The organism is uncultured Veillonella sp., from assembly GCF_900545795.1.
Taxonomy (GTDB): Bacteria; Bacillota; Negativicutes; order Veillonellales; family Veillonellaceae; genus Veillonella_A.
Window position 1 is genome coordinate 57,672 of sequence record NZ_URAR01000008.1, and the last position, 40,600, is coordinate 98,271.

At 40.7% G+C, this 40,600-nt stretch carries 25 protein-coding genes and 1 pseudogene (1 of these 26 running past the window's edge); 25 read left to right on the forward strand and 1 reads right to left on the reverse strand.

Going from position 1 to position 40,600, the window contains the following annotated elements:
* The 21 genes and pseudogenes from QZR90_RS05305 to QZR90_RS09400 all read left to right on the forward strand — a co-directional run.
* On the forward strand, positions 1–16 hold the 3' end of the coding sequence (locus QZR90_RS05305; RefSeq protein ID WP_295789584.1) for a hypothetical protein. It extends 857 nt beyond the left edge of the window; the window shows 16 of its 873 coding nt (coding positions 858–873); its start codon lies off the left edge, out of view; its stop codon occupies positions 14–16.
* A gap of 12 nt (positions 17–28) precedes the next feature.
* A complete protein-coding gene (locus QZR90_RS05310; protein ID WP_295789586.1) occupies positions 29–622 on the forward strand; it encodes a hypothetical protein in 594 nt (197 codons plus the stop codon).
* Complete coding sequence (locus QZR90_RS05315; protein ID WP_295789588.1) at positions 600–1,085, forward strand: hypothetical protein; 486 nt, start codon at positions 600–602, stop codon at positions 1,083–1,085. Before QZR90_RS05310 ends, QZR90_RS05315 begins: the two co-directional genes overlap by 23 nt.
* 269 nt (positions 1,086–1,354) lie before the next feature.
* Positions 1,355–1,936 (forward strand): shikimate kinase, encoded by a 582-nt coding sequence (locus tag QZR90_RS05320; protein WP_295789590.1) that lies wholly within the window; start codon positions 1,355–1,357, stop codon positions 1,934–1,936.
* 19 nt (positions 1,937–1,955) lie between these two features.
* Positions 1,956–2,870 (forward strand): ATP-dependent 6-phosphofructokinase, encoded by a 915-nt coding sequence (locus tag QZR90_RS05325; protein ID WP_295789628.1) that lies wholly within the window; start codon positions 1,956–1,958, stop codon positions 2,868–2,870.
* 222 nt (positions 2,871–3,092) lie between these two features.
* The gene (locus tag QZR90_RS05330; RefSeq protein ID WP_295789592.1) at positions 3,093–4,169 is read left to right on the forward strand and encodes an efflux RND transporter periplasmic adaptor subunit; all 1,077 of its coding nucleotides are present in this window, start codon (positions 3,093–3,095) and stop codon (positions 4,167–4,169) included.
* 9 nt (positions 4,170–4,178) lie between these two features.
* A pseudogene (locus QZR90_RS05335) lies at positions 4,179–4,877 on the forward strand (ABC transporter ATP-binding protein); the annotation flags it as partial.
* 253 nt (positions 4,878–5,130) lie between these two features.
* The gene (locus QZR90_RS05340) at positions 5,131–6,345 is read left to right on the forward strand and encodes an ABC transporter permease (protein WP_295789594.1); all 1,215 of its coding nucleotides are present in this window, start codon (positions 5,131–5,133) and stop codon (positions 6,343–6,345) included.
* A gap of 65 nt (positions 6,346–6,410) precedes the next feature.
* Complete coding sequence (locus QZR90_RS05345) at positions 6,411–6,854, forward strand: PaaI family thioesterase (protein WP_295789596.1); 444 nt, start codon at positions 6,411–6,413, stop codon at positions 6,852–6,854.
* Between the two features lie 457 nt (positions 6,855–7,311).
* Complete coding sequence (gene pheS / locus QZR90_RS05350; RefSeq protein ID WP_295789630.1) at positions 7,312–8,334, forward strand: phenylalanine--tRNA ligase subunit alpha; 1,023 nt, start codon at positions 7,312–7,314, stop codon at positions 8,332–8,334.
* 12 nt (positions 8,335–8,346) lie between these two features.
* A complete protein-coding gene (gene pheT / locus QZR90_RS05355) occupies positions 8,347–10,791 on the forward strand; it encodes a phenylalanine--tRNA ligase subunit beta (protein WP_295789598.1) in 2,445 nt (814 codons plus the stop codon).
* Between the two features lie 792 nt (positions 10,792–11,583).
* On the forward strand, positions 11,584–20,088 hold the full coding sequence (locus QZR90_RS05360; protein ID WP_295789600.1) for an ESPR-type extended signal peptide-containing protein: 8,505 nt from the start codon (positions 11,584–11,586) through the stop codon (positions 20,086–20,088).
* 327 nt (positions 20,089–20,415) lie between these two features.
* Positions 20,416–22,785: a DUF3656 domain-containing protein gene (locus QZR90_RS05365; protein ID WP_295789603.1), complete on the forward strand. Its 2,370-nt coding sequence runs from the start codon at positions 20,416–20,418 to the stop codon at positions 22,783–22,785.
* 63 nt (positions 22,786–22,848) lie between these two features.
* Positions 22,849–25,227 carry an endonuclease MutS2 gene (locus QZR90_RS05370; protein WP_295789604.1) on the forward strand — a complete coding sequence of 793 codons (2,379 nt, stop codon included), beginning with the start codon at positions 22,849–22,851 and terminating at the stop codon, positions 25,225–25,227.
* A gap of 280 nt (positions 25,228–25,507) precedes the next feature.
* On the forward strand, positions 25,508–27,631 hold the full coding sequence (locus tag QZR90_RS05375; protein ID WP_295789606.1) for a transglycosylase domain-containing protein: 2,124 nt from the start codon (positions 25,508–25,510) through the stop codon (positions 27,629–27,631).
* Positions 27,632–27,661: 30 nt separating this feature from the next.
* On the forward strand, positions 27,662–28,870 hold the full coding sequence (gene tyrS, locus QZR90_RS05380) for a tyrosine--tRNA ligase (protein ID WP_295789608.1): 1,209 nt from the start codon (positions 27,662–27,664) through the stop codon (positions 28,868–28,870).
* A 354-nt stretch (positions 28,871–29,224) separates the two neighbouring features.
* Positions 29,225–31,603, forward strand: coding sequence for a phosphoenolpyruvate synthase (gene ppsA, locus QZR90_RS05385; RefSeq protein ID WP_295789610.1), 2,379 nt, complete (start codon positions 29,225–29,227; stop codon positions 31,601–31,603).
* Between the two features lie 63 nt (positions 31,604–31,666).
* Entirely contained in the window at positions 31,667–32,296 is a 630-nt protein-coding gene (locus QZR90_RS05390) for a helix-turn-helix transcriptional regulator (RefSeq protein WP_295789612.1), read from the forward strand.
* 171 nt (positions 32,297–32,467) lie between these two features.
* Complete coding sequence (locus QZR90_RS05395; RefSeq protein ID WP_295789614.1) at positions 32,468–33,295, forward strand: pyruvate, water dikinase regulatory protein; 828 nt, start codon at positions 32,468–32,470, stop codon at positions 33,293–33,295.
* A gap of 198 nt (positions 33,296–33,493) precedes the next feature.
* Positions 33,494–34,486, forward strand: a complete 993-nt coding sequence (locus tag QZR90_RS05400) for a deoxyguanosinetriphosphate triphosphohydrolase (protein WP_295789616.1) — start codon at positions 33,494–33,496, stop codon at positions 34,484–34,486.
* A gap of 556 nt (positions 34,487–35,042) precedes the next feature.
* A complete protein-coding gene (locus tag QZR90_RS09400) occupies positions 35,043–35,120 on the forward strand; it encodes a putative holin-like toxin (RefSeq protein ID WP_366208660.1) in 78 nt (25 codons plus the stop codon).
* Between the two features lie 292 nt (positions 35,121–35,412).
* On the opposite strand, the gene rpmB is transcribed toward QZR90_RS09400, so the two are convergent.
* Positions 35,413–35,601, reverse strand: coding sequence for a 50S ribosomal protein L28 (rpmB, locus tag QZR90_RS05405; protein WP_006556543.1), 189 nt, complete (start codon positions 35,599–35,601; stop codon positions 35,413–35,415).
* A gap of 499 nt (positions 35,602–36,100) precedes the next feature.
* On the opposite strand from rpmB, the gene recG reads away from it, so the two are divergent.
* The 4 genes from recG to QZR90_RS05425 all read left to right on the forward strand — a co-directional run.
* Complete coding sequence (gene recG / locus QZR90_RS05410; protein ID WP_295789618.1) at positions 36,101–38,143, forward strand: ATP-dependent DNA helicase RecG; 2,043 nt, start codon at positions 36,101–36,103, stop codon at positions 38,141–38,143.
* A 309-nt stretch (positions 38,144–38,452) separates the two neighbouring features.
* Complete coding sequence (locus QZR90_RS05415; RefSeq protein ID WP_295789619.1) at positions 38,453–38,638, forward strand: 4-oxalocrotonate tautomerase; 186 nt, start codon at positions 38,453–38,455, stop codon at positions 38,636–38,638.
* Positions 38,639–38,709: 71 nt separating this feature from the next.
* The gene (gene guaB / locus QZR90_RS05420; protein ID WP_295789621.1) at positions 38,710–40,164 is read left to right on the forward strand and encodes an IMP dehydrogenase; all 1,455 of its coding nucleotides are present in this window, start codon (positions 38,710–38,712) and stop codon (positions 40,162–40,164) included.
* A 19-nt stretch (positions 40,165–40,183) separates the two neighbouring features.
* The coding region (locus QZR90_RS05425) for a WecB/TagA/CpsF family glycosyltransferase (protein ID WP_295789624.1) at positions 40,184–40,600 on the forward strand (417 nt) is incomplete at its 3' end.

A 40,600-nucleotide genomic window follows, 5' to 3' on the forward strand; every position in this document is an offset into this window, starting at 1 on the left:
TAAACCTTCGTATTAAAAGGAGTTAGTCATGAACTTTATGACTTTAGGTATGCGTTGGCGCAAATGGTATATTCTTAGAAAGTCTTACATATTGGTAACTATAGTTATTTTAATAGGGATTCCTTTGTATCTATTGAGTAGAAGTATTAGTTTTTATTTGGCTGCAGAGGACTTGCATGATGAGATCAACCAAATAAAGCTTCAGGGCAAGGCCAATCATGAATTAGTTAAAGACTATGAAGCGCAAAAAATTGCATTGTTGATGCATCCTTTAGAGGCTAAGTCAAAGTATGAAAACAGTGTAAATGATACGAACGAAGCTTCTGGTGGCAATAAAGAAAATAAACAGAAAAAAACTCGTGGAGAACTAGGTAGCTTACTGAATACGATGGTGTATTACATCTTAGTGGAGGCTGACGACCAGGTTCAGTTAGAAAGTATTCGCATCATGGAAAACGAGTTTACTATAAAAGGGCGCACTGTGTCAGCGGAGGCAGGCACAGCTTATGTGCAACGTTTAAAGTTAAAGCTAAAGGAGGCGGCTTTATCTGACAAGCAAGGAACTGACCCAGCTAATAAAATGGCTACATTTGAAATTCATGGCAGCCTTAAAGGAAGTTAAGCTACCAGCTAAATGGGTAGGGCTGGCTTTCACAGGATATGCCCTGATGTTAATAATTAGCATTATTGTATATTCTTGGTCTTATAATCACGTGCAGGCGTATGAAGGCGAGCGCCTTTTGGTGGAGTCCCAAAAAGTAAGTGATACATATATTGTAGAAAGTGAGTCATATAAACTTGTACAGCAGTTGAATCAGAATTATAGTCTAGGAGAGATTAAGAATATAGTTCTGTCAAAAGTAGCAGATCATCGCTTACAGCTTTTAGCTTTAGAAGAAGTAAAGCAGTCTAAGGGAAACGATGTGGAGGCGCTGCGACTTGAAGTAACTGGCGATTTGCAAGAATTTTTACTCCTTATGAATAAAATAAGCGAGACCTATCCTATGGTACAATGCAGGCCAGAATCTATGGTGCTGCAAAATGGACAACTTCATATGGTGTATATGATATATAGTGTATTGTAAATTTAGTACTGCAGTTTTAGTATCAGTATCATAGTTTTAGTATTGCACTTTGGGGAGTATTATTTTTGTATTGTAGTTTTGAATATATATATTAATTGAAATGTATCGTATTCTAAGGATATGTGAATAAGCCAAGACACATATATTTGCAAGATTTAGGTTTAATACATGAGCAAATATAACTGTCTTGGCTTTTATTTGTTCAAATTTTTCCTGCCATGTAGTACAATGAAAGGTAAGAAATTAACAGATAAAACAGGCGGGATATGATGAAACGAAATATAATTTTAATTGGAACCATGGGGAGTGGGAAGAGTCATCTGGGACGCAATTTAGCTGAGGCTAAAGGCTGGCAGTTTGTTGATACCGATAGATTGCTAGAGCGTCGATATAATTTGCCCATTGCCCAAATTTACGAAAAATTAGGCGAGAAAATGTTTCGCGCGGCAGAGCGTGAAATTTTAAAGAAAGTATGCTTGTATCATGAGTCTGTCATTTCAGTGGGAGGCAACTTTCCTATTGATGTTCGTACTTTGCGATATTTACAGCGTTATGCTTATATTGTAGGCATCCGTGCTGCTAATTATCGGATTGTAAAGCGCGTCAATCGCCGTATTGGGAAACGGCCAACCATGGATTATAATGATGTAGGTGGTTTTGTAGAGTCTATGCTACAAGTGTGGAAGCCACTGTATAAAAAATGTGATTTAGTGATTGATACTACCTATGGGCGCACCGAAGACTTAATAGACCGCATTCATGAGTCCATCGAAGCAGATGGCGTGGAGTTTAAGAAACGTCGACCATTAACGGGAGGGACATATAGTGAAAAATCTAGCAATTCTAACTAGCGGTGGTGATGCGCCAGGTATGAACGCGGCAGTTCGTGCCTTAGTTCGTAAGGGCGTATTTGAAGGCTATTCCATTTATGGCATTCGTCGCGGTTATGAAGGTTTATTGCATCGCGATATTATTCCTTTAGATCGACGTGATGTAGGGGCCATTGTCAATAAAGGTGGCACTATGCTCAAAACGGCGCGTTGCCCAGAATTTTCAGAGATTGAAAATCAGATAAAAGGAGCTCAAATTTTAAGAGACCATCATATTGACGCTTTACTTGTTATCGGTGGTGATGGGTCTATGGCGGGCGCTAAAGCGTTAAGTGATCAAGGCGTCCCTACGATTACCATTCCAGGTACTATAGATAATGATATGTGTGGTTCAAAATATACGATTGGTTTTGATACGGCATTAAATACAATTGTTGAAGCTGTTGGTAAAATTCGCGACACATCAACTGCCCATGACCGTGTAGCCATTGTAGAAGTAATGGGACGTCATGCAGGGCATTTAGCTGTTCAAGCAGGCCTAGCTTGTGGTGCTGAAATGGTTTTAATTCCAGAAAAGCCACTACCTTTAGACCAAGTCTGTGACCATTTGCGTGCATCCTATGAGGCGGGCAAAACCAATAGTATTATTATGGTTGCAGAAGGGGCATATCGCAGTTTTGAAGTGTGCTCGTATATTAAGGAACATATGGATATTTCTCCTAGTGTGACTGTACTCGGATATTTACAGCGTGGTGGTTCACCGTCTGCCAAAGATACAACTATGGCCGCCTTGATGGGAGAAAAGGCCATTGATACATTGAAGTCAGGGCAATATAATTGCTTGATTGGTGTCACTGATGCGGGCATAGAGGCTATTCCTTATGAAGTGGCTAAAGATATACGCTATCCGATTGATGAGGGGCAATACCAATTAATATCAGTACTGGCAAGATAAAATTAGTTGTTCTAAAGACCTGTATTAGCACGATAAAGCGTATTATTGAGATAAATTCATGAGTAACTCATTGGTTACGCATATAATTGCTTATATTTATACTGCATAAATTGTATATATTTTTGAGCGAACGTAGTTTTGGGCGCGAAAAAGCTTTAAATGAAAGTAGTGAAAATCATACACTATAGATTGCAACAGACTACAGAAAAGGAGTAAATGTGAATGTGGAGGAATCGTAAGTTTTGGGGGATTTTGGTCCTTGTATTGATTATAGCAGGCGCAGCATTCTATTATTTTAAATCAAATGATAGTGGCGCAGCACCGACGTATACTACCGGCAAGGTAGAGCGAGGAAATATTTCGACTATTATAACTGCTACGGGTACTATTAACCCAGTAAACTATGTAGATGTGTCTACTAATGTGGCGGGGAAATTAGAGACTGTATTAGTTAAGGAAAACCAACATGTTACAGAAGGTCAAGTGATTGCGACCATTGATGATCGCCAATTACAAGCTGCCGTAGATGATGCGAAAGCGACTATGGATACGAGCAAAATTAATTTAGATCGTTATGAGATTTTATTAGCTCAAGGGGCTATTTCACAGCAAAGCTATGACACGGCTAAAGAGACTTATGATAAAGCGGTGGCAGCTTATGACCGTGCAAAGGCTACGCTTGATGATTCTGTAATTACAGCACCAATGGATGGTACGGTTATTGGTACACCATTAAAAGTAGGTCAAACGATTAGTACTGGTATTTCCACACAGATGATTATTGCTACAGTGGCTGATTTAAGCAATTTAGAAATTTACTTAACAGTTGACGAAACAGATATTGGTAGCATTAAACAAGGTTCTCGCGTAGACTTTACAGTGGATGCGCACCCAGGTAAAACTTATACTGGTACAGTAAGTGATATTGCTCTTGGCACAAAGGGGAATATGGGTACAACAAGTTCTACAGTAGTGTATTACACAGTAAAAGTAGCTATTCCAGAGTCTGTAGCTGGTGATTTCTTCCCAACTATGACGGCTCGTGCCACTATTTATGGGGATGAACAAACCAATGTATTGGTAGTGCCTTTGGCAGCTGTTCGTACCGATAAAGTAGGGGAATATGTATATGTTATTAAAGATGGTAAACCAGTTCGAACTAGCGTAACAACCGGTATTACGGGCGATACTACAATCGAAATTACTAAAGGTCTCAATGAAGGTGATGAAATTGTAGTGAGCGGTGACGTAAGCTCGGCGGCAAAGACCACTAAATCTGGTGGCGGACCAATGTTTTAGGAGGCGCTTATGAATAAAGAAGCGGTAATAACATTGGAAGGCATTACCAAGACCTATATTAATGGTAAATTGGTAGTGCCCGTATTGCATGGCATAGACTTGTCCATTTATGAAGGGGAATTTACCTCCATTATGGGCCCTTCTGGTTCCGGGAAGTCTACGTTTATGAATATTTTAGGTTGCTTAGACCGACCTACCTCTGGCTCATATAAGCTAGATGGGGAAGAAGTGGCCACGCTCAGCGATGATGAATTAGCCTTTGTGCGCAATAAGCGCATTGGCTTCGTATTCCAAAGCTTCAATCTGTTACCAAAATTGACGGCACAAGATAATGTAGCATTACCTATGGTGTACGCTGGGGTTAAAAAGCAAGAGCGTAAAGAGCGAGCAGCTGAACTTTTAACTGCCTTAGGCTTAGGTGATCGACTTGACCATTTGCCAGCGGAACTCTCTGGTGGTCAAAGACAGCGTGTGGCCATTGCGCGTGCGTTGGCTAATAACCCGTCCATCATCATGGCCGATGAGCCTACAGGGAACTTAGACTCTAAGTCATCTGTAGATGTAATGGAAATTTTTACTAATTTATATAAGGAAGGCCGTACGATTATTCTCGTTACGCATGAGCCAGATATTGCGACCTATGCGAGTCGCAATATTGTCTTGCGTGACGGTTTAGTAGTGGAAGATAAGCAAAATCCTCATATGACAGGGTTAACAGCAGCGCATCAAGAAGCTTATGCAAAAGCACATCAAGCTGATGGTGTGGTTGCAACTTCTACTGAAACTAAAGCTAGTACTGAAACTAAAGCTTCCACTGAAACTGAAGCTGCTACTGAAACTGAAACTGCTACTGAAACTGAAACTGCTACTGAAGCTCAAGATTCTACTGAAATCAAAGCTTCATCTGAAACTAAAGCAAGTGATTCAGCTCATGACAGCACGGCCAAAGGAGGTGAGGCTCATGTATAAAGAAGGATTTCTCATGGCCTGGGCCTCTATTGTAGCGAATAAAATGCGCTCTCTCTTGACTATGCTGGGGATTATTATTGGCGTGGCTGCTGTAATTGCTCTCGTATCTATTGGCTATGGTGTGCGCAGTCAGATTCAAGACTCTATTTCTAGCTTAGGGAGTAATCTTCTCATGGTATATCCTGGTGCGCCACGGACGCCAGGGGTGCGACCAACAGCAGACTCGCAAAAAACGCTAAAAGTAGATGACTTTAAAGCAATTTCTCATCTTGATGGTGTTGAATTAGCCTCACCAGTATCGGCTGGTTCTAGCTATATCGTTATTTATACGAATAAAAACTGGACTACTAGTGTCAATGGTGTTAGTGCCAATTTCCAGGAAATTAACAATTGGACCGTTAAATCCGGCCGCTTTATTACGGATGCTCAAGTAGAGCGTCGCGAAAGGGTAGCTGTTATTGGTAACACCGTTGCGACGAATCTATTTGGCGATGAAGACCCTGTTGGTAAGGATATTCGTATTAAAAATAATCCTTACAAAATTGTAGGCGTTCTTGACGCCAAGGGATCTGGTAGCTTTGGTAATGACCAAGATGATATCGTATTTATCCCCTATACTACAGGGATGGAGCGACTTCAAGGGGTCGATTATCTTCGCATGATTTACATTCAAGCGAAAGAAGGCGACGATTTAACGCGCATTCAATCTGATGTGGAGAATATCTTGCGTGTAAGACACAAGGTAAAAAATCCAGAACTTGATGATTTCAATGTGCGTAACATGGCGACTGTTATGGAGACAGTGGAAGAAACAACCGCCACTATGACCATGTTCCTAGGTGCTGTAGCAGCGATTTCCCTTGTAGTTGGGGGCATTGGCATTATGAATATTATGCTCGTGTCCGTAACTGAGCGAACTCGGGAAATTGGGGTGCGCAAAGCCTTAGGGGCTACGTACCAGACTATTGTTATGCAGTTTTTAATTGAAGCTGTTGTAATTAGTTTAGTAGGCGGTGCCATTGGCATTGTCATTGGGATTGGTGCCTCGAAGGCCATCAGTGCCGTGTCGGGGATGACGACGGTAATTTCCATGGGGCCTATTTTATTATCCTTTGGATTCTCCATGGCCATCGGCTTAATATTTGGTTTATACCCAGCTCGTAAAGCGGCTAAGTTAAATCCAATTGATGCACTTCATTATGAATAAGTATATGCCAGCATTTGCTGATGAAGTAAGTGCTGGCCATTCTGATATATAGGGAGAGTGATTGTATGGCAAAAGAAATGAGGACCTTAGTTGATTTTTTCAACTCCATTCGCGAGGTAAACACTTTCGAGTGGTCAAAGGACTATGTCATTACTAGTGGCCGACCAGGGCATTTAGAAATGACCTTTACGACTGATGCAGAGCGACATATTAACTTCCAGGGAGCAGTACAAGGTGGCGTATATGCTACTTTTTCTGATATTTTGATGGGGGTTGCTTGCTTCACCTTAGGCCGCAAGGTGGTTACTATGGAGTTAAAGAGTAATTTCTTAAAAGGCTGTAAGGCTGGTGAAATCTTGCGCGGTGTAGGCAATGTAGAGCACAGTGGACGCAATACGATGGTAGCGACGAGTCGCATCTACAATGAAGTAGGCGATTTAGTTTATATTGGCAGTGGCACCTTTTACGTAACGGGAGGCTTAGATTTGCCAAGCTTGCCTTGGGCTTAAATAGGTATGTGTAAGATCTAAGGGTTGGTTTTATAAATTATGTTAAGACTTATACACTAAGACTTATGCATTAAGACTTATGTGTTAAGACTTATGTGTTGAGACTTATGTGTTAAGTCTTATGTGCTAAGAGTTATGGTGTGGACTATCCTTAGATAAGCCTTTGACAAGCCCTTAAATTCTTTGGTATACTAACTCATAGATTAATAAGTTATATAGGCTATGACAAAATTGGCCACTTAGTTTAGATTTCTCAGAGAGTAAAGCATTGGTGTGAGCTTTATAAATCGGCTAGGACAGGCCCTTCCTTTTGGAGCTATGGATTGAACTAAGAGTAGATTCATCGTGACGCCGCGTTAAGGCATTTGAGTACTAATTAGGGTGGTACCGCGAGTTTATACAACCTTCGCCCCTTGCCAGGGGTGGAGGTTTATTTTTTTAGGAGGCTATTATGGGCATGGAAGAAACATTACAGGCATTGAAACAGCAAGCCGCAGAGCTGATTAAAGGCGCTGATGCATTGCCAAAATTGCAAGAAGCAAGAGTTAAGTATTTAGGTAAAAAAGGTGAGCTCACAGCTTTGCTTAAAGGTCTTGGCAAATTAGCTGCTGAAGAACGCCCACGCATGGGTGCTTTAGTAAATACAGTGCGCCAAGAATTAGAAGCTATGATTGAAGATGTGCAAAGCAAATTAGAAGCTGAAGTATTAGCGGCTAAATTAAGTACTGAGAAAATCGATATTACATTGCCAGGCCGTGCTGCGCGCCAAGGCCATGTACATCCATTGACAGCTGTTAATGAGATGATTGAAGCATTCTTTATGAAAATGGGCTACACTGTAGCAGAAGGTCCTGAAATTGAAAGTGACCATTTTAACTTTGAATGCTTGAACTTGCCTGCTGACCATCCAGCTCGTGATATGCAAGATTCCTTCTACATTACAGAAAATATTTTACTTCGTACACATACATCGCCAGTGCAGGCTCGTACACTTCAAAGCCAAGAGCCAAATAGCCCAGTGCGCATGATTGCACCAGGTAAAGTATATCGTTGGGACTATGATGCTACGCATTCTCCTGTATTTCATCAAGTAGAAGGCCTCGTAGTAGATAAGGGCATCACGTTCTCTGATCTAAAAGGGACTCTCGAGCTTTTCTTGCGTCACATTTTCGGTGAAGAAACTAAAGTACGCTTCCGTACTAGCTTCTTCCCATTTACAGAACCAAGTGCTGAAGTAGATATTTCTTGCTGCATGTGTCATGGCGAAGGCTGCCGCGTATGCTCTCATACTGGTTGGCTTGAAATCTTAGGCTGTGGTATGGTGCATCCAGAAGTGCTTCGCATCAATGGTTATGACCCTAATGAAGTGCAAGGCTTTGCCTTCGGTATGGGGGTAGAGCGTATTGCTATGTTGCTTTACGGCATTGGCGACTTGCGCTTATTCTATGAAGATGATGTAAGATTCTTGAAGCAGTTTTAGGAGGGTATACGAATGAAAGCTAGTTTAACATGGATGAAGGACTATGTGCCTGTAGATACGACCAAACCTGTTCAGGAATTGGCCGATACATTGACAAAGAAAGGGATTCCTGTAGAAGAGGTTATCTCTGTAGATCCTGGTCTTAAGAAAATTTTTACAGGTAAAATTATTGAAATCACAAAACATCCTGATGCAGATAAATTACAAGTGTGTCAGGTAGCTTGTTTAGATGATAAAACAGGGGAAGAAATTACCAAGCAAATCGTAACTGCTGCTACTAATGTAGCTGTAGGGCAAGTGGTACCAGTGGCATATCATAAATCACGATTAGCTGATGGTACTGAAATTAAAAAAGGTAAACTTCGCGGTGAAGTATCTGATGGTATGTTCTGCTCCGTTGCAGAATTGGGCGTATCTAAAGATTTAGTATTGCATGGTGAAGCTGAAGGCATCTACATTTTGCCAGAAGGCACTCCAATTGGCATGGACATTCGTAATGCGCTAATGCTAAATGACACCGTGTACGAATTTGAATTGACTCCAAATCGCGCTGACTGTTTCTCTATGATTGGTTTGAGCCGTGAATTTGCTGTTATGACTGGTGAAGAGGCTAAAGAACCAACTATTACTGTTGAAGAAACAGGGGCAGCCGTAGCTAATGAATTACAAATCAAAATTGAAGATAGCGAACTTTGCCAACGCTTCATGGGCCGTGTTGTATCGAACATTACTGTAAAACCAAGCCCATTATGGCTTCAAAATCGCCTTCGCAACTCTGGTATTCGCCCTATTAACAATGTAGTTGACGTTACGAATTATGTAATGCTTGAATATGGTCAACCAATGCATGCCTATGATTATGACGAATTAGCGGGCCATAGCTTAACTGCTCGTGCTGCTAAAGCAGGCGAAACGATCAAGACTCTAGACGGCACTGATCGTGAACTTAGTGAGGGCATGATTGTTATTGCTGATGAAAAACGACCTGTTGGTGTTGCTGGCGTAATGGGTGGTTTTGATACAGAAGTGTCTGAAAAGACTACGACAGTAGCTTTAGAAGCGGCTGTATTTAAACCAGCGTCTATTCGCCGTACAGCTCGTGCACTTGGCATGCGCAGTGAAGCATCTGGTCGCTTTGAACGCGGCATCAATGATGTGTACACAGCTAAAGCGCTTGACCGTGCAGCACAATTGTTAAAAGAGCTTGATAGTGCCGTGGAAATTCACCAAGGCGTTGTTGACGTATATCCAGTGAAAGCAGAAGCTCGTACTGTTAGCTTTACGGCAGAGGCTATTAATAGCTACTTAGGTACAGAGATTCCAGAAGCACGTATGGAAGAAATTTTAAAAACGTTGTCCTTTGGCTGGAATAAAGCAGGTGATACTATTACGGTTGATGTGCCATCTTGGCGCAATGACGTAAGCGTTATGCCAGATATTGCTGAAGAAGTAGTGCGTATTTATGGCTATGATAATATTCCATCCACTACGCCATGGGCTCATTTGCATAGCGGTACGATTAGTGAAAAGAAACAAGTAGTAAAACAAATTCGCAATACCTTGGTAACACATGGTTTAAGTGAAATTATTACCTTTAGCTTTATGCATCCAGATAGCCTTAAAAAATTGTTGCTACCAGAAACAGATGCTCATTATACAGCCGTACCGATTTTAAATCCGATTACAGAAGATTTCCCAGTGATGCGTACGTCTTTATTGCCTAGCATGCTAGATGCAGCAGTGCGCAATGTGGCACAAAAGAACCATGATTTATGGCTCTTTGAAACGGCGGCTACATATCATCCAACAAGCTTACCTGTGACTGAATTGCCAGTAGAAAAACAAGAAGTTTGTGGTCTTATGATGGGCAAGGTAAATGATGTACAATGGAGTGAACAACAACGAGCAACAGATTTCTATGATGTAAAAGGCGTAATTGAATCTGTACTCCAAGCACTTCGCATTGAAGCAACTATTGAAACTACTACCGTGCCATATTATCATCCAGGTGTAAGCGCTCAATATGTAGTAGAGGGCAAAGTAATTGCTACCTTAGGGGAACTTCATCCACAAGTGGTGAAAAACTATGACTTATCCGGCAAAATTTATGCTTTTGAAATGGATGTAACGGCGATTTTAGAATTGAGCCGTGGTCATTTGCAATATGCAGGTATTAGTAAATTCCCTGGCACAAGCCGTGACCTTGCTATTGTGGCGCCTAATACAATTTCTTCTGAAGCGATTAGTCGTGTTATATACGAAAAAGGCGGTCAGTTCTTAGAACGTGCTTTCGTATTTGACGTATACGAAGGGGAACATATTGAAGCAGGCTTCCGCAGCTTAGCTTATAATTTATCCTTCCGAAGCAATGAAGGTACTCTTACTGATGAAGACATTGAACCAGCTATTAATGATATTTTGGCAGCACTTAATGAAATGGGCTGTAAATTGCGTTAATAGGCAGTATGTAACCATAACAACATAATTAAATATATAAAGACTCCTACTTTGAATATTAAAATCCATTATATTAATTAATGTGATGTATTTAAGGTAGGAGTTTTTTGTAATATTTTTGTAAAACTTTTAGTTTAATAAATATGATGATGGAAATTTTAAATGATATAGAATGAGAAATGTGGATATAATAAGAACTTTTAGAGTTGAAAGCGAAACTCATTTTTAATAATGGAAATTTTTTAAAAATAAAAGATGAAAATAAGGTGAGAGTATTAAAGAAAATATACAAGAAATGTCTTGTGGGGGGGGCTTTTGTGATATGATTTATTTATAATATAGAAGAAAAACTGTGTAATGACTTAGGTTGTTTTATATTATAGGTAATGAAAAAATCCTTAATCTATTTTTATGTATTTATGAGTGGTAGATTAAGTGGCGAATTTAAAGTGTTATTTTATTTAGAATACACAAGCTTCTATATAGAATATTTGGTTTGTCTTTTGGTACAAACATGCCGATCATGGAAGCTCCCATTTGTGAGAATTCTCATGAATGGGTCTTTTTTTGTGATATTTTGTCTATTGTGTACACATAGGTGATTACATATACAAGACGAAATGGTATGTTTTTGATAGGGGGTTCTTATAGAAAAAACTTGAGAAAGAGAGTATGGATAAAGAGTTATAAATTTTTTTGAATCATTTTTGTGTTTATGTGTTGTTATTTTTGTGTTATGTAAAGTCAGTATTTAAGAACTAGACTTTACGATTAAGAAGGGATGGATAGTGCGTGAATAAGATCTACAAGATTATTTGGAGTCGTACTAAGAACTGCTATGTAGTAGCATCTGAATTGGCGAAGAGCCATACAAAAAGTACTACATCAAGCCGTGTAAGTGGCTTAAAAGGCAGTGTGTTAACAGCCGCTGTATTAGCTGCCGTGGCTACGTCAGCCGTGGGCATACAGGTTGTGCAAGCTGAGGCATCGACTGTGACAGGTCAGGAAGGTATTGCTATTACTAATAAGGGTCTCACAGGGGATGATGCAGCTGAAGCTCCACATTTAAATTCGATTGCTATTGGTAATGCGGCAAAAGCAACTAGCGGAACTGGTGATGCTATTGCTATTGGTGGCGCAGCACAAGCTCTAGAACAATATAGTGTGGCTATTGGCCAAGGGGCAAAAGCAGAAAAAGGGCAAACGATTGCTATCGGGAATCGCGCTACAGCACAGACTAGCTACAATATGGCCATCGGTACTCCATATATTACAAGAATCTTAGATGAAACTGGTAAAGTTACACAAAGCACCGTATATACTACAACTGGAACTAAGACTTATGCTACAGCACTTGGTCCAGGCGCTACTGCTAGTGAGTATAAAACTATTGCGTTAGGTGCTAATACTTTAGCAGAAGGAACTCGTTCTATTTCCATTGGTGGCTCTATTGAAGGGGCAAATACAGTTGATAAAAGAACGATTACACAAGGTACCAACTCAATTGCGATAGGGTCTGGCACTCAAGTATTAAACTCTGAGCTAAGTGATATCAATAAAGGTGGCACAATGGCTACTAATCCAGATGGAACACCATCTGAAAAAATAGTTGATTCATCATCTGGTATTGCTATTGGTTATAATTCGAAAACAACACAGCGTTATGGTATTTCGATTGGTAGTACTGCAGGCGTAACGGGCGTAAGCGGCATTGCGATTGGTGTTAACTCAAGTACAGCTGCACGTTCTGCCGTATCTATTGGTGACCAGGCAGAAGCAGATTCTATTAATGCTGTTGCATTAGGTAATTTTGCTAAGGCCAAAGCAAAAACTTCTACAGTAACTACTGCAGAGGGAAAAGAAAGCACAGTTGTAACAGCTATTGCATCTAGTGCGATTGCAATTGGTGATAATGCACATGCATATGATCAATATACTACAGCCATTGGCCGTCAAGCTGCAGCAACTGCAAATGCAGCAATAGCCGTGGGGGATAAGGCTGGCGCAACAGGTAGTGGTAGTATTGCTATTGGCTCTACTGCTAGTACTTCAGAAGAATTGTCCGTAGCTATTGGTCCTAATGCTAAAGCAAATAAATCTCAAGCGACAGCTTTAGGTGCAGGGGCTCAAGCGACTAACAAGATGGCATTAGCACTGGGAGCTGCAGCCAATGCTTCCGGTGACCGCTCTATAGTAGTAGGTCAATCAGGTGGTGCAAATAAAAAGTTTGCTACCGCTATAGGTGTTTGGTCTAAAGCACAAGGAGATTCTGCTGTTGCACTTGGTTCTATAGCAACTGCAAAGGGAAATCGCTCTATTGCAATAGGTGGTTCTGAACCAATCATTGACGCTAATAATCAAGAAACTTTAACTGGAGCATCTTCCACTGCAGCGACAGCAGATGATGCTATTGCAGTAGGTAGTAATACTGTTGCCTCTGCAAGTAGTGCAGTAGCGATTGGTGGCGGTTCCTATAATAAAACAGATATTTCAGTTGTTGATTCTACTGTAAATACAGATGCTACTACTGGCGAATCTACAGTAAGTTATGTTACTGATTCAACAGTTAATACTATGACGACTAAAGCTGGTGGTGTTAGATCTATTGCATTAGGTACAGGTGCAGTAACTAACTCAACTGATGCAGTAGTAATTGGTTCAGGTGCACAATCTTTAGCTAATAATGGGATAGCTATTGGTAAACATGCAACAATAGACAGTAGTCAAGAATCAAGTGGTCACTCCGCTATTGCGATAGGTGCACAATATGTTAAGTCGGATGGTAGTACTTTAAATACCGTCGCTAGTGGCAACTATACAATTGCAATTGGTGCTGGTGCTCAAACTACAAATCTATCGAATAATGCGTATGGAAATAACAACGCCATTGCGGTGGGGAATGCTGCATTAACAACTGGTTATGGTAGTATCGCATTAGGCAGTGTTACTCGTGAAGTTGAAAGAAATGGTGTTCTCCATATTGAACGACAAACTACAGCAGGAACAAATTCTATTGCTATTGGTAGTGCGGCACAAGTAACTCCAACTTGGGGTATTGGTATTGGCTATTTAAGTGATGTAGATGGATTTGGCGGTACTGCAGTTGGTTACTCTTCTGCAGTTGCAGTAAATAAAGGGACTGCGATGGGCTATGAAGCAACAAGTAATGGAAGTGGCTCAGTTGCTTTAGGTGCTCATAGTAAAGCTGATAATGCTATGGCAATTGCTATTGGTGGTTCAGTAAATTCAAATAGTACAGTGGAGGTTGCTGACTCTAATGGCAATATCACAGAGAGTACTGTTACAGTTAACTTAAGTACAACTGCTTCTGGCCGTGGCTCTATTGCAATGGGGTACTCTGCTAGCTCTGTAGGAAATTATGCAGTGGGTATAGGTCATAATTCTCAAGCTGTTGAAGCTGACAGTATTGTAATTGGTCGAAACGCTATTGCAAAAGCACCAGAAGGTTCTACCGCAACAAGAAGTATTGCAATTGGTACAAGTTCGGTTGCTACAGCAGGTGAAGGTATTGCAATAGGTGGTAAGGCTACAGCTTCAGGCGATCAAAGTATAGCTCTTGGGGCTGATGTGAAAGTTTATGGAGCATCTTCTATTGGTATTGGTGGCGATGATATAAAAACAGCTGGCAGTACAGTTGTAACATTATCTGATGCTAATAAAACAACTACTAACCTTCATGATACATTTAAAGCTCTAGCAGTTCGTGATTTTGAAGATATTACCTCTTATACAGCGCAAAACAGTAGTGCACCTGCAGCAATACATTTAGGTACTTCAGCACATGCACAACAGGCGGGTGCCTTAGCAATTGGTACTTATGCTAACTCCAGACAGCTTATGAGTAATGCAATTGGTTTTGGTGCATATGCAAATGGTAACTTCTCTCAAGCTATTGGTGTAAGTTCATATACTACAGCTGACAATGCTATTGCTCTTGGTACTGCAACTCGTGCTAAAGGTGTTGGAGCATTAGCTCTTGGTAGTGCTGATATTACAACAAATTCCGTTGCTACTGTAGATGAAAATGGTAGTACTGTATATACATTAGAAACTAAAGTAAATACAAGTACTGCAGCAGATGCAGATTATTCCATTGCAGCAGGTACTGGTGCTGTAGCTACTGCTACTAATGCTATTGCAGTAGGTAAAGGTGCTCAAGCTTCTCAAGAAAACTCCGTAGCTCTCGGTTCCAACACAACAACTGACGAAGCTGTTGGCACAGCAAGTGCTACTATTGCAGGTAAAACTGTAAACTTTGCAGGCGGAACTCCAGTAGGTACTGTGTCTGTTGGTAAAGCTGGCGCTGAACAACGTACTATTACTAATGTAGCAGCAGGTCGTATTTCCGCTGATTCTACAGATGCAATCAATGGTTCCCAATTATATGCTGTTAATGATGCATTAACTGATTTAGCTCAATCTGGTGCAGGCAGCGTAACATATGTTGATGGTGAAGGTAATCCAGTAGTTAAGATTGGCGATAAATACTATCCAGAAGGAACGACTGTTGATGCTCAAGGCAACCCAGTTCAACCGGATGGCAAAACACCAGCAGAAGAAGTAAAAACTCCTGTGTCTGTAGGTACTACTACACCAAATAGTGGTTTAGGTTTACCTCTTGGTGACGATGCTAAGGCAATTACTCCTGATCAAGCTAAAGACCTTATTGGCGGCAATGGCAAAGACGGAGACCCAGGTAAAGATGGTTTACTTGGCGCTAATGGTGCAGATCTTAGCAAATTAGCTACTGTTGGTGATTTACAAGCGGTAGCGCAAGCAGGTCTAAACTTCACTGGTGATACAGCAGATGTAACTGTTCATCGTCCATTGAGCAAAACATTAGCTGTTACTGGTGGTGCTGATGTAACTAAATTAACTGACAACAACATTGGTGTTGTAGCTAATGAGGAAACAGGTTTAGCAATTAAACTTGTTAAAGATATTGTTCTTCCAAATGGCAGTGTAACAGCTGTTCCATATAAAACTGATGCTGACGGCAATGTAGTGGATGCAGCAGGCAATCCATTAACACAAAAACCTGATGGCACATTCCAAGATCCATCTGGCAAGCCAGCTACACCAGCTCTTGATCCAGATAAAGCGGTTAAATTAACCGATAAAGGCCTTGATAATGGTGGTAACCCAATCTCCAATGTAGGCCCTGGTACTAAACCAACTGATGCAGTGAACTTCCAACAATACCAAGACTTAAAAGATGCAGTAGATGGCATTGATGGTAATTCTGGTTCTAAACTTGTTGATGGCGCTGGTAATGAAGTTGTTAAAATCGGTGATAACTATTATCCAGCAGGTACTAAGTTAGATGATAACAATAAACCTGTAGATAAAGATGGTAAAGATGTGGCTCCAATTAACACTTCAGAAAATCCTATTTCTGCAGTAACTGAAGCTCCAAATAGTGGTTTAGGCTTACCAGCTGGCACTAATGGTGATGGCTCTGATAATCCTGACACTGGTAAGACTCCTGCAATTGATGCAGACACAGCTAAAACTGTAGTTGGCGGCAATGGCATAGATGGAGACCCAGGTAAAGATGGTTTACTTGGCGCTAATGGTGCAGATCTTAGCAAATTAGCTACTGTAGGGGATTTACAAGCTGTAGCACAAGCAGGTTTAGACTTTGCTGGTGACACAGGTGATGATGTACACCGTCCATTGAGCAAAAAGTTAACTGTATATGGTGAAGCTGATACAGAGAACTTAACAGCTGGCAATATTGGTGTAGTTGCTAATGGTAAAGATAGCTTAGCTATTAAATTAGCTAAAGATATTGTTCTTCCAAATGGTAGTGTAACAGCACCAAATTACCAAACAGATGCTGATGGCAATGTAGTTGATGCTAATGGCAATCCATTGACACAAGGCGATGATGGTAAATGGTACAATCCAGATGACTTAAAAGATTTAACCTATGATCCAGCTAATGACCAATATGTAGATAAAGATGGTAATCCTGCTAACCCAACTGAAGGTACGCCAGTAGAATTAGGCAAAACCTCCCTTGGTAAAGATGGTATAACTGTAGCAGGCAAAGATGGTGAAGACGGTAAGACTGTTATCGGTAAAGACGGCTTAACTGTAGAAGGTAAAGACGGTAAAGACGGCAAGACTGTAGTAGGTAAAGACGGCATTACTATTACACCAGCTAATGGCGAAGATGGCGCGACTAAGGCTCCAGTATCTTTAACAGATAAAGGCCTTGATAATGGTGGCAACCCAATCTCCAATGTAGGCCCTGGCACTAAACCAACTGATGCGGCTACATTAGGTCAAGTGCAAGACTTAGCAGATAAAGTAGGCGCTGCTGATGACTTAGGTAAAGTTGACGAAGATGGCGATAAAGTTGTTTCCGTAGGTGACAATGACTACAAAGTTGATGAAAATGGCAATCCAGTAGATAAAGATGGTAACCCACTCGTTAAAGGTGACGATGGTAAATACTATCCAAATGGCACTGAAAAAGATGACCAAGGTAACATGGTTACACCTGATGGTAACCCTGCTGAAGAAGCCCCATCCTCTGCAACTGGTGATACTGCCTTAGCATCTGATGCTGATAAGAGTGGTTTAGGCTTGCCAACTGGCACTAATGGTGATGGCTCTGATAATCCTAATACTGGCAAGACCCCTGCTATTGACGAAGACACAGCTAAAGCTGTAGTTGGTGGCGATGGCAAAGACGGTAACGATGGCTTATTAGGCATGAATGGTGCTGACTTAAGCAAATTAGCTACTGTAGGCGATTTACAAGCCTTAGCACAAGCTGGTCTTGACTTTGATGGTGATGCAGGTACGTATGTACATCGTCCATTGAGCAAAAAGTTAACTGTATATGGCGAAGCTGATACTGAAAACTTAACAGCTGGTAACATCGGTGTAGTAGCCAATGGTAAAGATAGCTTAGCTATTAAATTAGCGAAAGATGTTAAGTTACCAAATGGTAGCGTAACTACAACTAATTACGAAACTGATGATGCTGGTAACATCGTTGATAAAGACGGCAATCCATTGACTCAAGGCGACAATGGTAAATGGTATAATCCAGAGGACTTAAAAGATTTAACATATGATCCAGCAAGTGATACATATGTAGATAAAGACGGTAATCCTGCTGATTTAACTGAAGGTACACCAGCAGAAACAGGTAATGCTGTATATAATGCAGATGGTGTTAATGTAACTGATAAAGATGGCAATAACACGACTGTAAATGCTGATGGCGTAACAGCTAAGGACAAAGATGGTAATACAACCACTGTGAAAGGTGATGGTATTACTGTAGGTAAAGATGGTGAAAATGGTAAGACTGTAATCGGTAAAGACGGTATTACAATTACACCTGAAAAAGGTAAAGACGTAACCTTAACAGACAAAGGCCTTGATAATGGTGGTAACCAAGTTAAAGGCGTTGGCGATGCTACTGATGATAATGATGCTGTAAATTACAAACAATTCAAAGATTTACAAAATCAACTTGGCGGTGCCGGCGGTGTAGGCATTGTTGATAAAGATGGTGATAAAGTTGTTAAAGGTGACGACGGCAATTACTATAAAGCTGATGAAGATGGCAATGTAACCGATGCAGATGGCAACCCACTTGTTAAAGTAGGCGATGATTACTATAAAGCTGATGACATCAAGAAAGATGACAATGGCAATATTGTAAAAGGTGATGATGGTAAACCAGTTTCTAAAGATGATGGAACTACACCAGCTACACCAGCAACTCCTGCTGAAGCAGAAGGTACAGCTATTACATCTAATACTGATAACAGTGCGTTAGGTCGTGAATTAGGTGATGATGCGAAAGCTATCGGTGCTGATGAAGCTAAAGATTTAGTTGGCGGTAAAGCAGATGATAATGGCAACCGTACAGGTGGCTTATTAGACGCAGAAGGCGCTGATTTATCTAAGATTGCTACTAAAGGTGATCTTCAAGCCTTGGCACAAGCTGGCTTAGACTTCGCTGGTGACCGTGGTGATGATGTTCATCGTCCATTAAGCTCTACATTATCCATTAAAGGTAATGCTGCTGAAGATGCTACATTGACTGATGGCAATATTGGCGTTGTAACTAATGAAGCTGGCAATGGCCTAGAAGTTAAACTTAACAAAGATATCAATCTTGGCAACGATGGCAGCATCAAACTTGGCGACAAAGTAAGCCTTGATGGTAAAGATGGTTTAACTGTTAATGGTAAAGATGGTAAAGCTGTATATGGTGGCGATAGTGCAACTTTAACAGATGATAAAGGCAATACCAATACAATCACTCCAAGTAGCAATACCCTTGATGATGGTAAAGGTAATGTAAATACATCTACACCAACTAACAATACTATTGTTGATGGCGATGGTAATAAGACTGATACTAAAGCTGGCGATGTAACAACTAGCGACGGCAAAGGTAACAGCTCTTCCTTAAAACCAGAAGGTACAACTGTAACTGATGCAGCGGGCAACCAAACTCAAGTTGGTCCAGAAGGCATTACAATTGGTGACAACAAAGGCAATACATATGTAACCATCAATCAAAATGGCTTATCTGGTAAAGATGGTGCTCCAGTAGACTTTGGCAATGGCCTTAATGTACCAGGCGCATTAACAGTAACTCCAGCAACTAAAGATGCAAATGGCAATGTATTAGCACCAGTTATTGATGCTAATGGCAACCGCATCCAAAATGTAGGGGCAGGCGTATTACCAACTGATGCAGCTAATGTAGGTCAATTAAATGGAGTAAAACATACTCTTAACAACCGAATGAATGCTATTGGTGCTCACGCAGCTGCTATGGCAGCACTTCATCCAATGGAATTTGCGAATGGTGAAAAAACATCTATCGCAGCAGGTATTGGTACATTCCAAAGCAAACAAGCTATGGCGATTGGTGCCTTCTACCGTCCAAATGATGACACAATGTTCAGTGTAGGTGGCTCTTTCGGTAGCAGCGAAAATATGTTCAATGTTGGCGTATCCCTTCGTCTAGGCGCTGATGGAGACGAAAACAAATACGAACAAAAATATCGTAAAGCTCCATTGAGCACAATTGCAGTTCTTGATGACAAAGTATCTGCACTTGAACAAGAAAATAGTTCCTTGAAAGATTCTGTAGCTGCAAGCAATGCAGAAAATCAAACGTTGAAACAAGAAGTAGCTGGTCAAAAAGCTGAACTTCAAGCACAACGTCAAGAGCTAGAAGCACAACGCGAACAAATTCGCTTATTAATGGAACGTCTTGGTGTAACAGTATAATAAACTATTCTCTTTGACTCGCTCCATAAGAGTAACAAGACTGTAGGTCCTCGGGCCTACAGTCTTTTTCTTTTATATGGTACATTATAAAAGAGTAACTGCAATATTTAAGAACCTGTGACTTACAAAAAGAGACATATAAAAGAAATGTAGATTTTTGGTATAATATAATGTAGACATAAAAATAGACCTCAAATAGATAATAAAAGTGAGAAGAGCTCAAATAGATAATATAAATTGAGTAGACCTCAAATAGATAAGATAAAGTGAGTAGAGTTCAACTAGATAAAATAAAGTGAGTATACAATTAACCCTTAAGGAGGGACCATGGAGTTATTAGCACCTGCAGGAACAGCAGAAAATTTTATGGCTGCTTTGGAAGCTGGCGCTGATGCCATTTATTTAGGTGGTAAATCATTTAATGCGCGAGCTAGTGCAGCTAATTTTGATATAGATAATTTGCGAGAAGCCGTACGACTGGCTCATTTATTGGGAGTCAGTGTGTTTGTTACGGTTAATATTTTAATTGGCGATGCGGAGTTAAGTGATTTAACAGCCTATTTAAAAGACTTGGAGTCAATTGGTGTAGATGCGATTATTGTGCAAGATTTGGCCGTCGCTCGATTGGCGAAACAAGTAGCGCCTAAATTACATCTTCACGGCAGTACCCAATTAACAGCGACTAATTTAGGGACTGTGCAATTTTTAGAACGCATGGGTTTTACTCGTGTTGTGTTGGCACGGGAAATGAGCTTAAAAGAAATTGAATATATTTGTAAGCATGCAGAGGCGGAGATTGAAGTCTTTGTTCACGGCGCTCTTTGTGTATGTTATTCCGGACAATGCCTAATGAGTAGTTTCATTGGTGGCCGCAGTGGGAATCGTGGGGCTTGCGCACAGCCTTGCCGTTTGCCATATGAACTCTTGCGCGATGGTAAAGAGGTAGTGAATGCCCCTGATGAAACTTATATTATGAGCCCTAAGGATTTAAATTATAGCGAGCATATAAAAGAGCTTATGGAAGCTGGTGTGGCGTCGTTTAAAGTGGAAGGGCGCATGAAAAAAGCTTCCTATGTGCGTGAGGTAATTGGTACATATCGTCAAATTATAGATCGTGAAGGCCAAACGGTAGCAGGCGATCAAGAACATTTGAAAGCCGGTTTTAATCGCGGCTTTTCTACGGATTTATTGGACGATACAGTAAGTCGCAATATGATTACCGCTGTAGCGCCTGGTAACCGGGGTAAGCGCATTGGCCCTAGTGAGGGCGGCCCCAAAACTACAGTGTGGGATAATTTGCAAGATTTTAGTAGAAAATATTCTTTGCAAATGTACTTAGATGGCGCAGAAGGAGCAGTGCCAAGTTTAACTTGTTTAGTAGATGTAACCGGTACTGTAAATAGTGATAAGCGTCTCTATGCAGCGCCTGGTGAAGCTAGCAAAGTGTCTGACTCTCCAGAAATCTTAACTGTTACGGTGGAGGCGGTAGACTATGAATTGCAATTGGCAAAGAAAAAGCCTACTTCACCGGAAAAAGTGCGTGAGCAATTAGGCCGATTAGGGACTACTGTATTTGACCTTGATAATGTGCATATACCAGAAGGAGCCTATATGTGGCCTTCTAGCGTGTTAAATCAAATGCGCCGTGATGCTGTAGTCGCCCTTGAAGGGAAATTATTAGAGCGTCATGAGGCCGTATTAGCTCATATTTTAAAGACTATTTCTCAGCGCATAGATGAGTATGTTGAAGCCCATCCGTTAGTAGTAGGAACGCTTGAAACACACGTAAGTTCTCAAGAAAATCTTTCTGGAGGACGTAAAAAGGGTCAGGGAGTTGAACCACGGATTTCAGTACAGCTAGATGAGTTATGGCAGGTGGAAACGGCTCTTGACGCTGGGGCACAAAAGATTATCTTCGGTGGTGACCGACTGAATCGCAAGCCCTATGAATCATCAGTTTATAAAGAAGTGGTGCGCCTGTGTAAAGCGGCAAAGGTGCCTTGTACGTTGAGCACGCCACGCGTTGTAAAGGAGCAGGAAGTAGCCGTATATAAAGAGACTTTGCGCCATATTGTAGAGACTCAGCCCGATTCTGTGGGCATACATTTTTTAGGTGCCTTAGAGTGGTTAGCTGAACTGGGTTATACAGGACCGGTAGAAGGGGAAAGTAGCTTGCAATTGTTTAATGCAGAAGCCGTTAAACAAGTGGCTGATTTAGGCCTTCATGAAGTTGTTTTATCTCAAGAGCTCACCTTGAAACAAATCGCTAAGATTGCCAAATCTTCGCCGATTTCAGTGGAGTGTATTGTGCACGGGTTGACAGAGCTCATGATTACGGAGTATTGTGCTATAAGTAGCTTTGCTGGCACTGGCTGTAAAGCGAATTGTCCAGCGCCATGTTTAAAAAATGGCTATGCTTTGCGCGATCGCTTTGGCGAAGAGTTCCCTATTCTTACAGACCCATACTGCCGCATGCATATTATGAACAGTCGTATGCTAGATATGAGAGCTTATGTGCCAGAGTTGAAAAAACAGCCTATACGCACTTGGCGGATTGATGGTCGCCAACAGAGCAAGGCGTGGATTCGCGAGGCCGTGTATAATTATATGGGGATTAGTAAGGGCAATTTACCAGTACCACCAAAACATGAGGATTTACCTATTACTAGAGGTCATTATTTTAAAGGGATTTTCTAGTTATTAAATATATTAGACTTAAATGTTTTTATACAATTAGTTTTAGGAGGAATGAAGTAATTTATGAATAATAGTTTACAATTGTTAGATTTCTTTGTCATTCGCGAGCGCTTAGCTGAACATTGCTCGTCGAAGATTGCCAAAGAACTAGCTTTAGAGCTAGAGTCCCTAACAAATGGTGTAGACATAAAAACGGCCTTAGATGAGACTGTTGAAGCTTTGCACTCTTGGCAACAAGAGATTGAACAGCCTTTAGGGGGCACGCGTGATATTCGTGAAGCCTGCTCTAAAAGCCGTAAAGAAATAGTATTAACCCATGAAGAGTTATGGGATATTTATACAACTATTGGTGCGTATAAACGCATGTATCAATTTTTTACCACTAAATATATGCATTATCCTTTGCTCTCGCTTTGGATTCAAGATATGCCACGCCATGATGGATTGGAGCGTAAATTTGACCGGGTATTTGATAAAAAAGGGAATTTGATGGATTCTGCTTCCCCTAAATTGCAAAATCTGCGGAATACTATTGTGCGCACGAAGGATCGCATTAAGCATGATATTCAGGCCATTTTACATGACCCCGATAATCAGAAATACTTTCAGGAAGCCATTGTTACACAGCGCAATAATCGCTATGTAATTCCCGTAAAGCAAGAATATCGCTATGCTTTTGAAGGTTTAATTCACGACCGCTCCTCAACAGGTGCTACGCTCTATATTGAGCCAATGCGCCTAGTGAATCTAAATAATGATTTACAAGAAGTACTCATGGCTGAAGAAGAGGAAGTGCGTCGCATTTATAAGGACTTGTCCATGGCTGTGCGCAAGGATAGCAATACGTTAATGGATGCCTGTGAACGCGTATCTCATGTAGAGTTTGTGTATGGTAAGGCTTCCTTAGCTATGAAGATGAAGGCCCATCCAGCGGAGCTCTCTGGTGGACGTGAGGTCAAATTACTCAATGCTCGCCATCCATTGATTCCACCGAATGTGGTTGTGCCGACGACGATTATCTTAGGTACTTCGTATAAGATTTTACTTATTACGGGGTCTAATACAGGTGGTAAAACAGTGGCTATGAAGACGCTAGGTTTGTTGAGTTTAATGAACCAAGCAGGTTTATGTATTCCGGCAGATACAGGGTCTATTTTACCTATTTTTAATAATATCTACGCCGATATTGGGGATGAACAAAGTATTGAGGCGAGTCTTAGTACTTTCTCAGCTCATATGACACAAGTGGTGAAGATTTTAAAAATAGCTGGCCCTAAGGACCTCGTACTACTTGATGAATTAGGTTCTGGTACAGACCCAGAAGAAGGTAGTGCCTTGGCTGTCGCTATTTTAGAATACTTCCGCAAACGTGGTCCATTGATGATGGTCAGCACGCATTACAATGAACTTAAAAATTACGCATATCACACTGATGGCATTGAAAATGGCCATGTGGAATTTGATGAGCGCACCTTACGTCCAACGTATCGCCTTCATATAGGTGTGGCTGGTAGTTCCCATGCCTTTAGCATTGCAGCTCGTTTAGGCCTTCCTAGGGAAGTCATTGATTATGCTAAGACGCAACGTGAAGGCGCTGCTAATCAAGATATGGAAGTTGTGCTGAGCGATTTAAATGAACAATTGCGTCGCAATCAAGAAAAGGAGCGCAAGCTTAAGAAGGAATTAGAAGAGGCTCGTCGCAATCGCACGTATGTGGAGCGAGAAAAGAAGAAAATCAATGATCGACGCAAGCAGATTTTGACGAAGGCTCAAGAAGAAGCACAGAGCATGAAGCAGTCCATTCGTGTAGAAGGGGAACAAATTATTAAACAGCTTAAGAATCAGTTCTCCGAGTCGAATAAAGACAAGCGTCAAGAGGCCATTACTAAGGCACGCAAAAACATTTCTGGTGTAGCCGTGCCTGAAATTGAATTTGAAAAACGGGAAGCTGTGAAGTTAGAAGATTTGAAAGTGGGGCAAACTGTATTTGTTACGAGCCTTAACTCTACGGGCACGATTGCTTCGCTTCAAGGCAAGCGTATTCAAGTCGAAGTAAATGGCTTGACTGCGAATGTAAAAGTCAGTGATTTAGCCTTGGCAAGTCGTGAAGAAGTAAATAATTTAAAACGCAAGCAAGAAGCAGTGCAACCTAAGCCACGCAAGCGTGCTGGTGGTTCCGCTGTGGAGCGTCAAAAACATGCCACTACTGAGCTCAATGTGATTGGCCAGACGGTAGATGAAGCGAACCAAAATGTGGGTCATTTTGTTGACCAAGCTATTATGGCTGGCATTTCGCCAGTGCGCATAGTTCATGGCAAGGGGACGGGCGCTTTGCGAGCTGGTATTCATCAGTATTTGAAACATTTACCTCATATTAGCCGTTTTGAGATTGCTGGCTATGATGAGGGTGGCGCTGGTGCAACTATTGTGTACTTAAAGTAATCAATTCATTGAGTGATACATGTAAATAGGTATTGAGGCGCTGAGGTGCCGAAGATGAGTGAATATTAAGAGTATGATAAGGCCATGTTAGGACCTACAGTAAATCAATAAATTACCATAAAAATTGAATTGATAAAATTAATAAATTAAAAATGACCCTGGTGGCTAACACTAGGGTCATTTTCGTGCTATAGTATGATATAATAAGTAGACAAGTAATAAGTGAAAAGCTTATAATAAGCGGTGTATGACGTTTTATATACGTAATGAGAGGTGTCGTATGAGCTTACAAAGTTCGTCAAAAGGACGACAAACAAGAAGGAATATACCAAGTAAGCCACAGAAGAAGAAAAAATCGCCTTGGCGACGATTTTTATGGATTACAATTACTTTAATTATAATCATTGTGGCTGGTGCTGGTTGTGGTTTTATAGGTGCTACTATGTCAGATTTACCAGAGGTTTCCAATGTGAAACCTGCGGCGTCATCACAAATTTATGACGTACATGGTAATTTGATGACCACTGTGCATGCGGCAGAAAATCGCTTGCCGGTGAAATTGTCAGAAGTGCCTAAGAATTTACAAAATGCATTTATCGCTACGGAAGATGCTCGTTTTTACAGTCATCACGGCATTGACCCCATCGGGATTATGCGTGCTATTTGGGTAAATATTGCCCATGATGGTGTAGCTGAAGGTGGTAGTACCATTACTCAGCAATTGGCGCGTAATGCCTTTTTGACGCAGGACCGTACGTTAAAGCGTAAAATTATGGAGGCCATGTTGGCCCTTCGTATTGAGCAACATTATACGAAGCAGGAAATTTTAGAAATGTACATGAACCAAATTTACTTTGGCCAAGGTGCCTATGGCGTGCAAGCTGCGGCGCATATATATTTTGGTAAAAATGTACAGGACTTAGATTTAGCGCAATGTGCTGTGCTTGCTGGCTTACCACAAAGTCCAAATTATTATTCACCATTTAATAATTTGAAGGCGGCGAAAAATCGTCAAGCCATCGTATTGGGCCAAATGGTTAAATATGAGTATATTGACCAAGCCACTGCTGATGCGGCAAAAAATGCTGATTTAGGTCTTCGTGAAAAGGCTGAAACATCTCATAGCAATAATAATGCATCCTATTTTATTGATTATGTAATTGCTGAAGTAGCTGAAAAATATGGCGATGATGCAATTTACAAAGATGGTCTTAAGATTTATACAACTATTGATATGAAGGCGCAAGAAGCAGCTGTGAAAGCTATGGAAAACTTGCCAACTTTCTATCAAGACGAAAATGGATTACATCAGCCTCAAGGCGCTTTAATAGCGATTAATCCACACAATGGCTATATTGTAGCTATGGTAGGTGGTCGTGGTGATGACTCCTTTAACCGTGCCGTTATGGCTGTTCGTCAACCAGGTTCTGCATTTAAGCCATTCGTTTATTTGGCAGCTATTCAAGATGGTATGACCCCAGGCTCCGTAATGGAAGATAAGAAAATCGATTTCAATGGTTGGAGTCCAAAGAACTATGAAGGTACATATTCTGGTCAAATGACTTTGCGTTATGCCTTACAGCATTCCGTAAATACAATTGCTGTTCAATTAGCTGATAAAGTAGGCATGCGTAAAGTGTTGAACTTAGCTAATGATATGGGAATTTCCACATTAGTAACTTCTGGCAACCCAAATGACAATAACTTGGCCGCTGCACTCGGTGGTTTAACAGAAGGGGTGCGCCCTATTGATATGGCTGTTGCCTATGGTACTTTAGCGAATGGCGGTGTAAAAGTAGCACCAGTAGCTATTACTAAGATCGTAGACCGCAATGGTCAAGTAGTGGAAGAAAATAGCACAGAAGAAACACGCGTTGTAGATGCTAAAGATGCGTATGTATTGACTAGCATGCTTGAATCAGTAGTCCAAAGTGGTACTGGTGGTGGCGCTAGTATTGGTCGCCCAGCTGCTGGTAAAACAGGGACTACAGACGAGTCCAAAGATGCTTGGTTTGTAGGCTATACCCCAGATTTAGTGGCCGCTGTATGGCTCGGTGATGACTTTGGTGTAGAAACGCTTGATGGCATCACCGGTGGTACTGTGCCAGCTGTGATTTGGCGTGACTTTATGTCTCAAGCTTTACATGACATGGAAATACCAGCCTCTGACTTTACTGTGCCACCAGGAGCGGCAGCGATTGCAAATCAAGGGTATGCGCCAGTAGTAAAAGAAGAGCCTAAGGACAAGGATAAAGATAAGGACAAAGACAAGGATAAAGAGAAAGACAAAGATAAGAAGGTAGATGAAGATAATAGCTCTGTAAGCGATGATAAGGATAGCTCTAATAAAGAGTCATCTAAAGACGAAGATACGGATAAGAAGCCGAGTAAAAAATCTCGTTAGCTTACAAAGCCTATTTGAGGAGGAATAGAATTGAAATCATTAGAAGAACAAATGCGACTTATACAGCATGGTGTAGACACTTTACTTCCAGAAGAGGAGTTTAAGAAGAATTTAGCTAAGTCTATTGAGACTAACAAGCCTTTGAAGATTAAGCTCGGTCTTGATCCAACGGCTCCAGATATTCATTTAGGTCATACAGTAGTGCTTCGCAAGTTGAAGACATTCCAGGATTTAGGGCATCAAATTATTATCGTCATTGGCGATTTTACAGCTCGTATTGGTGATCCATCTGGTAAAAGTGTTACTCGTCCGCCACTTGATGAAGAAGCCGTGGTGCGCAATGCGGCTACATATAAGGAGCAAATTTTCAAAGTTCTCGATGAAGAAAAAACTATCGTCCGTTATAATAGCGAATGGTTGAGCAAACTTTCCTTTGAAGAAGTATTGAAGCTTGCTGGTAAATACACGGTAGCGCGTATGTTAGAGCGCGATGATTTCCAAAAACGTTACACTGAAGGCCGCGCTATTGGGGTACATGAATTCATGTATCCATTGATGCAAGGCTATGACTCCGTAGCCTTGGAAGCAGATGTGGAATTTGGCGGTACCGATCAAACCTTCAATCTTTTAGTAGGTCGTCATTTACAAGGCGAGTTTGACCAACGCCCTCAATGTATTATTACTATGCCAATCTTAGAAGGTCTTGATGGCGTTCAAAAGATGAGTAAGTCCCTTGGTAACTACATCGGCATCAGTGAAGCACCTACTGAAATGTATGGTAAAGCAATGAGTATTCCTGATGAGCTTATGATGCGCTACTTCATGTTAGTAACCGATATGTCTATTGAAGACCAAGAAGTGTTGAGCAAAGCATTAGAAGATGGTACAGTGCATCCTCGCGATACAAAGATGAAATTAGCGCACACTATTGTACGCTTGTATCATGGTGAAGAAGCGGCTAATGAAGCGCAAGAACAATTTATCCGCGTATTCCAAAAGCATGCCTTACCAACCGATATTCCAGATTATGAAATGGCAGCGCCAACCGAGCCTGTATACATTCCTCAGTTATTAACTGATGCCGGTCTTACTGCTAGTAACAGTGAAGCACGTCGCTCTATTAAAGCCGGGGCTTTCAAAATCAATGGTGAAAAATGCAGTGAAGAAACTGTAGCCCTTGAAAATGATATGGTCTTGCAAGTTGGTAAACGTAAATTTATTAAACTTCAATGGAAATAGTGCAACACATATATTGAAATGTTAAATAGTGCAGCACAATTAAAAATGTGCGTACAGAGATTGTAAACAAATATATAATAAATTATGTGTTTGTATGTAAATGAGCTAGTATAATTTGTAAAACATATATACATAATGCTAGCACAGTCTATAGTGAATTAAAAATTTCATAGCAAGTTAAAAAAGATCGCCACTCCAAGAGTGGCGGTCTTTTGTTGTGCTTTATTTAGGGAATATAGATATACTTTTAAGGAAATGAAATATAAATTGTATAGCAAATTGCTTGACTTAATTTTAAATGTGTTGTACTATTTAATCAATTGATGTATTTCTTTTCTTAGGAGGTTTCATATAATGAATCGTGAAAATGCATATGTACTTTGGTTTGATGAATTAAAACGTGAAGATGTAGCGCTAGTTGGCGGTAAATCCTCTTCTCTTGGTGAAATGACTTCTTCTACAAATGTACCAGTTCCTTATGGTTATGCAACAACAGCACATGGCTATCGGTTCTTTATGGAACAAACTGGCCTAGAAGAAAAAATTAAAGCTGAGTTAGACAAATTAGATGATGTAGAAAACTCTGCTTTACTCCGTGAAATTTGCTTTAATATTCGCAAATTAATTGTTGATGCTGAAATGCCAAAAGAATTAGCTGATGCGATTGAAAAAGCCTATGATGAATTAGGCAAAAAAGTTGGCGAAGCCAATCCATTCGTAGCGGTTCGTTCCAGTGCTACGGCAGAAGATTTGCCTGATGCTAGCTTTGCAGGTCAACAAGATACATACTTAAACGTTCGTGGTGCCGATGTAGTAATCCAAAAAGTAAAAGAATGCTATGCGTCCACATTTACTGACCGCGCTACATACTACCGTGTAAAACAAGGCTTTGACCACATGACTGTTGCGTTAAGTGCAGCGATTCAAATGATGGTATTCTCCAAAGCAGCTGGCGTTATGTTTACAGTGAATCTTGTAGATGGCAATGATGACAGCATTTTGATTGAAGGCTCTTGGGGCCTTGGTGAATACGTAGTACAAGGTACTGTTACACCAGATAACTTCACCGTAGATAAACAAAGCATGACGATTACAGATCGCATGATTAATGATAAAAACGTAGCATTAATCCGTAAGCCAGAAGGTGATTGTGAAGAAATTCAAATTCCTGCTGACCAAGCAAAAGCACAAGTGCTTACAGATGAACAAGTTCTTGAACTTGCTAAATATGCTAAAGCAATCGAAAAACACTATGGTTGCTACATGGATATGGAGTGGGGCGTAGATGAGCGCGATGGTAAAATCTGGATTTTACAAGCTCGTCCAGAAACTGTATGGTCCCGCAAAGAAAAACCAGCAAAAACGGAGGCAACTATGGGTGCAACAACTACAACTCGCGAAATTATTGTAAAAGGTCTTCCAGCAAGCCCTGGTAAAGTAGCTGGTAAGGCACATGTTATTTTAGACCCAGCTGATATTGATAGCTTCAAAGAAGGCGAAATCCTAGTTACGACTATGACAGCACCTGACTGGGTTCCAGCAATGAAAAAAGCAAAAGCTATTGTAACTGATGCTGGTGGTATGACTTGTCACGCGTCCATCGTAAGCCGTGAACTTGGCATCCCTTGTATCGTTGGTACTAAGAGCCGCAGTGAAGAAGGGACTGTAAAAATTAAAGACGGTCAAATGATCACTGTAGATGCTACTAATGGTATCGTATATGAAGGTATTCTTGAAGATGCTGTAAAACAAGAAGCAGCAGCGGCAGCTCCAGTAGCGACTGAATTTATCCCTGTTACTGGCACTAAAGTTTACATGAACTTAGGTGACCCAGATTTAGCAGAAAAATACGGTGTTCTTCCATGTGATGGTATCGGCCTTATGCGCGAAGAGTTCATTTGGACTACATTCATCCATGAACATCCATTACATTTAATTGAAACTGGTCGCAGTCAATTTGCTATTGATACTTTAGCTGAAGGTATGCGCAAAGTGTGTCAAGCCTTAGCTCCACGCCAAGTTGTGCTTCGCCTTAGCGATTTCAAATCTAGCGAATATCGCGATTTAACTGGTGGCGACAAACACGAACCTCATGAGTCCAGTGCTCTACTTGGCTGGCGCGGTGCATCTCGCTATTATGACCCTAAATATGCACCTGCATTCCAATTAGAATTAGCAGCGATTCGCAAAGTGCGTGAAGAGTATGGTTTCAAAAACTTACAAGTGATGATTCCATTCTGTCGTACAGTACAAGAAGCAGCTGAAGTAACTCGCGTAATGGCTGAAAATGGTCTTGCACGTAGTGCTGACTTCAAAGTTTGGCTCATGGCAGAAATTCCTTCCAATATTATTTTAGCGGATCAATTTAACCAATATGTTGATGGTTACTCCATTGGCTCCAATGACTTAACTATGTTAATCTTAGGTTGTGACCGCGACAATGAAACAGTACAACATATTTATGATGAACGTAATCTAGCAGTTCGCCGTGCTATTCATCACTTAATTGAAGTAGCACATCGCGATGGTAAAACAGTATCCATTTGTGGCCAAGCACCTAGCGTATATCCTGAATTCTGTGAATTCTTAGTGCGCAGTGGCATTGACTCCATCTCTGTTAACCCAGATGCTGTAAAATCTACTAAGAAAATGGTGGCTCAGTTAGAACAACGCATGATGCTTGACGCTGTAACTGGCCGTGGCCGTTCTGTTGGTAATGAATTAGAATGGTAATTTGCTAATAAGCACGCAGGAGGCTCTTTGGGCCTCCTGTTTTTTATAAGGGAGGTGTACACTTTGCAATTAACCAATCGACAAGAGCAGATTGTTGAGATTGTAAAGAATGACGGGCCCATTACGGGGAAAGTCATAGCCAGTCGTTTAGATGTGACTCGTTCCGCATTGCGCTCTGATTTAACTGTACTGACCATGATGGGCTTGCTCGATGCGAGGCCAAAAGTGGGTTATTACTTTGTAGGAAATCAAGGCGTCAATCCCGTTGCCAGTGAAGTAAAGCAGTACAAGGTGCATGATGTAATGGCTCAAGCTGTGGCCGTGGGGCCTACGACAAACTTGTATGACACAATTGTTACTATGTTCACGGAAGATGTGGGGACAGTTTTAATTTGTGAAGAGGGCTTTTTAGTGGGCCTCGTATCGCGCAAGGACTTGTTGCGCGCTGCCTTGGGTAAAAATGATCCTAAATCTATGCCTATTTCCATGATTATGACGCCTACTAGTAAAATCATTGGCTGTAGTGCCGATGATGCTGTCGTTGAAGCAGCCCAACATATGGTGGATTATGAGGTTGATTGTTTGCCGGTACTAGAGGAAGTTCTGGAGGGGAATCGTAAACGCTATAAAGTATTGGGGCGTATATCTAAAACAACTATTACCAAATTATTGCTTGAATTTGCACAAGAATAAAATGAGTATGTCCTATATAGTTGCATATTTTCCAACTTTCTGCGTATAATTTTAAGTAAGATACATTGTAAGAGGATTATTTTATTAAGTATGAGATTACTTAGAATAGTATATATTTGAATTATAATAGATTAGAGCTATATATTTTTAGATTACATAAAGAGGTGTAATATGGCGAGTAATAAGATTATTTTTGCAATTTCCGACTCTTTAGGGGAAACGGCAGAGTCTGTGGCACGTGCTACAGCCAGTCAATTTGACCAAGAAGATATTGATATTGTGCGTATTCCTTATATTAATCAAGAGTCTCAAATTGATGATGTATTGCGTGAAGCTGCGCAAGATAATAATGTAATTTGTCACACTATCGTGTCGCCTACATTACGCCAATATTTGCACAATCAAGCTAAAATTATGGGCGTGCAGGCGGTCGATATTATGGGGCCTATTTTAGACTCCGTAAATAGTGTAGTAAGCACTAAGCCACGTTTAACGGCAGGTATGGTTCATAAATTAGACCAAGAGTATTTTAAAAAGGTTGAGGCCATTGAATTTGCCGTAAAATACGATGATGGTAAAAATCCATCAGGCTTTGAAAAGGCAGATATTGTAATTATTGGTGTATCGCGTACGAGTAAGACGCCTTTATCCATGTTCTTAGCGTATAAGAAAATTAAAGCGGCCAATTTGCCATTGGTACCAGAAGTGCCATTGCCAGAAGAATTATTTAAAGTGCCACCAAAGAAAGTGGTAGGCCTTATTATTGATCCATATAAGCTAAATAATATTCGCTGTGAACGCTTGCGCACAATGGGGCTCGATAGAGAAGCGAATTATGCTACGATTAGCCGCATTGAAGAAGAACTTGAATACGCACGCGCCGTTATGCGCCGTGTTCATTGCCCTGTTCTTGATGTGACTAATAAATCCATTGAAGAAACAGCCTCTTTTGTAATGCAAATTATTGAGCGAAATAAGCAACAAGAGAGTGCAAGATAATAGAAGTTTTTTAGTATATTTTAGAGCTCTTAAGCGCTGTTGTTTTGTTATTTTGTAATGTACATTTTTTATTACTGGGCAAAATATGTATTAATGGCTAAACGTTTTAAAGAGCAAGTAAAATTCTAATTTTTATTATCAGGTATTGATGAACGTTTGAAGCAAAGTTATTGTATTGATGAAAGGGGGACCTAAGAAATGCAAGTGAGAGAGCGAATTGAAGAGCGCGAAGAGCTTATATTATCTCCAAGGGCGGCTAAAAGTCGCTTAGCTAAGCGTGACCGGGAGGAGCCTCTCGACCCTCTGCGCACCGCATTTCAAAGGGACCGTGACCGTATTATTCACAGTAAATGCTTTCGTCGATTAAAACATAAAACACAAGTCTATATTGCTCCTGGTGACCATTATAGAACGCGTATGACTCATACCCTAGAGGTGGGCCAAATTGGTCGTACCGTGGCGCGCGCCTTACAATTGAATGAAGATTTAGTTGAAGCTATTGCTATGGGGCATGATGTAGGACATACGCCTTTTGGACATGTAGGTGAATATGCTTTGCGTGATATGGTGGGGCATTTTAATCATAATGAGCAAAGCTTACGCATGTTGGAAGTGCTAGAGAAAAATGGCGCTGGCCTTAATCTGACTAAGGAAGTGCGGGATGGCATTTTAGGACATACTGGCAGTCATATTCCTCTTACTATGGAAGGACAGATTATTCGCCTAGCAGACCGCATCGCGTATCTGTGTCATGATTTTGATGACGCACAGCGAGCCGGCATGTTAGAAGTAACTGATTTGCCTAGCGAAGTCCGTGAAGTTTTGGGCACTACACCATCGGCTATGATTACTTCCATGGTTATGGATATGGTGCGCGAATCAACTGACAAAGACTCTATTCGCATGTCACAGGATGTGACCGATGTGATGAACATTTTTAGACGGTTCATGTTCCAACATGTATATATGGCGCCTACATTGATTCCTGATAGAAATCGCGCCGCTCATGTGGTAAAATACTTGTTCCGTTATTATTTAGAAAATCCTGAACTCCTGCGCAGTGAAGTAGGCCATGATAATATAGTGTCGTTGACTGATATTGTGGACTATGTGGCGGGATTGACCGATCAGTATGCGATAAAGTTATTCAAAGAGTTTTATATACCTAAGATTTGGGACCCAGGTACATAAAATTAGGTGCTCATTCTGGCGCCTAGATTTTTAATAAGTGAAGTAAAACAAAAATATCTCCTACCGAAAACCTCTCGTCAAGCTCGAATGGTATTTCTTGTAGGAGATATTTTTGTTTAGGTTAGACTATTTTACAATATCAGGCGCCGGATAGGACCCATATATAGTATGGACTGGGGCCCGAAATTTAGGTAGGGGGGAGGGGAGGAAAATAGTATATTTTATTATTTATTTCTAAAATGAAAAGACCTAACGTGTTGAAGTAGAAGAAGTACTTCAACACGTTAGGTCTTTCTCATTTTCACCATTTTGAGATGAGCCCAACTCTAGCTTCACGTTGGTGGCTTTCTTTGTATTTTCATTATAGCATAGTCTATTTATAGACTCAAATAGTCTTGTAGTAAAACTGGGATTACCAATTCTAATTGGATTGATACGCACTAATAAGGTGGGGCGAAGCCCGTTATCACTGTATATTTTGATTAATGGTTGTGATAAACTAAAAATAGGAGCCATCAACGTGAGTTAGGTTCATCTCCATTAAGGAGGTGGTACTATGACAGTATTTGAAGCACTATCGTTAATGATAGGTTTTGCTACTTTAGTAGTATTAATTATCGATTTGAAAAAATAGCTTTGTGCTTTAATCAGTATAAAGTCATATAAAAGCGATAAACCTAACGTAAAAGAAGTATTGACCGTACTTCACACGTTAGGTTTATCATTTGAACCTTTCAGATGAGCCTAACGCTATCTACACGTTGGTGGCTCTCTTTGTATCCTCATTATAACATAGTGCTAGGAAAGTCTCAACGGGATTCATTTGATTATTTACGTCAAATAAAAATATCTCCCACAGTGATAGGAGCAGTAAGCTCTTACCCTCTGTGGGAGATATTTCGTTGAGTACATGTACCTTCTTATTTTTACGCGCGTGTAATTTTATCGGAACGAAGGCAGCGAGTGCATACATTTACCTTTTTGGTTTCGCCGTCTACAATTGCTCGTACTCTCTGGATGTTTGGCTTCCAGGTCCTTTTTGTGCGGATATGAGAATGACTCACATTCATGCCGCTTGCAGTGGTTTTGCCACATACTTCGCAAAGGTTTGCCATAATTTCCACCTCCAAGCATAATTTACAACATAACATATGTATTCTATCACAAATGAATATATTAAGGCAAGCAGATATTTTTATTCTTTTCTCCGTCCAAGAGACAGCCAGAATGAATGTCTTTTAAACTTTGAATGGCCAGAATATTTGTGTTAAGTAGACACAACAGAGTTAGAATACCTGTGCCGAGTGGACTTTTATATAGAGTGGACTATATCGTCATTTAATTATACACTATAAAGGAAGAGTTGGGTAGGATAAAGGAAGACTGGGGGAGACAAGTCAAAATCAATTTGTTTGAATATGGAGATGTTTGAATTTTTGGATGCTTGGATGTTTGTATATTAGGCTATAGCATTATTTGGAAGTTTGAATGAATAGGTGTTTGTATATTAGGCTATTAGCATTATTTGGAAGTTTGAGTCAATAGGTGCTTGTATATTAAGCTATTAGCGTTATTTTGTTATTCGTGAGCATTTTAAAATAAGGAGGGATGAGCATGGAAGAGTCTTTACTCACCATAAAGGGGATTGGCCCTAGTCGAGTGAAGCAATTAAATAAATTAGGTGTTACAAATATTTCATCCTTGTTGACATATTTCCCTCGTGCCTATGAGGATCGAAGTGCTACATTTTTAATTGGTGCCTTAAAGGATGGTATGGTGGGGGCCACGACGGGGCAAGTGATGCGTGTGCAGGAGAAGAAGCCGCGTCGAGGCTTATCTATTTTAGAAATATATATAACTGATGGAACGGGCAGTTTAAAAGTTGTGCTATTTAATCAAGGATATAAAAAGAATTTTTACAAACTTGGACAACGCCTTCATGTGTACGGCAAGGTAGAGTTTAGTTATGGTGCCTTGCAGATGAATACACCTCATATAGAGGTATTATATGAAGGGCAAGAGCCTCAAGGCGGCATTGTGCCAGTCTATCCTTTAGTAGAAGGTATTTCTCAATATACGATTCGTAATGCCATTGCTAATTGGTTTAGCTCACATCAGGAAATGGAAGATATACTACCAGCTCATGTAGTTCAGGAACATTCCTTTATGCCTCGGTATGAAGCGTTTAAGGAAATGCATCTCCCTACAACGGTGGAGCGCCATAGTTTAGCACGTAAGCAATTGGCTTATGAAGAATTGTTTGTTATGCAAGCAGGATTACTTCTTCTGCGCTCTAAGGAGCAAGCTGAATTAGGTGTAAAAATGGGGCCTAATGGCAAGCTTTACGAGCAATTTTTATCGCAATTGCCATTTAAATTGACTGGAGATCAACAGCGTGCCGTACTTGAAATTACAACGGATATGGAAAATGAGCGTCCTATGAGACGATTATTACAAGGCGATGTAGGGGCTGGTAAGACTGTAGTGGCTGCATTGAGCTTAATTAAAGCAGTAGAGAATGGCTACCAAGGAGCGCTTATGGCGCCGACGGAAATATTAGCGCAGCAACATTTTGAAAGCTTGCAAGGCTTGATGAAAGGCTTAGACATTAATATGGCCTTACTCACCGGCTCTATGAAAGCTAGTGAGCGCACGATTGTATATGAAGGTTTAGCTGATGGTAGTATTGATATTGTTCTAGGAACACATGCGTTAATTCAGGATAAGGTACATTTTAAAAAATTAGCCTTAGCCATAATTGATGAACAGCATCGCTTTGGTGTAGAGCAGCGTGCCACACTTCAGAAAAAAGGACAAAATCCGCATGTGTTAGTTATGACTGCAACGCCTATTCCGCGGACAATGACTTTGTCTATTTATGGCGATTTAGAAGTGAGTTTGATTAAAGAACTACCACCTGGGCGGAAGCCAGTCTTGACCTATGCAGTGGACTCTAGCTATAAAGAGCGACTCCATGTATTTTTTCAAAAGGAGATGCAAGCAGGTCATCAAGTGTATGTGGTGTGTCCTTTAGTGGAAGAGTCGGAGAAGCTAGATCTTGTAGCGGCTGAAGCTTTATATGCAGAGTTATATGATTTATATAATAAAGAATTTGGGGTAGGTCTTGTTCATGGTCGTATGCCGGCAGCAGATAAAGAAGAGATAATGAATGAGTTTCACTGTGGGCGCATCAAACTACTGGTATCGACTACGGTAATTGAAGTCGGGGTGAATGTACCGAATGCGACTATTATGTGTGTAGAGGGCGCTGAGCGCTTTGGCTTATCTCAACTGCATCAGTTGCGAGGCCGTGTAGGTCGTGGTGAGGCACAGTCCTATTGTGTACTCATCAGTGATAGTAAGAATGAAGAGACTAAAACGCGATTGAATGTTATGACTTCAACGCAGGATGGTTTTGTCATTGCAGAGCAGGATTTATTACTTCGCGGCAGTGGGCAACTATTTGGTTTAGCACAGCATGGCTTACCTGATTTAAAATTGGCAAATATTTTAAAAGATATTGATTTGCTCGTCTTAGCAAGACAAGATGCAAAGGAATGGCTCGCTCAAACGGGATTGGCTGCTGGGGCTAAGTATATGAAACCACATTTGTTGGGGCGCTTTGGGCCAAGTTTCGAACGCATAATATATAGTTAAAAATTTACAATATCTAAAATAAATTACAGATGGCTTCTTAGATCTATTCTGATAATATATAGTTAAAAATATACAAGGTCTAAAACTAGGGAATCACTACGGCATTCTTAATTAGCACGACATTCTTAATTTGCTTTTGATGACTAGTAATTATAAGCAAATTTGACGGCCCTATTAGAGCTGATGAAATTACGAATTTAAATGCTTTTGAGTTGATTTTATAGGCCTAATAAGGGTATAATAACAAGATAGATAAGTCTATGTTAATAGAAGTTTTTATTCCTTTTAAGAGACGGAGGATAGAGATTCATGCCAATTATTCATGTAGAATTAGTCGAAGGTCGTACTAAGGAACAAAAGAAGCAACTTGGTCTAGAAATTACTAAAGCTACAGTAGATATTATGAAAGTACCTACTGAAGCAGTAAAAGTTATTTTCGTAGATATGAAAAAAGATGATTTCATGGAAGGCGGCGTACTTCGCTCTGAAAAATAAGCAAGTACTAGTCTTTTAGATTTTAAATGTCAAAGCTGATGTAGTAAAAATTAAGGAGAAAGGAAGTTACCATGAGAGAAGATAAGTTTGGGTTACGCGGTTTAACATTTGATGATGTATTATTAGTTCCAGCTGCATCCAATGTATTACCGCACGAAGTTGATTTAACCACAAACCTAACCCGTGATATTAAGCTTAATATTCCAATGATTAGTTCTGGTATGGATACAGTAACAGAATCACGCATGGCTATCGCCATGGCACGTGAAGGGGGTATGGGCGTTATTCACAAAAATATGTCCATTGAAGAACAAGCCCACGAAGTGGACAAAGTAAAACGTTCAGAACATGGTATCATCGTTGATCCAATTTATTTAAGCCCTCAAAATTTATTGGCTGATGCAGAAGAATTAATGCGCAAATATGCTATTTCTGGCGTACCTGTTACGGTAGATGGCAAATTAGTTGGTATTATTACTAACCGCGATATGCGCTTTGAAAGTGATTTAACTCGTCCAATTGGGGAAGTTATGACTAAAGAAAACCTCGTAACTGCACCAGTGGGGACATCCTTAGAAGAAGCGAAGGACTTATTGCGTCGTCATCGCATTGAAAAATTACCACTTGTTGATAGCGATGGTAATTTGAAAGGCTTAATTACTATTAAGGATATTGAAAAAGCAACTAAATATCCTAATTCTGCTAAAGATAGCAGCGGTCGTCTATTAGTTGGTGCCGCTGTAGGTGTAAGTAAAGACTTATATGACCGCATGGATGCCTTAGTGGCAGCTAAAGTTGACGTAATTATCGTTGACACAGCTCATGGTCATTCAGCTGGCGTACTTCGCACATTAAAAGAATTGAAACAAGCTAATCCTCATCTACCAGTTATTGCTGGTAATGTGGCTACTGCAGCTGGTACAGAAGCATTAATTGAAGCTGGTGCAGATGCAGTTAAAGTTGGTATTGGACCTGGTTCCATTTGTACAACTCGCGTTATTGCTGGTATTGGGGTACCTCAAATTACAGCCGTGTACGAAAGTGCACAAGTAGCGCGCCGTCACAATATTCCTATTATTGCCGATGGTGGTATTAAATACTCCGGCGATATTGCTAAAGCTATTGCAGCTGGTGCAGGCGTTGTTATGATGGGGAATATCCTTGCTGGTACTGATGAAAGTCCTGGCGAAACTGTTATTTACCAAGGCCGTAGCTACAAAGTATACCGCGGCATGGGTAGCTTAGGGGCTATGAAACTTGGTAGTAAAGACCGTTATTTCCAAACTGAAGCGAAGAAACTCGTTCCAGAAGGGATTGAAGGTCGTGTACCTTACAAAGGTATGTTAGCGGACACTATCTTCCAAATGGTAGGTGGTCTTCGCGCAAGTATGGGATATTGTGGTTGTCACAACATCCAAGAGATGATTAATGATACTCAGTTTATCCAAATTACTGCTGCTGGTCTTAAGGAAAGCCATCCACATGATGTTAGCATCACCGTGGAAGCGCCTAACTATAGCGGCTGATTATTGAGGTGTATTTGTATTGCGTAATCAATTGAGCATTCTTGATGTGCCAGTTGACGTAATAACCATGAAGGAAGCTGTTCAGCGTGTACAGAATTTTTATTCTGAGCCGGGGCTACATTCTGTAGTCACGGTTAACGCTGAAATGGTTATGCGTGCTCAACAGGACAAAGAATTGCACGACATTTTAAAACAAGCAGATATTGCAGTTCCCGATGGGGCTGGGGTTTTATGGGCTGCCGAGCAAATGGGGCAACATATACCTGAGCGCGTAGCCGGTTGTGATTTAGCTGTAGCTTTATTAGCTGAAGCGGCTAAGAACAAGACGCCGGTATACTTTTTAGGCGCCGCACCAGGTGTAGCTGAGCAGGCTGTAAAAAATATGGAAGCTCGATTGGGCTCATTACAAGTAGTCGGTATTCACTCCGGCTTTTTT

What these genes read in the sequence shown, in the direction of transcription:
- QZR90_RS05310 (WP_295789586.1), top strand. Translation starts at nt 29, where the DNA reads ATGAACTTTATGACTTTAGGTATGCGTTGGCGCAAATGGTATATTCTT.
- QZR90_RS05315 (WP_295789588.1), top strand. Translation starts at nt 600, where the DNA reads ATGGCAGCCTTAAAGGAAGTTAAGCTACCAGCTAAATGGGTAGGGCTG.
- QZR90_RS05320 (WP_295789590.1), top strand. Translation starts at nt 1,355, where the DNA reads ATGAAACGAAATATAATTTTAATTGGAACCATGGGGAGTGGGAAGAGT.
- QZR90_RS05325 (WP_295789628.1), top strand. Translation starts at nt 1,956, where the DNA reads ATGAACGCGGCAGTTCGTGCCTTAGTTCGTAAGGGCGTATTTGAAGGC.
- QZR90_RS05330 (WP_295789592.1), top strand. Translation starts at nt 3,093, where the DNA reads ATGTGGAGGAATCGTAAGTTTTGGGGGATTTTGGTCCTTGTATTGATT.
- QZR90_RS05340 (WP_295789594.1), top strand. Translation starts at nt 5,131, where the DNA reads ATGTATAAAGAAGGATTTCTCATGGCCTGGGCCTCTATTGTAGCGAAT.
- QZR90_RS05345 (WP_295789596.1), top strand. Translation starts at nt 6,411, where the DNA reads ATGGCAAAAGAAATGAGGACCTTAGTTGATTTTTTCAACTCCATTCGC.
- pheS (WP_295789630.1), top strand. Translation starts at nt 7,312, where the DNA reads ATGGAAGAAACATTACAGGCATTGAAACAGCAAGCCGCAGAGCTGATT.
- pheT (WP_295789598.1), top strand. Translation starts at nt 8,347, where the DNA reads ATGAAAGCTAGTTTAACATGGATGAAGGACTATGTGCCTGTAGATACG.
- QZR90_RS05365 (WP_295789603.1), top strand. Translation starts at nt 20,416, where the DNA reads ATGGAGTTATTAGCACCTGCAGGAACAGCAGAAAATTTTATGGCTGCT.
- QZR90_RS05370 (WP_295789604.1), top strand. Translation starts at nt 22,849, where the DNA reads ATGAATAATAGTTTACAATTGTTAGATTTCTTTGTCATTCGCGAGCGC.
- QZR90_RS05375 (WP_295789606.1), top strand. Translation starts at nt 25,508, where the DNA reads ATGAGCTTACAAAGTTCGTCAAAAGGACGACAAACAAGAAGGAATATA.
- ppsA (WP_295789610.1), top strand. Translation starts at nt 29,225, where the DNA reads ATGAATCGTGAAAATGCATATGTACTTTGGTTTGATGAATTAAAACGT.
- QZR90_RS05395 (WP_295789614.1), top strand. Translation starts at nt 32,468, where the DNA reads ATGGCGAGTAATAAGATTATTTTTGCAATTTCCGACTCTTTAGGGGAA.
- QZR90_RS05400 (WP_295789616.1), top strand. Translation starts at nt 33,494, where the DNA reads ATGCAAGTGAGAGAGCGAATTGAAGAGCGCGAAGAGCTTATATTATCT.
- QZR90_RS09400 (WP_366208660.1), top strand. Translation starts at nt 35,043, where the DNA reads ATGACAGTATTTGAAGCACTATCGTTAATGATAGGTTTTGCTACTTTA.
- rpmB (WP_006556543.1), bottom strand. Translation starts at nt 35,601, where the DNA reads ATGGCAAACCTTTGCGAAGTATGTGGCAAAACCACTGCAAGCGGCATG.
- recG (WP_295789618.1), top strand. Translation starts at nt 36,101, where the DNA reads ATGGAAGAGTCTTTACTCACCATAAAGGGGATTGGCCCTAGTCGAGTG.
- QZR90_RS05415 (WP_295789619.1), top strand. Translation starts at nt 38,453, where the DNA reads ATGCCAATTATTCATGTAGAATTAGTCGAAGGTCGTACTAAGGAACAA.
- guaB (WP_295789621.1), top strand. Translation starts at nt 38,710, where the DNA reads ATGAGAGAAGATAAGTTTGGGTTACGCGGTTTAACATTTGATGATGTA.